The following is a 54,707-nucleotide window of genomic DNA, read 5'->3' on the forward strand; positions in this document are numbered from 1 at the left end:
CCACCGGTACGCCGACACGCCGCAGGCCGAGGGCGACCAGGACCGGGAAGAACTGCCAGTTGTTGTCGACGCCCGGCCGGGCGAGGGCCTGCGAAAGCCACGTCACCACCCGATCGCGCTCGATTCCGCTCAGACCGTCCCACAGCTGGTCGGGGGCGAGCGCCAGGGCGAAGCCGAGTGCCGCCGTCTCGACCAGACGCTGGTCGACGTCGGCGATGTCGCCCCAGTACTCCGGGTGCGCCGGGTCGGTGCCGGTCGCCAGGCCCTCGCGCCACAGGTCCATGCCTTCACCCAGCGGGGCCAGGCCCCACAGGGGACGGGCGAAGGCCTCCAGTTCGGCGGCGGCGTCGTCGTAGTGGGCGGCATTGACGCCGAGTCGCAGGCGGGCGCGGCCGGGGCTGAACAGGGGGTGCAGCGGGGTGACGAGATCCCGGACGAGCTGGGCCATCGACGCACGATCCGCTGCCATCTCGCTCCTGTCAATACTTATTTTTATATATACACTTAAGTATAGAATATAGCCTATGCACTACATCGATGGGGCTTTCGTCCCGGCCGTGAACACCGCTCCCGTACGGGAGAAGGCCACCGGGGCCGAGATCGGGAGGTACGCCCTCGGCACCGCCGCCGACGTCGACCGGGCCGTCGAGGCCGCCCGCCGCGCCCAGCCGGGATGGGCCGCCCTCGGGGCGCCCGAACGGGCCGCCTACCTGACGGCGTTCGCCGACCACCTGCGGTCGCGCTACGACGAGCTCGTCGAGTTGTCGATGCGGGAGACCGGGGGAGTCCGGGCCAAGGCCGTCGACGAGGTGTCGGCCGGGCTGAAGCAGCTGGCCATCTCGGCCGTGGAGGCGTGCGGGACGGCGGGGGACGTCCTGCAGCCGTACAAGGCGGGGAAACTGTCGCTGTCGCGGGCGGTGCCGCTCGGGGTGCTCGGGATCATCACGCCCTGGAACTATCCGGTCAACCTGGCCATGCGGGCGGTCGCGCCGGGGCTGGCGTTCGGGAACACGATCGTGCTCAAGCCGGCCGAGCTTACGCCGATCATCGGCGGGCAGGTGCTGGCCGAGGCGGCCGACGCGGCCGGGTTGCCGCCCGGCGTGTTCAACGTCGTCGAGGGCGACGGGCCCGAGGCGGGGCACGCGCTGGCCGAGCACCGGGGCCTCGACCTGCTCGACTTCACCGGGTCACGGGAGGTCGGCACCGCCATCGCGCTGTCGGCCGCGCGGGACCTGCGGCCGGTGCGGCTGGAGCTCGGCGGCAGCAACGCGTTCGTGGTGCTCGACGACGCCGACGTCGAACTCGCCGCCTCGTGCGCGCTCATCGCGTCGCTGGAGTTCCAGGGGCAGACGTGCATCAGCGCGAGCCGCCACATCGTGCTCGAATCGGCCGCCGACGCCTACGTCGCCGCGCTCACCCGCAAGGTCGAGGCGCTGACCGTCGGGAACCCCTTCGACGGGGTCGACCTCGGGCCGCTCATCAGCGAGACGCAGCGCGACCGCGTCCACGAGCGCATCGTGTTGCCGTCGGTCGCGAAGGGCGCCGTCGTCGCCGCCGGCGGCACCTACGACGGGCTGTTCTACCGGCCGACCGTGCTCACCGGGGTCACCCCCGACATGCCGGCGTTCGCCGAGGAGATCTTCGGGCCGGTGCTGCCGGTCACCGTCGCGGCGAGCGAGGAGGAGGCGATCGGGCTGGTCAACGGCTATCCGATGCTGATGAACTCCGTCTTCAGCCGCGACCTGATGCGCGGCCTGGCCGTCGCCGAGCGGCTGCAGGCCGGGGAGGTGCACGTCAACGACGCGCACGCCCGGCACGGCGCCGAGAACCAGCTGCCCGGCTTCACCCGCCGCCAGTGGATCGGGGTGCAGCGCGGGCCGCTCGACCTGCCCGGATGGACCCGGGGATGATTGTCGATCACGCGATGTACCCGGAGCTCACGGTCCGGCTGTTCGGCACGCCCGCCGCGCCGCTGACCGAGTTCCGCAGCCCGGCGGCCCGCGACCGGCTGGCCGCCGTGGAGATCCTGGTGACCGGCTGGGGGTGCCCCGTCCTCGACGGCGGGGCGCTCGACGCCGCGCCCAACCTCAGGGCCGTCGTGCACGCCGCCGGGAGCATCAAGGGGCACGTCACGCCCGAGGTGTTCGCGCGCGGCATCGTGGTCAGCTCGGCCGCCGACGCCAACGCGATCCCGGTCGCCGAGTTCACGCTCGCGATGATCCTGCTGGCCAACAAGGCCGTGCCGAGACTGGCTCGCGACTACCGCGCGGCGCGGAGCGACCTGGGCCTGCTCACCCGGGACGACGACCTCGGCAACTACCGCAAGACCGTCGGCATCGTGGGGGCATCCCGCGTCGGCCGGCGCGTGATCGAACTGCTCAAGCCCTTCGACCTGGACGTCCTGGTCGCCGACCCCTACGCCGGCGACCTGGTCACCCACGACCTCGACGAGGTGATCGGCCGCAGCGACGTGGTGTCGATCCACGCGCCGGCCACGCCGGAGACGTACCGGCTCATCGGCGCGGAGCGCCTGAAGGCTCTCAAAACGGGGGCGACCCTCATCAACACCGCGCGGGGTTCCCTCGTCGACGAGGAGGCGCTCATCGCGGAGCTGCGCACGAACCGGATCTCCGCGATCCTCGACGTCACCGACCCCGAGCCCCCCGAGCCCGGCTCGCCGTTGTGGGACCTGCCCAACGTGGTGCTGACGCCGCACGTCGCGGGGGCGCTGGGGTCGGAGGTCGGGCGGCTCGGGCAGGCCGCCCTCGACGAGGTGGAACGGCTGACGCGCGGTGTCCCCCTGAGATTCCAGGTGGACCCGCGCGCCCTGTCCCGCCAGGCCTAACTCTTCAGGCCCGAGAACGCGATGCCCTGCATGATGCGCCGCTGGAAGATCAGCAGCACGATCATGACCGGGACCACCGCGAGCGCCGCGCCCGCCATGATGTAGTAGGCCCGGCCCGACTCGGTGCTCGCGAGCTGCTGCAACGCCAGCGGCAGCGTGTAGAAGTCGGGGCTGTTCAGCACGATCAGCGGCCACACCAGGTCGTTCCAGTGGAAGATGAAACTGGTGATCGTCACGACGGCCAGCACCGGCTTCGACAGCGGCAGGATCACCCGCCAGAAGATCGCCATCCGGCCCGCGCCGTCGATGCGGGCGGCCTCCTCCAGTTCGACCGGAAGCGTGCGGAAGAACTGCCGCATGAGGAAGATGTCCAGCACCGAGGCCACGTTGGGCAGGATGATGCCCCACGGCGAGTCGTAGACGCCGAGCACCTGGGTGACGTGCAGACGCGGCACCAGCAGGGTGATCGTCGGCACCATCATGCCGGCCAGCATCAGGACGAAGATCTTGTCCCGGCCCGGGAACGGGATGCGCGCGAACGCGTAGGCCGCCAGGGCGTCGATCAGCAGCTTCACCGGGACCAGCACGCAGGTGATCCACACGCTGTTCCAGAAGGCCGTGCCCAGGCCGCTGATGGTGAAGACGTACTCGTAGTTCCCCAGCGTGGGGTTCCACTCGCCGGTCTTCTTGTCCAGCGGGAGGAGCTGCGGCACCTGGGTGTAGACGTCGGGGCCGTTCTTGAACGACGTCGCCAGCATCCACACGAACGGGACGACCGACACCAGCGCCAGCAGGATCAGCGCGATGTAGATGGGCAGGCGGCGCACCGTCTTCTGGTTCACGACGCCTCCTGCTTCATGAACTTGAACTGCACGAACGTGATGATCATGATGAAGACCAGGAGGATGAACGACATCGCGCAGGCGGCGCCCATCGCGTTGTAGCGGAACGCGTAGAGATAGATGTGCAGCACGTAGGCCAGGCCCGACTGCTCGGGACCGCCGGTGACGCTCCGGTTGCCGCCGCCGCTGAAGATGACGTACACGAGCCCGAAGACCTGGAGCGCGGCGATGATGCCGGTCACGACGAGGTAGAAGGTCGTCGGGCGGAGCATCGGCACGATCACCTTGAAGAAGCGCTGCACCGGGCCCGCGCCGTCGATGACCGCGGCCTCCCTGATCGACTCGGGGATGCTCTTCAGGCCCGCCAGATAGATGATCATCGAGATGCCGCACTGCCACGCGGCGATGAACGCCAGCGCCGGGATGACCAGCTCGGGGGTGTTCAGCCAGTTCTGCCGGGGGATGCCCACCAGGCCGAGCACGGCGTTGACCAGGCCGTACTGCGGGTCGTAGAGCCAGCGCCAGATGGCGCCGACCGCCGCCTCCGCCGTCACGACCGGCAGGAACAGCAGCAGCCGGAACAGGTTCGAGCCGCGCCTGATCGCGTTGATCAGCAGGGCCTGGCCCAGCGCCGCGATCAGCGTCAGCGGCACCGCGACCAGCGTGTACTGCAGGGTGACCTGGATCGACTTCCAGAAGTGCGGGTACTTGACGTCGTCGAAGAACAGGTCGGTGTAGTTCTGCAGCCCCACCCAGATCGGGGCCGAGTGCAGGTCCCACTCGGTGAAGCTGTAGTACAGGGCCGCCAGGGCCGGATAGAGCAGGAAGATGATGAAGTACACCAGCGCGGGGGCGATGAGCAGCCACCCGATCAGATGGTCACGCCTGCCGACGCCCGGACGGCGGCGCCGTCCGGGCCCGGGGGGCGTCTCGGCGGGCCGCTGGGCCACGACCGGAGATGCCACGGTTGCCTCGCTTCCGTGATGACTGGGCTAGCTGTTCCAGCCGAGCAGGGCGCGGGTCTTGTTCGCCGCGTCGGTGAGCGACTCCTGGGCGGTCATCTTGCCGCTCAGGGCCGACTCCAGGGCCGGGGCGATGATCTCGTCGTTGATCTGGATCCACTGCGGGATGGCCGGCCGCGCCTGCGCCACCTTGAGCTGCTCGAGGAAGGCCTGCTGCTGCTCGCCGAAGGTGGCGGCGTCGCGCTCGGCGGCCTCCTTGTTGACCGGGAAGCCGCCCAGGGCCTGGGCCAGGGTGGTGTTGTTGGTGGCGTTGGTCAGGTGCTGCAGCCACTTCCAGGCCAGCGCCTCGTTCTTGCCCTTGGTGAACACGACCGCGTTCTCGCCGCCGATGTTGCCGGCCGGGGTCGTCTTGTAGGGCAGCGGGGCCACGCTGAAGTCGAGGTCGGGGAACTGGTCCTTGATCGTCGCGACGTCCCAGGGGCCGGAGATCATCATGCCGGCGAGGCCGTTGGCGAACGCCTGGTCGGAGTCGGTGATCTCACGCGGCGAGGAGGGCAGCAGGTCGACCCAGAGCTGGAGGGCCTCGACGGCCTGCGGCTGGTCGAACAGGATCTTCTTGTTCGCCTCGTCGACCATCTGGCCGCCGTTGCCGCCGACCACGCCCGGCCACATCCAGGCGCCGTAGCCGTCGCCCTTCGGCACCACGATGCCGGCCACCTTCGGGTCCTTCTGGTGGATGCCGGCGCTGATCGACTTGAGCTCGTCCCAGGTCTTCGGCGGGGTCGGCACCAGGGCCTTGTTGTAGAAGAGGGCGACCGCGGTGTGGTCGATCGGGAAGCCGTAGAGCTTGCCGCCCACCTTGTTGGTGTTGAGCGCGCCCTCCCAGAAGTCGGCCTCGTTGAGCGTGCCGGCCGGGACCTCCTTGATGGTGCCCTCCTGCGCGAAGCGGGAGACCAGGGGCTGGTCGAGGATCCCGACGTCGGGGACCGTGTTCCCGGCGAGGGCGGACCCGAGCTTGGTGTTGTAGTCGTCCTTGGGGATCTTGACGATGTTCACCTTGACCCCGGGGTTGGCCTTCTCGAAGTCGGTGCGGATCTTCTCGACCACTTCGCCGGCCTGAGGGGTGCGGTCCTGGAACATCCAGTAGGTCAACTCCGTGGCAGACCCCGCGCCGCCCTCCTCGGAGCCGCCGCCGCAGGCGGCGAGCCCGGCGAGCAGCACCGCTGCGGCAGCCGCCCCAGTGACTCTCCTGATCATTTCCATCTCCTTCTCGGGGGGTTGAACAGACGATAATGTAAGACGCAAAAAAAGATCAGCCCCTCGTCGGAAACGCTTTGGTAACGCGGCACCCGCTACCCTGTGCGGCGGCACTTGCCTGGTAGCCGTTTCGTTCACGCATTGAACTAACATGTCGGCAGAAAACGGGAGGACAGGCCCATGGCAAGGCCGGAGCGCAAGACGGTCAGGGACGTCCGGAAGGGGAACCGCGGCATGCTGCTGCGGACCCTGTACTTCGGCGGTCCCCGCAGCCGCCATGAGCTGACCGGCCTGACCGGCCTGAGCGCGGCCACCATCAGCACCATGACCGGCGACCTCCTCACCGAGAAGATCCTCATGGAGGCCGGCCAGGTCGAGAGCGACGGCGGCCGGCCGAGGGTGCTGCTGCGGGTCAATCCCGTGTACGCCTACCTCATCGGCGTCGACGTCGCCGAGACCCACGTCCGGGTCGAGCTCTTCGACCTCGAGATGGCCGAGAAGGCCAGGGTCGACTACACCCTCCGCCCCTCCCACCACGACATCGAGCTGGTCGCGCGGCGCATCCTGGCCGGGATCGACGTGGTTCTGGCCGACGGCCAGGTGGACGCGTCCCAGGTGCTCGGCGTCGGCATCGGGGTGCCCGGCATCGTCGAGCGCGGCGCCCCCGACGCGCTCATCCACGCCAAGACCTTCGGCTGGGACGGCGTCCCGCTGGGCGCGCTGATGCGGGCCGGCACCTCGCTGCCGGTCTTCATCGACAACGGCGCCAAGACCATGGGCCAGGCGGAGTTGTGGTTCGGGGCCGGGCGGGGGGCCGACCACGCGGTGATCGTGCTGATCGGGTCGGGGGTCGGGGCCACCGTGGTGGCCGACGGCCAGGCCGTGCGCGGCACGTCGAACTCGGCCGGCGAGTGGGGCCACACCAAGATCGAGATGAACGGCCGCCCGTGCCGGTGCGGGTCGCGGGGGTGCCTGGAGGCGTACATCGGGGCCGAAGGGCTGCTGGCCAGGGCCGGGGTGCCGGTCCAGACGACCGACTGGCCGTCGGCGCTGGGCCGGGTGCTGCACGACGGCGGTCCGGTCGTCGACGAGACGGTCACCTACCTGGGGACCGGCCTGGCGAACCTGATCAACATGCTGAACCCGGAGCGCATCCTGATCGGCGGCTGGGCCGGCCTGATGATCGGCGAACGCCACCTCGACCAGATCCGCGTCGTGGTGGGGGAGAACTCTCTTACCCAGCCCTACAACGCGACCTCGATCGTGCTGGGAGAACTGGGGCCCGACGCGGTCGCGATGGGCGCGGCGACGCTGGTGCTGGAGGAGTTCCTCGACACGAGCGCTCCACTGCGGCTGCACGCCGCCAGTTGATGCTTATGTCAAAGGGTTGAACTAAGGTTCCGGCCAGATCATCAGGAGGACGACCTGCGGGGTCCGCCTCCGCTCGTCGGGCTTGGCGTAGTGGAACCTGATCCGGTGGCGGCCCGGCCGCAACCCCGGCACCGTGAGGCCCTCGGCGGCCGACATCGTGTCGCCCAGCACCATGCGGCCCGTGGGGCTGGTGTAGCCGACCTCGACGACGCGGTCCCAGCCCGTCGGCTCCTTCGGGGGCCGCTTCGTGTAGACCTCGACCTGGACGCAGTTCTCGAAGTCGGAGTGGGTGTTCAGCACCAGGTGGCCCCGGCTGGTCGCGATGCCCGTGTCGAGCGACCGCTCGACGAGGCCGTCTTCGTAGTAGTCGCCCTCGAGTGACTCGATCACGCCGTAGTCGGGCCAGATCACGTCGCGCACCACGTGGCGGGCTCTGATCTTCGGCTGATGGCGGCGGCCGTCGCAGAAGATCCGGTTCGCGGCGTCGGCGGCCGCGCCGGAGGCCACCTGGGCCGCCTTCACCGCCTCGACCTGGCGCCGGGCCGCCGGGCAGATCGGGGCCAGGTCGTGGACGGAGAACTCCTCGACCGGGTATCGCGCGCAGGCCGCCCGGCCGTGGGCCAGCACGTCGCGGTCGGCGATCCCGGTGAAGCGGTTCTCCCGGCGCATCTCGCACAGGAACACCTCGGCGGGCGTCCAGGCGGACTCCTGGAACTCGTCGCAGGTCACGCGCTCGGCCCCGGCCTGGCTCAGGTCGGTCTGGACAACGGCCAGGACCAGGGTGACGGCGGCCAGCCCGGCGAGGATCCGGCCGGCCGTGCGCGCCTCGCCGCGCGCTGGGCGGGCCGCCAGCAGCATCAGCAGGCTGGTCGCGACCGCCGAGGGGCCACTGGGGACGATGATCATCCACATGCCCTCCGGGCCGCCCCACACCCCGAGGCAGTGGGGGGCGGCGACCAGGTCGTACAGGGCGAAGGCGGGGGTGTAGCCCCCGGTCACCAGCACGGCCAGGGCCAGCGCCCGGACGCTCGCGCGGCCCAGCCGCCGGCGCCCGCCCATCGTGGCCACGACCAGGACGATCACCGAGATCACGACGGCGATGGGGGCCTGGTGGGTGAGCAGGGAGGTGAACACGGTGTCGGGGAACCCGGAGCCGGCGACGCCGGACCAGATCGCCGCCGACACCGCGTGGGTGAGGTCGTTGCCCGGGCAGGGCTCCATCGGGCCGATGTGGGCGAACGAGTACACCTCGTCGCGGGCCAGGATCAGGTAGACGAGCTCACCGACCGAGACGACGAAGGCCAGCGTGAGGTAGATCCATGAGCTCCGGGACACGAGCGCACACCCTAACCAAACAGGTCATCCGGCCTGATCGACGGCGTGGGCGGCAACCCTAGCGAGGGCGTCCGATGGAGTGGTATAAAACCATCCTGTTACATAACTGAAAGGTTATTCGAGCATGCTGGACGCCACGTTCGCCGCCCTGGCCGATCCCACTCGCCGGGCGATCCTGGCCCGGCTCGCGCAGGGCGAGGCCACGGTGGGCGAGCTGGCCGCCCCGTTCGCGATGAGCCAGCCGGCCGTATCCAAGCACCTCAAGGTGCTGGAGAAGGCGGGTCTGATCACCCGGGGGCGAGACGCCCAGCGCCGCCCCTGCCGCCTGGCCGCCGAGCCGCTGCGGGAGGCGACCGAATGGCTGGCCGGGTACCGCGACTACTGGGAGGAGAGCTTCCAGCGGCTCGACGTGCTGCTGCGGGAGGGCGAGTGACCGAGGTCGTCGCGCGGGGCGACCGGGAGATCGTCGTCACCCGCCGGTTCGCCGCGCCGCGTGAGCGGGTGTTCGCCGCGCTGACCGTGCCCGAGCTGCTCGTGCGGTGGTACGGGGCGAAGGGGTGGCGGCTGGTGGAGTGCTCGTTCGAGGCGGCGGCCGGGGGCGCCTACGTGTTCGTCTCCGAAGGACCGGGCGGGGCGCGCATGACGCAGCGCGGGGAGGTGCGGGCCGTCGAGCCGCCCGCGTCGATCACGCTCAGCGAGGTCTTCGACGAGCAGTCGTATCCCGGGGTCACCCTGATCACCCACGACCTGGCCGAGGAGGGGCCCGCGACCCTGCTCACCACCACGATCCGCTACGCCACCCCCGACGGGCGGGCGACCGCGCTGCGGTACCCGATGGCCAGGGGGATGGCCGAGTCGTACACGAGATTCGATCTGCTGTTGGAAGGACAGGCATGAACTGGACCCTCGAAGTGGTCGTCGTGCCCGTGTCGGACGTCGACCGGGCCAAGGCCTTCTACGCCGACCGGCTGGGCTTCGCCGTCGACCACGACACCGCGTTCGGCGACGACGTCAGGATCGTGCAGCTGACCCCGCCGGGGTCAGGGTGCTCGATCGTGATCGGGAAGGGGGCGGTGCCGCAGATGCCGCCGGGGTCGCTCAAGGGGCTCCAGCTCGTGGTGCCGGACATCCGGAAGGCGCACGCGCTGCTCGTGGAGCGGGGGGTCGCGGTGAGCGACGTCCAGAAGATCGGGGAGAACCCCCATGAGGTGCCCGATCCCCTCGACAACGTCGGGTTCGTGTTCTTCGACGACCCCGACGGGAACGGGTGGGCGGTGCAGCAGATCTCCTCGCGCGGCTGACCGCCCACGGTTCTCAGTCGGTCGCCAGGATCATGTCGGACGCCTTCACGTAGGCCGTGACCCGGCTGCCGACGCCCAGGCCGAGCTCCTCGGCCGCCTCGGTGGTGATCGACGCGACCAGCCGCAGGCCGCCCGCCGACAGTTCGACGTTGGCGGTGGCCTCGCCCCGCGTGAGCCCGGTGACCTCGGCCGGGATCGCGTTCCGTGCACTCAGTTTCATGATCGTCCTTTGCCCGGGCTTACGGTCGCGGAATCACCGGGTCCGTAGAGTGGGAACCGGACGAAAGGGGTAAGTCATGCGCCTTGACGGCACGGTCGCCCTGGTCACAGGGGCGTCGAGCGGAATCGGGGAGGCCGCCGCGGTGGCGCTCGCCCACCAGGGCGCCGCGGTCGCGGTGGTCGCCCGGCGGCGAGAACGCCTGGAGGAACTGGCCGCCCGGATCGGCAAGGACGGTGGCCGGGTCCTGGTGATCGAGGCCGACGTGACCGACGAGGCGCAGGCCCGCGCGGCCGTCGAACGCACCGCCGTCGAGCTCGGCCGCATCGACACCCTGGTCAACAACGCCGGCGTCATGCTCCTCGGGCCCGCCCAGCACGCGCCGATCGCCGAATGGCAGCGCATGGTCGAGGTCAACGTGCTGGGCCTGCTCTACTGCGCGCACGCCGCGCTGCCGCACCTGATCAGGGCCGCCGACGACGGCCCCCGCTACGTCGCCGACATGGTCAACGTCTCGTCGGTCGCCGGGCGCATCGCCCGCAGCGGCAGCGGCGTCTACAACCTCACCAAACACGGCGTCGGCGCGTTCAGCGAGTCCCTGCGGCAGGAGGTCACCAGGAAGCACGTGCGGATCTCGCTGATCGAGCCGGGCGCGGTCGAGACCGAGCTCGCCGGGCACAACCGGCCCGAGGTGCTGGAGGGCATCCGGAGCACCTTCGGCGACGTCGAGCGCATGCAGCCCGAGGACATCGCCGACGCGATCGCCTACGTCGTCACCCGGCCCCGGCACGTCGCGATCAACGAGGTGCTCATCCGGCCGACGGAGCAGGAACGGTAAGCCAGGAACGGCAAGCCAGGGAGGGCGAGATGCCGAAAGCCTACGTGTACCGGGAATACGGCGGCCCCGAGGTCGAGGAGTTCGCCGACCTGCCGAAACCGACCGCGGGTCCCGGCCAGGTGGTCGTCAAGGTCAGGGCCGCCGGGGTCAACCCGGCCGACTGGAAACGCCGCACCGGCTGGCGCCGGCCGGGCGTCACGCCCGACCACTTCCCCGCCGTCTTCGGCAACGAGGTCGCCGGGGTCATCGCCGAGATCGGCCCCGGCGTCACCGGCCTCAAGCCGGGAGAGGCCGTCTTCGGCAGCCCGCTGAAAGGCGGTTACGCCGAGTACGCCCTCCTCCCGGCGTCCGGCCTGGCCCGCAAGCCCGACGTGGTCTCGTTCGAGGACGCCGCCACCCTGCCGGTCGCCGCCGCCACGGCCTACGACGGCCTGCGCCAGCTCGGCCTGCCGGCCGGGGGCACCCTGCTGATCACCGGCGTCGGCGGGGGCGTCGGCACGGCCGCCGCGCAGATCGCCCGGCACGCCGGGGTGCGCGTGGTCGGCACCGCCGACCCGGCCAAACGGGAGTTCGTCGAGTCGCTGGGGGCGGCCTACGTGGAACCGGGCCCCGGCGTCGCCGAGCGGGTGCGCGCGGCGGCCCCGCAGGGCGTCGACGGGATCTACGACCTGGTCGGCGGCGACGCGCTGCGCGAGGTCGCGCCGCTGCTCGACGACCACTCGAAGCTGATCTCCGCCGGAGACCAGAGTACGGCCGAGGACCTCGGCGGCGGGCCGGTCGCGCGGGCCCGCACCAAGGAGGTGCTGGGCGCGGTCGCCGACCTGGTGGCCGAGGGCGTGCTCGACCCCCACGTGACCGCGACCTACCCGCTCGACCAGGCCGACCGGGCGCTGAGGGAGGTCGAGAACGGACACGCGCGAGGCAAGATCGTCATCACCGCGTGAGCGGTTCGCGGCGGCCCGGGTGGCCCGGCTGGCCACCTCGGGCCCGCACGTCGTGCCGGTGACGTTCGCCCTGGAGGGCGAGGTGATCGTGACGGCGGTCGACCACAAGCCGAAGTCGACGCGGCGGCTGCGCCGATTGGAGAACATCGCGGCCGATCCCCGGGTGAGCGTGCTCGTCGACCACTACGACGAGGAGTGGGAGCGGTTGTGGTGGGTGCGGGCCGACGGGACCGCCCGGGTCGTCGAGGAATGGCCGGTCGATTCGTTGACGGCAAAATATCCGCAATATCGAGAAATTCCGCCTGACGGGCCATTCATCGTGATTGACGTACATCTATGGCGGCATTGGGCGGCGCTGCCAGACTAGGCGCATGCCGTTATGGGGGAGACGCCTGCTGGTCGCGCTGGCGATCTGGGTGGCCACGCTCGTGTCCAGCATGTGGGTCCTGGCGGAAGACGACATCGGCAGCCTCGTGCCGGCCATCGCGGCTCCCGTCACGCTGGGGCTGATCCTCGGCTGGCTGGCACGACTGCCCTGGTGGTTGCCCGTCGGCCTGCTCGCGTTCCCCGGCGCCTACTTCCTGCTGGTCACCGCGCTGGAATGGAATCTGCTGCTCGACCACGACGTGGGGTGGCCGGTCATCATGGCGTATCCGGCGCTGGGTTTCCTGATCGTCTCCTGGTTCTTCTCCCCCGGGCTCCCGTGGCCGAAGATCGGCCTGGGCGTGCTCCTGATCGCGGGTTTCGCCGTGACGGGCCCGTTGGGGGAGCTCAAATCCGACCGCGAGTTCGAGGACATGATCGCCGCGGCCGAAGTCCCGCTGGTCGCGCCGGTCATCTCCGGGCACGAGCTGGTCTCGTCGAGCAGTATCCCGGGCTACGGGGAGATCGCGCTGACCTACGCGTCGCCCGACGGCAGGACGCGGGTCGAGGCCTCCCTCCACTCCGGGGCCAGCGATCCCGAGGAGATGTGCCTCGACCCGGTCTTCTGGTATCCGAACGACGCGGCCGCCGGCTGCCGCCAGGCCGCGCCGGGGGTGTGGGTCAGGTCCTCGGCCGGCTACACCGTGGCGACCGGCCGGGCGGGCGGCGTGACGATTCAGATGAGCGCCCGCGACGTGCCCGAAGCCGTTCTGGTGGGCGGCTTCGCGCGGACCCGGACGCTGACGGCGGAGGAACTGGTCGCGGTCAGGGACGTCTGAAGGCCGCTCGCAGGTTCCGGGCCACGTGCTCCCTGGCCTCGCCGGCGGCGTCGAAGAAGCCCGGGTAGGTGACGAACCCGTGCAGCGCGCCCGCGTAGTCGTGGTGGTCGACCGCCACCCCGGCGTCGGCCAGCGCCTTCGCGTAGGCCCGTCCCTCGTCGCGCAGCACGTCGTACTCGGCGGTGATGACGGTCGCCGGGGCCAGGCCCGACTTGTCCTCCAGATGAAGGGGGGACAGGCGCGGGTCGCGGGGGTCGGCGTGGGGGGCGTACTTGCGGACGACCCAGGCCATGTCGGTCACGCTGAGGCCGAAGCCGTGGGCGAACTCGGTGTAGCTGGGGGTGTCCATGGCCACGTCGACAACCGGGTAGATCAGGGCCTGGTGGACGAGCGGCAACCCGGAGTCGCGGGCCAGCCAGGCGGTCACGGCGGCCAGGTTGCCTCCGGCGCTGTCGCCCGCGACCGCGACCTGTCCGGGCACGGCGTCGTAGAAGGCGGGGCGGTCGAAGACGTCGCGGAGCACCGCCCAGGCGTCGTCGACGGCGGCCGGGAAGGCGTGCTCGGGGGCCAGCCGGTAGTCGGCCATCACGACCACCGCTCCGCTGCGAACGGCCAGGTCACGGCCGAGGGGGTCGAGCTGGGGGAGGGTACCGTAGACCCAGCCGCCGCCGTGCAGGTAGACCACGACGGGAAGCGGTCCTCCGCCGGTGGGGCGATAGATCCGTACGGGCACGCCCGCGGCCGTGGCGTCGACGGCGGAGAAGACCTCGACGGGGGCTCCGCGCTCGACGCTCTTGTTGTCGAGCTGACGCAGGACGGCGACCTCGTCGTCGGTGAGCGCGTCGAGGTCGGCGCCGGCGACGGGCGGGAAACGGTCGAGGAAGAATTGGGACTGCGGGTGCAGCGGCATGCGCGAGAACATACTCGACTTCGAGGGACGAATCTGCTCTGACGGTGAGCAATCGTCCAGACACCAAGAGGTCATCCACGGCAGGTAAGCGGACCCTAACGAACGACCTGATCACAAGTGAACTTCGGTGGGTCCCCCTGAAGAAGAACTGTGAGAGACTCCAGCATTGCGGGGCGGTAGCTCAGCCGGTCAGAGCATCGGACTCATAATCCGTGGGTCGTGGGTTCAAGTCCCACCCGCCCTACTCAAAACCCCAGGCCAACCCGCCGATGCGCGGACGGCCCTCCACAGGATATCCGGTGATCAAGGCAAGATGATCATTGGACCGTGCCGGAGAGCGGCCCGGTGGCACACCGGGCCGTCTCCACGCCCGATCAGAGGCCCGATTCGGCCGTCAGCAGAGTCGTGTCCCCTTCGGTGAGCACCAGCCGGGCTTGTCCGCCCGGATCGACCGTCCCGCCCAGCCGCACCGCGGTGTCGGCCGAGCCCGTGAACGTTTCAGAGTCGAGGGTCGCGCCCGTCGCCGCGTCGACCAGCGTCGCCCGCAGGCGCTTGCCGATCGCCGTGGCGAACAGGCGGCCGGTGACCGCGCCCGACGGGTCGACCTTGACCTCGGCCGCGCCGTGGGCGTTGGCGTTGGTGACGCCGCCCAGATCCATGGTGGGCAGGTAGGTCTCCGTCCACGACAGGGTCTCGCCGGCCTTCAGGACGGCCGGGGTGAAGAACTTCGGCGACGCGCCCGCCCACAGTTCGATGTACGGGCGGGCCGAGTTGCCCTTGCTGTAGACGTTGGTGTCGAAGGAGTTGTTCTGGCCCCACTCCCAGAACTTCATGCCCGGCGTCTTCTTGTTGTCGCCGACCCTGATGACGCCCTCGTTGTTCTCGTGGTTGATCACGCCCCACCAGTCGCCCTGCGGCAGGGTGGCGAGGTCCTGGCCGTAGGCGATGCCGTCGCGGGTCCAGTTGGACATCTGGTTGAGCCGGTCGAGCTTGAGCAGGCCCGACCCGGCCGGTCCGGCCGGTTCCTCGACGCTCTCCATCCACCGGTAGCCGGGGTCGCGGTAGATCGTCTTGACGGGGGAGACGACCGACATGGTCGGCGATCCCTCGTGGGAGGGCGCGCCGGGGGCCAGGGTGGTGCAGGTCCAGTATTCGAAGCGCCGGTCCTCGGCGCCCGGGTTCTCGATGCTGACGGTCATGTCGAGGGTCGGCTTCCTGGCGTCGATCGTGTAGGTGACCGAGGTCTTCAGGCCGGTCGCGCCGTAGACGTACCGGCTGGGTTTGAACGGGTAGTCGACGTCGTCGGTCTTGGTGACGGTCAGCGCGAAGCGGCCGTTCTCCTGCTTGATCGAGTAGTCCCACGGGACGTTCCAGAACTTGCCGTGCTCGGCCTCGGTGAGCGTGGGGAACACGCCGCCCCAGACCATCAGCCAGTTCTGGTAGAAGGGCGAGTTGCCGGGGGTGCCGGGGGCGGCGCTGGAGAAGCCGTAGGGGGTGCCGACCGGGTTGGTGTAGAAGAGGTCGTGGCCGGTGGGCTTGTAGATCATCGAGACCAGGCGGCCGCCGTACTCCGGGGCGAAGACGGCCTTCAGGTACTTGGTGTCGACCTCGACGGTCTTGATCGTCTGGCCGGTGACCTTGTCGGCCACGCCGTCGCGGCGGACCGAGACGCCGTCGGCGCTGACCGTGTGGTCGTAGCGCTGGAAGACCGTGGTGGCGCGGGTGTTCACCTTCAGGTGGTCGGGGCCGTGGGGGGTGAAGCCGGGGGCGGCGGGTCTCGGGTGGCGGGGGGCCTGCACGGGCACGGTGGCGGTGCCGGTGCTGACCGTGCCGGTGACGTCCTTCAGCGCGCCCTCGACGAGGGCGACGGTGCCGCGCGCGCCGGGCTTGAGGGGGTCGTCGAGCTTGACGACCAGGGTCGAGGCGTCGGGGAAGTAGGCGGCGTCGTCGCGCAGCGTCTCCCGCAGGCCGGTGAACCGCAGCAGGGCGCGGACCTGGGCGGCGGTCACGTTCGTGCCGCTCACGCCGGTCCGGGTCTCCTTGACGGGCAGGGTTCCGGCGGTCGCGATCCGGCGGCTGAACCGGATCGTGATCCGGTCGCCGGTGTCGGCGACCTCGACCCCGGTGATCTTCGGGGCGGCGTAGGCTCCGCCGCCCGCCGTCACGTCGGCGGCGACCTTGGTGGCGGCCGCTCCCGCGTTGGTGGTCAGGCGCAGCGCCGGGGCCAGCGCGAGCCGGGACGGGCCGGTCAGGTCGGCGCCGAAGTAGAGGCGGTGGACACGCTGGGCGGTGCCGGGGACGCTCTCGACGTACACGGGCCTGGAAACGGTGTCGCCACTGGTCAGCGTGATGTCCGCGCCCGTGTAGGCGCCGGCGGGCAGGCCCGACCAGAGGGTGTCGGCGAAGGCGACCTCGATCGTGCGCGAGTCGAGCTGTTTCGCCGAGGCGATCCGGGCGAACGCGGCGTCGGCGGCGGTGCCGGTGAACGCGACCGGTCTGGTCGAGGTGCCGGGCAGGGCGCGGCCGTCGGCGGAGCGGAAGAACAGGTCGCCGAGCCGGTCGGCGCCGCCGTCGAACCAGAGTTCGTAGCTTTCGGCGTCGAGGGTGACGCCGGGGCCCAGGACCACCCGCAGGGTCCGGTGGCCGGGGGAGTCGACGGGACGCACGGTCGTGCCGGTGATCTGGGAGACGGGGCGGCCGTCGAGCGCGCCGCCGCTGATCCTGACGAACTGCCCGGCGTACGCCGGGTTCGCCGCCGTGAACTGGAGGAGGTCGGGCCCGAGGGTGGTGCTGAAGGTGATGTCGATCGAGCGGTCGTCGACCGCGGTGATCCCGCTGACCCGCAGCGGCGCGTGCTGCGGCGCCGCCAACGCGGGCGCGGGGAGCGCCACGAGCGTGGCTCCCACGGAGGTCATCGCCAGGGCCAGGGCTAAGAGGGCGCGGTTCGGCACGGGGATCCTCTCCGAGTGTTCCGTCTGGCGGAACGCTGGCTTGCGTGATGGAATGGTTGAGACGCTAAGTTGAAGGGATCAACCTGTCAATGGACCCCAAATCGGGTAATGCGGTCACCAAGGCAGTGAAAGTGCTGGAAGCGGCGGTCGCCGGACCGGGTCCGCGCCGGTTCGCCGAGATCTGCGCCGACGCGGGGCTGCCGAAGGCGAGCGTGCACCGCATCCTGTCGACGCTGGTGGAGCTCGGCTTCGTGGCCGGCGAGGGCGGCGGCTCCTACCGGGCCGGGATCCGGATGCTGGCGCTGGCCGAGGAGGTCAAGGCCGCCGGGGCCGACGGGGTCGGCGAGGTGCTGACCCGGCTCTGCGGGGAGGTCCGGCAGACCGTGCACTTCGCCCTGCGCAGCGGCGACCACGCGGTCTACGTGCACAAGGCCGAGGGCGACCGGCCCTACCGGATGGCCTCGCGGGTGGGCATGCGGCTGCCGCTCCACTCGACGGCGATCGGCAAGTGCGTGCTCGCGCACCTGCCCCCGGGCGAACTCGCCGACGTGCTGGCCGCCGCCGGGCTGTCCGCCCGGACTCCCGCCACCTTCGTGTCGGCCGACCTGCTGGCGGTCGAACTGGCCGGGATCCGCGACCGAGGGTACGCCGTCGACGACGAGGAGAACGAGACGGCGATCAGGTGCATCGGGGCGCCGGTCTTCGACCGGGCCGGGCAGGTGGTGGGCGGGGTCAGCGTCTCCACGGTCGCGCCGCTGCTGCCGCGCGAGGAGCTGCTCGCCTTCGTCCCGGCCCTGCGGGCGGCCGCCTCGGCCGTGACCCGCCTGCTGCACTAGGCGCGTCAGCCCAGGTGGGCGACGATCTTCGGGCGCAGCACCATGGCCGTCAGGGCCGCCGCGGCGGTCGTGCCCGCCACCGCCAGGATCGCCGGCGTGGTGATCTCCAGGCCCGCCGACGCCACGATGACCGCCGCCGTCGCCGTCAGGCTCAGCACCGTCGTCGTCAGCAGCAGGCTAGTGGTGGTCGCCGTCTGCCTGCCCGTGTACGCCGTCAGCGCCGCCCCCATCACCAGCAGCGAGCCCACCACGCCGAGCACCGGCGGCAGGGTCTCGGCCGTCACGTCGCCGCCGGCCAGCATCTCCGTGTGGGTCACGACGTCGTAGTCGCTGCCCAGGGAGGTCTGCAGGCGGTCGCGCAGCTCGCCGGGGTCGACGTCGGAGGCGGCCCGGACGTGCACCGCCTCGGTCTCCAGCGACCCGACCAGGTCGGCCGCCGACATCGGCAGCACGCCCAGGGTGCCCCGCACGTCGAAGGTCGGGTTGCCCCGGGAGGCGGTCACGCCGGTGATCTCGAAGGCGCGGTCGGCCCCGTTCCCGTGCACGGTGATCGTGTCGCCGAGTTCCAGATGCAGCTGGTCGGCGGTGCGCTTGTCGAGGACCGCGTCGGAGGCGCTGCGCGGGGCCTCGCCCTCCATGCCCGACGACGACAGCAGCGCCATGTCGAGGGCGACCGCCTCCAGCGGGACCAGGGTGCCGAACCCGACCAGGCCGACCTCGCCGCCCTGGACGGGGACGGCCTCGGCGACGCCGGGCACCGCGCGGATCTGGGGGACGGCCGTCGCGGGCAGGGACGGGATGGTGCCGAGCCCCGGATAGCCTGCGGGGAGGACGGCCGCGTCAAAGGGGGATTCGTCGCCCGACAGGCACCGGGCGAGGTGCCAGCCGGCGCCGGAGAGGTGGAGCCCCGTGCCGATCAGGAGCAGACCGGCGAGTGCTGCGACGATGCAGCCCGCCAGCGTCCTGAGAGCGCGGCTGGTGCCCGGCATTGACGTCCCCCATACGAGTTATCCGAAAAGGTCTCAAAATGGTCAACACCGCCGGGCCGCAAATAAAGCCCGACGGTGCTGAATTGGCCGAAAGCTTTACTTTCTACGGGCGGGTGTAGGTCAACGAGAAGGAGCCCGAGCCGCTGTAGGCGTGGACGCGGTAGCGGTAGGTGCCCGCACTCCCGGTGTAGGTGACGGACTCGTCGGGGCCGGAGCTGGTGCCGCTGGCCACGGTGGTCCAGGTCGAGCCGCTCAGGCGCTGGAGGTAGAGGTCGAAGTCGGTGCCGTTCGGGCCGTCGAGGCAGACGGTGTGGGTGCCGGCGTTGGCGGTGAACTGGCTGCTGTTGCCGTACTGGCCGCTGCTCAGCGAGCCCGTGAGGGTGCCGCCGTTGCAGGTGCCGCCCCCGCCGCCGCCCGTGGTGGTCAGGGTCAGGCCGTAGGCCGAGAGGATCTCGTTGACCGGCTGGAAGTAGGTCGTGCCGCCGACGGAGCAGTTGCCGCTGCCGCCGGAGGTGACGCCCTGCGCCTGGGTGCCGGAGATCCACGAGCCGCCCGAGTCGCCGGGCTCGGCGCAGACGTTGGTGCGGGTCACGCCCGAGACGGTGCCCTGCGAGTAGGTGACCGACGTGCCGATCTGCTGGACGGTGCCGCAGTGCCAGCCGGTGGTGGAGCCGGAACGGCAGATCGAGCCGCCGACGACCTGCGCCGTCGAGCCCGACACGGTGGCCGAGGTGCCGGCCACGGTCGGCGTCGGAGTCCAGTTGGCGTTCACCGCGACCCAGGCGTAGTCGTTGCCGGGGAACGAGGAGCCCTGGAAGGTGCCCTGCGCGACCCGGTTGTAGCCCTGGGTGGAGGCGCCGACGTTGCCGCAGTGCCCGGCGGTCACGAAGCCGGGGGTGCTGCCGCGGGTGATCGAGAAGCCGATGGAGCAGCGGCCCGAGTTGTTGATGTAGTAGGCGTCGCCGCCGCGCAGGTTGTAGTAGGTCTGCGGCACCTCGGTGCTGGCGACGTACGTCACGGCCGCCTTGTCGACTCCGGCGGCGGCCACGAACGCCTCGGCGGCGGCCTGGTCGCGGGTCTCGACGACGACCGAGTTCGACTTCACGTCGACGTAGTAGACGGGCACGGTCTGCGGGGCCGCGGCGGCGTCGAGCTTGTCTTTGAGCGCGGTCAGGTCGCCCAACGACCGGGTGACGAGCTGGGCCTTGGCGCCGCCGGCCTGGATGGCGGCGATCTTGGAGGCGTCGGAGGTGGCGACCGTCAGCGAGTTCGCGGTGTCGCCGCTGAGCCACGAGCCGCCGAAGGCGGCGCCGAGGTCGGTGCGGACCTTGCCTTCGAGCTTGCCGAGCCGGGCCTCGTTGACGAGACGGAGCTGGGCCTGCTCGGCGGAGAGGTTGAGGTCGCGCTGGAGGGCGTCCAACATCGACGGTGCCGGTTTCGCCGGCGCCGCGACGGCGGCCGGGGCGGAGGACAGGACGAGGGCGACGCCCATGGTGAGGGCGCTCGCCGCGCTCAGGATGTGCCTGCTGCGCATCGATTCTCCTTGGGGGCTGGGAGTGCCCTGAACGTAAACTGCGGGCACACCCCCAGAGGAGCCGTCGTTTGCCCCCTATCACCGTGTTATGACCCGGTCACGGCATGGTGCCGTATCCCGGGTTCCGGGCCAGCCAGTTCGAATACGACGTGCTCTGCCTGACCGCGTCCAGGTGGGAGAACTTGGCGTGGCTGACCACGGCCGGCGCCGAGAGCGCGGCCGGGGTCTCCGGATGCCAGCCGAGCAGCTGCCGCCAGCGCAGCGGCGCCCCGCGCAGGGGTAAGGCCACCATGCCCTCGCTCCGGCGGAAGGTGGCCTGGCACAACGCCACGGCGCGGCCGACCCGCACCAGGTGGACGCAGGTCGCGACGTCGGTCTCGTAGATCGCCTCCGGGGCGAAGCCCGCCCGCGACGCGGCCACGGCGAAGCACTCGCCGAAGCAGCCGTCGCCGGGGGTGACCGCCCACTGCTCCCTGGCGAAGTCGCCGAGCTCGACCTCCCGTTCCCCGGCCAGCGGATGCGACTCGGCGACCAGCACGAACACCGGGTCGTTGGCGACCAGCGCCCACGACAGCGCCTCGTCGCCGGGCGGCCGGGAGTCGCCGCAGACGCCGAAGAGCACGAAGTCGAGCCGGCCGAGCATCACCTTGGTGGCCAGTTCCCCGGTCGACCACGAGGTGGCGGTGGTGATCACCGCGCCGGGCTCGGCGGCGGCCAGCCGGTCGACCAGGCCGCCCAGGATCGGCCCGTTCGCGGCGCCGATCCGGTAGCGGCGGCCGTCGGGTTCGCCGTTGGCGAGCCGGGCGGCCTCCTCCTGCAGTTGCTGCACGGCGGGCAGCAGCACCTGCGCGCGGGCGAGCACCAGCTCCCCGAGCGCGGTCGGGCGGGAACCGGTGTGGTCGCGCTCGAACAGGCTGCCTCCGAGTGCCCGTTCGATCCGCTTCAGCTGTGCGGTGAGCGCGGGCTGGGCGAGCCCGAGCGCACTGGCCGCCTTGGTGACGCTGCCGGTCTCGGCGACCATACGCACGATTCTCAAGTGGCGGAGCTCCAGGTCCATAACGCGAAGGTATGACCCTCGAATAACTCCAGCAATGATGATTTGTCACACATTCTGACTAGTCATGTCGGAAAAGGTCCATCAAGACTCCTCCGCCGCCGTTAGCCCTCGGCAACGCGCAGGGTAGGCCTCCCCAGACGAACGGGGGACATGAGTGAGGACCTTTCTCGCGCTGGCGCTGGTTGTCGGCATGGCCGCCTGCGCCGCCGAGAAGCCCAGGGCGACGGGTCCCGCCGAGATCATCGCGCGAGGGTTCAAGATCGGGCTGATGCTCCCCGACCTGACGACGCCCCGGTGGGAGAAGTTCGACCGTCCGTACATCACCTCGTCGGTCGCCCAGCTCTGCCCCAACTGCGAGATCGTCCCGGTCAACGCCGAGGGCGACCCCGTCGCGCAGGGCCGCCAGCTCGACCAGCTGACCGCGCAGGGCGTCAAGACCGTCATCCTCACCCCGGTGGACGCCCGCGGCATCCAGCCGTCGGTCGACCGCGCCGCCGCACGGGCGGTCAGGATCGTCTCGTACGACCGCCTCGCCGAAGGCCCCATCGACGCCTACACCTCCTTCGACAACGTCGAGGTGGGCCGCCTCCAGGGCCAGGCCCTGGTCGACGCCATCAGGGCGCGCGGCCGCAGGGGCCAGATCATCATGCTCAACGGCCCCGTCACCGACCCCAACTCCGCCGAGTTCAGGGCCGGCGCCCACGCTGCCCTCGACGGGCGGGTCCGCATCGGCGCCGAGTACGACACCCCCGGCTGGAGCGCCGAGGAGGCCGAACGCGAGTCGGAGATGGCCATGGACCGCCTCGGCCTCGACAGCATCGTCGGCGTGTACGCCGCCAACGACGGCCTCGCCGGCGGCGCCGCGGGCTCGATCCGCGACTCGGGCCTGCCCCCCGACACCCCGCTGACCGGCATGGACGCCGACCTGGACGCCATCCACCGCATCATGCTCGGCACCCAGACCATGACCATCTACAAGCCGATCCAGCCCGAGGCGCAGAACGCCGCGCAACTGGCCGTCGACCTCGGCGCCGGACGGCCGATCCGGGGCACCAGCACGGTGAACAACGACACCGAGGCGGACATCCCCGCCATGATCACCAAGGCGATCGTGGTCACCCGGTCGACCATCAAGGACACCGTCGTCAAGGACGGCTTCTGGACCGCCAACGAGGTCTGCAACCCCGCCCAGATGCGGCCGATGTGCCTGGAGCTAGGCATCGCCTGAGTTCTCGTCGGACGGGTCGGGCACGTCCTTGGGCCGCAGCCGCTCCCACAGCAGGAACACCCCCGCCAGCACCAGCATGCCGATCCCGGTCCACAGGTTGATGCGCACCCCCTCGGCCTTCGCGATCTCCTCGGCCCCGTCGAGGAGGCCGGCCACGACCAGGATCACGCCGTAGACGGCGAACAGGCCGCCCAGGATGCGGCGGATGTCGAACAACATCGGGTGTCCCCCTTACAGGAAAGGCAGGTAGAAGGCGGCGGCCAGGACCAGCGCGCCGGAGCCGAGCACCACGGGCGAGCGGTACCACGCCTTGTCCCCGGCGATGGAGTCGTCCTTGAGGTCGACGTCGGTCAGGCCGTACACCAGACCCCGCAGCTCCTCCTCCGGCTTCGGCGTGGTCACCAGCGTGATCGCGACCGACACGATCGCGTCGACCAGGAAGGCCGCCCCCGCCGCGACGAACGACGCGTTCAGGTCGGTGCCCAGGTCGATCAGCTCGGCCCGGTAGGGGATGTAGACCGCGAACGCCGCCAGGGTGCCCGCGATGATGCCCCAGAAGCCGGCCCACGGCGTCATCCGCTTCCAGAACAGGCCGATGATGAACGTCGCGAACAGGGGCGCGTTGAAGAACGCGAACAGCGCCTGCAGGTAGTTCATGATGTTGGAGAACCCGGCCGCGATGAACGCGGTCCCGATGCCCGCCACCACACCGCCGATGGTGGCGACGCGGCCCAGGCGTACATAGAACTCGTCGGGCTTGTCGCCGTTCACGTGGCCTTTCCAGATGTCGTACGTGAACACGGTGTTGAAGCCCGAGATGTTGGCCGCCATGCCGGCCATGAACGACGCGAGCAGACCGGTCACCGCGACGCCGAGCACGCCGTTGGGCAGGAACTCGTTCATCAGCAGCGGGATCGCGTAGTTGTACGCCGGCCCGCCGTCCTTGCCGAGGTCGGAGAACAGCACGAGCGCGACCAGCCCCGGGATCACCGTGACCACCGGGATCAGCAGCTTCGGATACGCCGCCACGATCGGCGTCAGCCGCGCCGCGTTGGTGTTCCGCGCCGACAACCCGCGCTGCACCTCGGCGAAGTTGGTCGTCCAGTAGCCGAACGACAACACGAACCCGAGGCCGAACACGATCCCGATCCAGCTCGCCCCCAGCGGATTGTCCGTGGACGCGGTCGTCGACCACGTGTGCAGCCCGCCGTCGCCGAGCACGCTCTCGCGCACCTTCTGGCCGAGCCCCTCGAACCCGCCGACCCGGATCAGCCCCAGCACCACCACGGGCACCAGCCCCGCGATGATCACGAAGAACTGCATCACCTCGTTGTAGATCGCCGACGACAACCCGCCCAGCGTGATGTACGCCAGCACGATCGCCGCCGACACGATCACCGACAACCACAGGGGCCAGCCGAGCAGCGCCTCCATCACCAGGGCCAGCGCGTAGAGGTTGATCCCCGCGATCAGCACCTGCGCGACCGCGAACGCGATGGCGTTGAACAGCTGGGTCGCCGGATTGAACCTCCTTCGAAGGAATTCCGGGACGCTGTGCACCTTCGACCGGTAGTAGAACGGCATCATCACGATGCCGAGGAACACCATGGCCGGAACAGCGCCGATCCAGTAGTAGTGCACGGTCATGAGGCCGTACTGGGCTCCGTTGGCGGCCATGCCAAGGATCTCGATCGCCCCGAGGTTGGCGGAGACGAACGCGAGACCCGTGATCCACGCGGGCAGGGCACGCCCGGCGAGGAAGAAGTCGCTGGAGGAGCGGATGGCGCGGCGGGCGGCGAAACCGATGCCCACCACGACGGCGAAGTAGAGCGCCAGGATCAGATAGTCCAGCGCGTTGACATCCAGGCGGAGGTCCTGGGGAGCGAGTGCGAGCACGGACCCCCGCTACCCCCGAACCTCACCGCATCACGTGGGTTCAGTCGAGCAGACCGAGGTACTGGGCCAGCCGCGCCTGGACCTGGGTCAGCAGGTTCTCGTCGAGGGCGCCGGTCCGGTCTTCCAGGACCGACTTCATCAGCGGCTGGACCGCCGGGATCCTGATCCAGCATTTCTTGGTGGCACCGCCCTGACCCCTGGCGAGCTGGATGTCGAAGGCGGTGCGCTGCCTCGTCGAGCCCGAGATCGGGCAGATCAGGACGACTGGCCAGTCGGGGTCACGGTTCGGCCCTCCACCCGTGACGACGACGACCATGCGGCGCTCGTCGTGGACGACACGCTTGTCCTCCGGGAGCAGGCGGACGACCTTGTCGTTCACGAGGTAGACGCCACCGGCCACATAGGGACCCGGCACTTATTCTTCCTCCATGAGGTGGCGGGTCGCCTCGGCACGGTGGTCGGCGAGGTGGGAGATCTCCTCGACCAGATCGTCGACACCGCCGGGCTCGTGGTCGGGCAGGGGGTTGTCGGCCACCCACCGGCGGAGCCGGTCGAGACCTGAACCCAGATCGGGGAGCGGCGCCCCGCCGGCCAGGTCGAGCCGGTGATTGTGCTCGACCGCCATTCTCATGGGGGGCGTCTGGAAGGTGTAGCTCGTCAGCTGGTTCGCCGACCACCGGCCGAATTCGGCCAGGACGCCGTCGATGATCTCGGCGATCCCGTCGTCGACGGCCGTTTCCGGTGTGTCGATCAAGTGGATGACACGTTCGCGGTTTCCGGTGAAGGGATCGACGCTCTCCGCCACGAGGATGACGTGGGCTTCGGAGAGGTCGCGCTCGATCTCGGCGAGGCGGACGCTGTGGGGGCCGTGGTCGCTCCATCGCCACTCGACTCCGGACCCCGGCGGCACACCGCGTTCGAAGGCGCTGAGGTCGGCTAGGTAGAGGAGGTTGGCCAGTTTGCTGTGGTTGACGCGCATGCCGCTGGTGCGGGCCGCCGCGAGCAGGTAGGCGACGGCCGCGGCGGGTCCGCGGAGAGGCGCAGAGGCCGACACGGTGCCCAGTTTAAGGACCGGCTGCGCCATGACCAGTGCCTCCCGCCTGTCACGCCATCGAATGCATGTTCTGTTTTGTCCGGCCGATTGCCGTAACGATACGCTACGGCTCGGTCGCGGGCTGTGTGAATGGCGGTTCAGGTACGTTCGAGTGCCACCACCGGGATCCGGCGGCCGGCCGCCTTCTCGTGTTCGCCGAAGAACGGGAAGTTCTTCTTGATCTCCGACCACACCGCGTCGTACTCCGCGCCCTCCGTGGGCCGGGCCTCGGCGATGTAGACCTGGTCGCCGACCTCGACGGTGACCTCCGGGGTCTTCAGCAGGTTCCGGTACCACTCCGGGTCCTCCGGGGCGCCGGCCGCCGAGGCCATGACCAGCAGGTGGTCGCCCTCGATGACGTACATCATCGGGGTCGTGTGGGGGCGGCCGGTGACGCGGCCGCGGGTGGTGAGGATCAGCAGGGCGCGGCCCTCGAAGGGGCCGCCGCCCTTGTGGGCGCGGAACTCCTCGATCGTCTTGCGGTTGATCTCACGGATGTCGCCGTCGGCGGGGTTGCTCATGCGCCCCATACTTGCCGGAAAAGCGGCTCTCAGTCCCAGATCTCGGCGACCCGCGTGGCGACCGCGGGCGCCTGGGCGAGGCCGGCCTTGAAGGCGGGCGCCCACAGGCCCGGGTCGAGCACGTTGTCGCCGAACACGGCCTTGGCCGCGGCGTCGGGGCCGATCGAGACGGTGCGCGACGCGCCCGTCTTCTCCAGTTCCCGCGCCAACCGCTCGGGCGGGACCATGCCGGTGAGCGGTTCGAGCACGACGACCGCGTCGGCGCCCCTGGCCAGGTCGGCGTTGGTGCCGCTGCGCACGCCGCCGTCCATGTAGCGGGCGCCGTTGATCTCGACCGGCGGGTAGACGCACGGGACGGCGCAACTGGAGGCGACCGCGAGGGCGAGCTCGACGCCCGATTGGCCGGTCCAGACGACGAACTGGCCGGTGGCGGCGTCGACGGCGGTGACCTGGAGGTCGCGGTCGGGCCAGACCTTCACCGGCAGCCGGTCGCCGACCGACTCGATGCGGGCCATGCCGTCGACGACGGGCAGCGCCAGGGCCAGCTCGCCGACCCTCCTGCGCGCCTCCTTCGGCTCGACGTGCGGGTCGAAGAGGATCGCGAACGCCTGCATGACCGGGGCCATGTCGACCACCGGGCGCGGTCCGTGGTCGGAGGTCGACTGGCGGGCGACGGCCTTCTCCAGGTCGGCGCCGGTGGCGATGAGGGTGCCGACGACCGATCCGGCGGACGTGCCGATGATCGTGTCGGCGGCCCCGAGGTCGACGCCCTCACGGCGCAGACCGGTGACAATCCCTGCTTCCCAGGCGATTCCGGCGATGCCCCCGCCGCCCAGGACCAATGCTCTCGTCATGTACCGAATTATGTTCTATCGGAGCCGGCTATGGGAGGGCGACCACGGCGTATCTCTCGTCGTGGATCGGGCCGCCCCACAGGGTCGGGTCGGTGAGGGGCTCGACGGTGACGTCTCCGGCCAGCGGGCCGACCATGCTCAGCACCTGGGCGGCGGTCAGCCCGGCGCCGGTGGACCAGCGGCCCTCGATCAGGACCAGCCGCCCGCCGGGACGCAGCGCGGCCGCCCAGCGGCGCAGGACCGCGGCGGGGTCGTCGAAGACCCACAGCAGGTGGCGGCAGAGCACCACGTCGAAGCGGCCGGGCGGGTCGGCGGCGTCGCCGACCGTGATCTCCGGGGTGAAACCGGCCCCGGCGAGCTTGCGGCGGGCCAGCCCGGCCATCTCCGCCGACCGGTCGACGCCGACCGGGCGGTGGCCCTGCTCGGCGGCCAGGAGCGTCAGGGAGCCGGTGCCGCAGCCGGCGTCGAACACGTCGGACGGCGCGGCGGGGAGCCAGGCGGCCAGGCGGGCGGCCCACGCCGCTCTCACCGACGGGTCGCGCAGCCCGTGGTCGGGCTGGTCGTCGAAGGCGGCGGCCGCGTCGTCCCAGTTCACGGCTGCTGGAGCTGGCGGAACTCCGTCATGACGGCTTCGCGGGCCTCCGGCGTCAGGTGGTCGATGTAGAGGATGCCGTTCAGGTGGTCGGTCTCGTGCTGGAAGCAGCGGGCCAGGACGCCCGTGCCGACCACGCTGATCGGCTCGCCCGTGAGGTCGAAGCCGTGGACGGTCGCCACGTTGGGGCGGCCCAGGGCGGCGCGCGGGCCGGGGACCGACAGGCAGCCCTCGCCGCCGACGTCGAACTCCTGCTCGTCGGCGGGCGGCAGTTCCAGCGTGGGGTTGACGACCACGCCCTTCTGGAAGACCTCGTCGGCGTCGGGGCAGTCGTAGACGAAGACGCGCAGGTCGACGCCGATCTGGTTGGCGGCCAGGCCGACGCCTTCGGCGGCGTACATGCTCTCGAACATGTCGTCGGCCAGGGCGGCGAGCTCGTCGTCGAACTTCTCGACCGGGCGGCACGGGGTGTGCAGGACGGGTGTGCCGACGATCGTGATGGGTCTCATGTGGTCCATTGTCGCAGCGGTCTCCACCTGAGATAGTTGGTTTGGTAATCAAACCAAGTTCCATGCACGCGCTGGGCGGACGGTCAGGGTCCCCACCTGATCGTGCATGGCCGGTTATCCATTCACGGAGGAGAAACCGTCCATGCGAAGAAAGATCGTCAGCCTGCTCGCGATCGTCGCCCTGGTGGTGGTCGCGGCGGTGGTGCGGATGGCGCCGGCGGGGGCGGTCGCCTCCGATCCGTACACGTACAAGAACGTGCGGATCGACGGCGGCGGGTTCGTGCCGGGCATCGTGTTCAACCAGACCGAGCGGAACCTGATCTACGCCCGGACCGACATCGGCGGCATGTACCGCTGGGACCAGTCGGGATCCTCGTGGAAGCCGCTGCTCGACTGGGTCGGCTTCACCAACTGGGGCTACAACGGGGTCGACAGCATCGCCACCGACCCGGTGCAGACCAACCGCGTCTACGCGGCCGTCGGCATGTACACCAACTCGTGGGACCCGAACAACGGCGCGATCCTGCGGTCGACGGACAAGGGCGACTCGTGGGCGGTCACCCCGCTGCCGTTCAAGATGGGCGGCAACATGCCCGGCCGGGGCATGGGGGAGCGGCTCGCGATCGACCCCAACCGCAACTCCGTGCTCTACCTGGGCGCGCCGATGGGCAACGGCCTGTGGCGCAGCACCGACTACGGCGCGACCTGGGCCAAGGTGACCGCCTTCCCGAACGCCGGCAACTACAGCGACGACCCCAGTGACCCCAACGGCTACACCAGCCACCAGCCCGGCGTCGTCTGGGTCACCTTCGACAAGCGCACCGGCAGCTCCGGCAACGCCACCCAGACGATCTACGTCGGCGTCGCCGACAAGAACAACACCGTCTACCGGACGACCAACGGCGGTTCCACCTGGGAGCGGCTGCCCGGCACCCCGACCGGCTACATCGCCCACAAGGGCGTGCTCGACCACGTCAACGGCTACCTCTACCTCGCCACCTCCGACACCGCCGGGCCCTACTCGGGCGCGAAGGGCGACGTCTGGCGCTACGCCACCGCGACCGGCGCCTGGACGCAGATCTCGCCGATCCCGTCGAGCAGCGGCGACGCCTACTTCGGCTACTCGGGCCTGACGATCGACCGGAGCAACCCGGGCACGATCATGGTCGCCACGCAGATCTCCTGGTGGCCCGACGTGATCTTCTGGCGGTCGACCAACTCGGGGGCCACCTGGACGCGGATCTGGGACTACACCTCGTACCCGAACCGTAGTTTCCGCTACAAGATGGACATCAGCTCCGCGCCGTGGCTCAGCTGGGGAGCCAACCCGCAACCCCCCGAGGTCACGCCCAAGCTGGGCTGGATGACCGAGTCGATGGAGATCGACCCCTTCGACGGCAACCGCTTCATGTACGGCACGGGCGCCACCATCTACGGATCGACCGACCTGAAACTGTGGGACAGCGGCGGGCAGCTCACCATCAAGCCGATGGTCAAGGGCCTGGAGGAGACGGCCGTCCTCGACCTGGTCAGCCCGCCCACCGGCAGCGCCCCGCTGATCTCCGGCCTGGGCGACGTCGGCGGCTTCCGGCACACCAACCTCGACGCCGTGCCGCCGATGATGTTCCTGCAGCCCAACTTCGTCTCGACGACCTCCCTCGACTACGCCGAGCTGAACCCCTCGACGATGGTCAGGGTCGGCAACTTCACCGAGTCCGACAGGCCGGGCGACAACCACGTCGCCTTCTCCACCGACGGCGGCGCCAACTGGTTCCAGGGTTCGGAGCCCGGCGGCATCAACAACGGCGGCACGGTCGCGGCGGCGGCCGACGGCAGCCGGTTCGTCTGGGCCCCCGCCGACAGCGGGGCCTCGGTCGTCTACTCGGTCGGGTACGGCAACTCGTGGGCGACCTCCAGCGGGGTCCCGTCGGGCGCCCGGATCGAATCCGACCGGGTGAACCCGTCGAAGTTCTACGCCTTCAGCAACGGCCGTTTCTACGTCTCCACCAACGGCGGCCAGACCTTCACCGCCTCCAGCGCCTCCGGCCTGCCGACGTCGGCGCGCTTCAAGGCGGTGCCGGGACGCGAGGGCGACATCTGGCTGGCCGGCGGCTCGGGCCTGTGGCGGTCGACCAACTCCGGGACGTCGTTCACGAAGCTCTCCAACGTGGAGGAGTCGGACAACGTCGGCTTCGGCAAGGCGGCCCCCGGGCAGTCGTACATGGCGATCTTCACGATCGCCAGGATCGACGGCGTGCGCGGCGTCTTCCGCTCCGACGACGCGGGCGCGTCGTGGGTGCGCATCAACGACGACCAGCACCAGTACGGCAACATCGGCGAGGCCATCACGGGCGACCCCCGGATCTGGGGCCGCGTCTACCTGGGCACCAACGGCAGAGGCATCCTGTACGCCGACCGCACCGGCGCCACCCCGTCGCCCTCGCCCTCCCCGTCGCCCTCCCCGTCACCTTCGCCTTCGCCCAGTCCTTCTCCGTCGCCCTCGCCCTCGCCTTCGCCGAGTCCGTCGCCGTCGCCCAGCCCGAGCCCGTCTCCGTCTCCCAGCACGGGTAAGGCCTGCGCGGCGACGTACACGATCACGAACTTCTGGCCCGGCGGGTTCGGCGCGAACGTGACCGTCAGGAACAGCGGGACCAGCGCGATCACCGGCTGGACCGTGCGCTGGACCTGGGCCAACGGGCAGACCGTCAGCCAGCTCTGGAACGGCGTGCACTCCGCCAGCGGCGCGCAGCAGACGGTGACGAACATGAACTACAACGGCAACCTGAGCCCGAACGGCACGACCTCGTTCGGCTTCAACGCCAGTCAGTCGGGCACCAACCCGGTCCCGGCCCTCACCTGCACCCCCGCCTGATCCGGAACGACGGCCACCGGCCAGGATGAACGATCATCCTGGCCGGTCCGAGTGCCGGGACGTCACTCGGCGGTGGGCGGAACCACCTCGGGAAGGTCGTCGGTCCACTCGGCGGTGGCGATGTCGATCTTGTAGTCGGGCGAGGTGACGATGCTGCGCAGCAGGCCCGTCTCCGGGTCGACGACCAGCGTGTACGACGAGTCCCCGGCGTCCACGGTCACCCCGTGGCCGCCGTCGACGTCGCCGGTGTTCGACACGATCGGCAGCCCCGCGATGGCCCGCAGCACGCCAGCCCTGACCTGCGGCGGGATCGGCACGTCATAGAGCAGGTAGGACATCGAGAGGGCCACGTAGCCGTCTTCGCCGATCCGGGGCGGCTCGCCCTTCAGGCCCTCGCGCATGCCCTTCAGCGCCAGTTCCTTCAGCGCCGCGGGGTCGGTCGGGAGCTCCTGGAGCTCCTGGTAGGTGAACGACTGGTCGAACGCCCAGAAGTCGCCGGACTTCGGGTTGTCCATGGCCTTGCCGTCGGGGGTGCCGCCGAACAGGTGCCCGTCGGACCGGCGGTACCACCACTCGGCCCGCCACGTCTCGTCCTCGCGGCCCTTCAGGATCTTGCCGGTTCCGGGGTGCTCGATGACGACGTGCCAGTACTTCCCGGGCTCCTCGGCGGCCCGCTGGGCGGTGTCGGCCGCGGCGAGCAGGATCTGCCGGCCGGTGAGCTGGACCGGCGTGCTCGCGGCGGGCCGCGCCCCGATGGGGGCCGGCTGCGGGGTGGCCGAGGGCAGCAGGGTGATCACCGCGGCGGCCGACGCGCCGAGGGCGAACACCCCCGCGGCCAGCAGGCCGCGCCTCCGGGGGGCGGGCCGGCGGGCGGCGTTCATGAGCCGGTGCCGGCCCTCGTCGACGGTGTCCTGCGAGGGGTCCTTGGCCAGCGCGACGCGCAGGGACTCAAGGTCATCCATGGAACGACTCCTTGCCGATCAGTTTGCGAAGCTTCGTGCGCGCCCGGCTCAGGCGGGAGCCGACCGTGCCGTAGGAGATGCCGAGCGCCTCGGCGACCTCCTCATGGGAGAGCTGGGCCAGGGCCACGAGGAGCAGCACGTCGCGTTCCCCCCGGTTCAGCGACGCCAGCGCCCGCACCAGGTCGGCGTGCAGCCGTCCGGCGGCGACGGAGGCGAGCACGCGGGTCTCGTGGCTCTCGGTGTCGGGCTCGGCCCCCGTACGGGCCAGCGCCTGGTAGTGCCGTGCCTCCTTGCGCCGGTGGCGGGCGACCAGGTTGGTCGCGATCCCGAACAACCAGGGCCGCAGGGCCCCGCGTTCGGGTTCGAACCTGGCCCGCAGGCGGAAGGCGGTGAGGAAGGTCTCCGCCGCGACGTCGTCGGCTGCGGATTCGCCGAGCCGTCCGGCCACATAGCGGTAGACGTCTCGGAAGTAGTGGTCGTAGACGCGGGTGAACGCCTCCGGATCCCGCCGGAATCCGGCGACGAGCTCGGCGTCTCCCACCTGCTCGCCGATATCGGCCGTCATGGGTGCCCCCCGGGCGGTGCGGTCATCTGACATCTGCACTCCGCCGCAGGCGCGAATCGCTTTCCCGCATTCTCAGAGGACCATCCTTGGGGCGGATCACGACATGTCGGTATGCGACCAAGGGATCAGGGCGAATGGTCCATCTGGCTGAAAGTCTGCTGCAAGACCTCTGGTTATGCTGGCCGTGGGGGTGACACCTATATGGCTATGGCCGGGCCCACCGATCCCGACGTCGATCCGAAGACGCCGGTCGCGGTGGACAACAGTGGAATAAGGGGACGGCTCGACCGTTTCCGCGCGACCCGCACGGGCGCTCTGACCCTGAAGATCGTGATCGGCACGATCGGCGGGGCCATGGTGATCGGCGGGCTCATCATGGTGCCGTTCCCGGGACCGGGATGGCTGGTCGTGTTCGCCGGGCTGGCCCTGCTGGCGACCGAGTTCAGCTGGGCCCACCGGGTGCTGGAGTTCGCCAAGCGTTACGTCACCATCGCGACCGACTGGCTGAAGCGGCAGAACTGGGCGGTGCGCATCATCGCCGGGGTCCTGACCTTCGCGGTGGCCTTCGCGATCGTGTGGGGCTGCCTGAAGCTGACGCTCGGCTTCGACATGGTCGAATACGGGCTGAACTTCCTAAACCTGAAGTAGGCGCCGCTCCGCGAGGGCGGCCAGCACGCGTGACCCGTCGGCCAGCACCGAGTCGTCGAACTCGGTCTCGGGGGAGTGGTTGGTCGCACAGGTCGCCGGGTCGGCCCCCTTCGCGTGGGCGCCCAGCACCAGGAACGCGCCCGGCACCTCGTCGAGGACGAACGAGAAGTCCTCCGACCCGGTGGCCGGGCGCGGCATCGTCAGGTAGCGGTCGGCGCCGACGATCTCCGGCACCACCTCTCCGGCGAAGGCCGCCTCGGCGGCGTCGTTCACCGTGACCGGGTAGCCGATCCCGAACGAGCACTCGGCGCGCAGCCCGTGGGCCTCGGCGACGCCGGTCGCCAGCCGGACCACCCCTTCTTTGACCTTCGCCCTGGTCTCGGCGGAGAAGGCCCGGATCGTGGCCTGGAACCAGGCGTCGTCGGGGATCACGTTGTCGGCCGTGCCGGCGTGGAACTGGCCGACGGTGATCACCACCGGGTCGAACACGTCGAAGGCCCGGGTCGTGTACGTCTGCAGCTGGCTCACGATCTCGCAGGCCACCTGGACCGGGTCGAGTGCCCGGTGGGGCGTGGAGCCGTGGCCGCCCCGCCCGCGCACGGTCACGTTGAAGGTGTCGGCGGCGGCCAGGATCGGGCCGGGTTTGGTGACGAACCAGCCGCTCGGCACGATCGCCGAGAAGACGTGCAGGCCGTAGGCGGCTTTGACGCGGGTGCCCGAGGCGTCCAGCACCCCTTCGTCGATCATCAGTTTGGCGCCCTCGTGGCCCTCCTCGCCGGGCTGGAACATGAAGACGACGTCGCCCGCCAGGTGGTCGCGGCGTTCCGACAGCAGGCGGGCGGCCCCGACGAGCATGGCGGTGTGCAGGTCGTGGCCGCAGGCGTGCATCGCGCCGTCGACCGCCGAGCGGAAGTCGACCGGCACCCGCTCCTGGATCGGGAGGGCGTCCATGTCGGCCCGCAGCAGCACGCTGCCGCCCTCGCTCCGCCCGCCGCGCAGCACGGCGGTGACGGAGGTGAGCCGCTCGCCGGTGGTGACCTCCAGGGGCAGCCCGTCGAGGGCGGCCAGCACCTTCTCCTGCGTACGCGGCAGATCGAGGCCGATTTCGGGGTCCCGGTGGATGGATCGACGGAGTTGTGCAAGCTCGTCCTGAAAGGTCATGCCTCATCCTCGGCCGGGTGCGGATCGTCTTCAACGCGGCGCGCCTTTTCGCCCGCGTTCCGTCACCGCCTGCGATTCTTGGTGACGTCCTGTCACCGTCGCCGGGAGGAATCATGATCGTTCCGCTCGTTCTCACCGCGTTGCTCTCGGGCGGTGTCTCCATCACCATCGAGAACGGCGTGACCGAGTTGTCGGGCCGGGTGGAGTACACGGTCCAGGTGGTCAACCGGGAGCCCCGGCCGGTCCAGGCCGACGTGCGGATCGCGTTCCCGCCGGGCCTGACCCAGCTGCGGGCCGAGGGGGCGACCCTGTCGGCGGCCCACGCCGGGTGGGAGGCGCTGCTGCCGACCGGCACGAGCACCTTCCGGCTGAGCGGCCAGGCCGACGGCGGCCGGCCGACCGACGCCGTCGCCGCGACCGCCTGCGTCTACCTCGACAACCCCACGCGGCCCGAGGTGTGCGCGAGCGACATCGACACCATCGGGGTCAAGGGCGACTGGAGCGTGCTCGGCGTGGTGGCGCTGCTGATGGCGCTGACCGGGGGCGCGGGCGCGGCCTACCTGCTGATGCGGACGCGGCGTACCGTCACGGAGCTGGCGGCGCCGAACCGGGAGCCGGAGCGGGTCTGACGCCCAGGAAGGCGCGGGCCTCGGCGGTGGTCATCGGGGGCCGCTGGGCCAGCCGGGCCGCCTCGGCCGCGCGGGCGACGAGCTCCTCGTTGCCGTGCACCGGGCGGCCCTTGGCGTAGGTGAGGGTGTCCTCCATGCCGACCCGCAGGTGGCCGCCCCCGGCGAGGGCGGCGAACATCACCGGGAGGCAGGCGCGGCCGATGCCGGTCGCCGACCACGTCGCTTCGGCCGGCAGCTGGGCGACGGCGGCGGCGACCGTGCGCAGGTCGCCGGTGAACCCGCCGGGCACGCCCATCACCAGGTCGCAGTGGATCCGGCCGCCCGCGGGCGGGCCGTAGCGGTCGAGCAGGCGGTTCATGGTGGCGACGTGGCCGAGGTCGAACAGCTCGAACTCCGGCACGACGCCCTTCACCTGGGTCTCCCGGTAGAGCTCGGCGACGAAGCCCCACGGGTTCATGAAGACGTCGTCGCCGAAGTTCACGGTGCCGCAGGTGAGGGAGCAGGCGTCGGGGGCGGCGTCCAGGACCTTCAGCCGGTCCTCGTAGGGGTCGTGCACCGACCCGCCGGTCGAGAGCTGGACGACCAGGTCGGTCTCCCGGAGCGCGGCGACCGTCTCCCTGAGCAGCCCCAGGTCGAGCGTGGGCCGGGCCGCCGCGTCCCTGATGTGGACGTGGACCACCGCCGCGCCCGCCGCCTCGCAGGCGCTCGCCGTGGCGACCAGTTCGGCGAGGGTCACCGGCAGGGCGGGCACGTCGGCCTTGGCCGATTCCGCGCCGGTCGGGGCGACGGTGATGAGGGTGCTGGACATACCCGGATATTGCCCCCTTGTTCCGGGGCGGGACAAGATGCTTTCCTGAGTCGAGACTCAGGGAAGGGTGGTGGGACCATTGCCGACGGCCTCTCCGATCGGGCTGCACCGGGTGTTGTCGCCACCGGGCGTGCTGCCCCAGGCGGCCCGGCGGCTCGACGCCTCGCCGGGCCTGTGGCCGGGGGAGACCCGGCTCCGGGTCGAACGGCTCAACCTCGACGCGGCGTCGTACCGGCAACTGCACGACAAGCACCACGGCGACGGCGCGGCGGTGCGCGGCGAGGTGCTGGAGATCATCCGAACCCGCGGCAAGATGCACAACCCGGTCACCGGGTCGGGCGGCATGCTGGTCGGCGTGGCCGAGGAGGGCCCGGCCTTCCCGGCCGGCACCCGGGTCGCCACCCTGGTCTCCCTGACGCTGACCCCGCTGGTCATCACCTCGACGACCTGGGACGGCCTCTCGGAGCAGATCCCGTGCGACGGCCACGCGATCCTGTTCGAGCGGTCGGTCGCGGCGGAACTGCCCGGCGACCTGCCCGTTCCGTTGGCACTCGCGGTCATGGACGTCTGCGGCGCACCCGCGCTGACCGACCGCGTTGTCCGGAAATATCGGGACAGTGAGGTGGGTGCCGGTGGGGCATCCGAGCCAGCCGAGGGCGTTGTCCGGAAATATCGGGACCCTGTGGTGGCGGTGCTCGGGGCGGCCGGGAAGAGCGGGTCGCTCTCGCTGGCCGCCGCGCGCCGGGCCGGGGCGCGCACGATCGGGGTGGTGCTCGACGAGCGGGAGGCCGCCACCGTCAAGGGGCTGGCCGACGAGGTGGTGGTCGCCGACGCCCGCGACGCCGTGGCCCTGTCGGAGCTGGGCGCCGACGTCACGGTCGTGTGCGTGGACGTCCCGGGGTGCGAGCACGCCGCGATCCTGGCCACCCGTGACGGCGGGACGGTGGTCTTCTTCTCGATGGCGACCTCGTTCCCCGCCGCCGCGCTGGGCGCCGAAGGGCTCGGGGCCGACGTCACGATGCTGATCGGCAACGGCTACGCCCCCGGCCACGCCGAACTGGCGCTGCGGCTGCTGCGCGAGGAGCCGGGTGTGCGGGCCGCGTTCGAGGAGCGGCTGCGATGAAGCTCGGGCTCGACCCCGCCGTGGTGCGCAGGGCGCGCGAGCTGGCCGCCCGCGCCGCCGAGCCGGTCATCGAGATGGCCCGCACGCACACGACCGTCTCCGTCGAACGGGCCGTGCTCCGGCTGGCGGGCGTCACCGGCGCCGACGCCGACGGCATCCCGTGGGTCAACCGGATCGTGGACGCCGTCCGCGACCAGGTCGGCCTCGAACACGGCGTCGCGCTGCCGTTCTTCGCCTCCGAGAACTGGCGCTCCATGAAGTTCGCGCTGCCGGCCGGGACCGAACGGGACCTGGCCCTCATGCGGGCCCGCGAGGCGGTCGGGGCGGGCGTCGCCCGGATCGACCGCAACCGCGCCGACCGCGACCGGCTGCTCGCCCGGCACGGCGACCCGGAGAAGCCGTGGATCTACCTGATCGTCGCGACCGGCGACATCCACGAGGACATCCCGCAGGCCCAGGCCGCCGCCCGCGAGGGCGCCGACGTCATCGCGGTCATCCGCTCGACCGGGCAGTCGCTGCTCGACTACGTGCCGGAGGGCGCGACCCGCCAGGGGTACGCCGGGACGTACGCGACCCAGGAGAACTTCCGCCTCATGCGGGCCGCCCTCGACGAGGTGTCGGCGGAACTGGGCCGCTACGTGCGGCTGACGAACTACGCCAGCGGCCTGTGCATGCCCGAGATCGCCGCGCTGGCCGGGCTCGAACGGCTCGACATGATGCTGAACGACTGCATGTACGGCATCATCTTCCGCGACATCAACCCGCGCCGGACCTTCGTCGACCAGCGCTTCTCCCGCCAGATCCACGCGCGGGCCGGGATCGTCATCAACACCGGCGAGGACAACTACCTCACCACGGCCGACGCGATCGACGCCGCCCACACCGTGGTCGCCTCGCAACTGCTCAACGAGCGCTTCGGCCACGAGGCGGGCCTGGCCGACGCCCAGCTCGGCCTCGGCCACGCCTTCGAGATCAATCCGCGGATCCCCGACTCGTTCCGCCTGGAGCTGGCGCACGCCCAGCTGGTGCGCGAGCTCTTCCCGGCCGCGCCGCTGAAGTACATGCCGCCGACCAAGCACATGACCGGCAACATCTTCGCCGGGTACCTGCTCGACGCGTTCTTCAACCTGGCCGGGGTGATGACCGGCCAGTCGATCATCCTGATCGGCATGATGACCGAGGGCATCCACACCCCCTGGCTCTCCGACCGCGACCTCGCGCTGGAGAACGTCCGGTACGTCCGCCGCGCGGCCGGGGACCTGTCGGAGGACTTCACCCCCGGGCCCTTCATCCGCGAGCGCGCCGCGCGGGTGCTCTCGGAGACCGTCGACCTGCTGCACCGGGTCGCCGACGACGGCCTGCTCGACGCCATCGCCGACGGCGTCTTCGGGGTGACCAGACGGCCCGCCGACGGCGGCCGGGGCCTCGACGGCGTCGTCGAGAAGGCGGCCGGCTACGTGAACCCCGCGACCGAGATCCTGGAGGCGGCCCCGTGACCGTCGAGACGATGAAACAGATCATCCGCCCCTACGGCGACACGACCGGCGACGCGATGATCCAGGTCAGCTTCACCCTGCCGGTCCCGCACGGCCCCCGTGCCGAGCTGGCCGCGCTCCAGCTCGCCGGGAAGATGGGCCTCGACCCGGCGAGCGTCGTGCACAGCAAGGCGATGGGCCCCGACTTCACCTTCTTCATCGTGTACGGCAAGGCGACGCACCTGATCGACTACGCGGGCATCGAGGCCCCCGAGGGCAGGGAGTTCGAGCTGCTGACCCCGGCCCAGGTCAACGCGGCGGTGAAGGCAGGGCTCGGCCGGCGGCTGGTCGTCGTCGGGGCGTGCATCGGCACCGACGCCCACACGGTCGGCATCGACGCGATCCTCAACGTGAAGGGGTTCGCGGGGGAGAAGGGCCTGGAGTACTACCGGGAGATCGAGGTCCACAACCTGGGCGCCCAGGTGGCCGTCCCCGATCTCGTGGCGCGGGCGAAGGCGGTGGACGCCGACGCGGTGCTCGTCTCCCAGGTGGTGACCCAGAAGAGCGCGCACATCCACAACACCAAGCAGATGGCCGCCGCCTTCGCCGAGGAGTACCCGACCTCCCTGACCGGCGGCCTCGGCCGCCCGCTGCTGATCGTGGGCGGCCCGCGCTTCGACACGGTGACCCCGTCGGACCTGGGCGTCGACCGGATCTTCGGCAAGGGCACCACCCCGGGTGAGGTGGCGAGCTATCTCGTCCACGCGCTGGTGCGGGAATGAGGGTCACCCACCGGCGCTACGTGCCGGCCTCGCACGCCCACTACGGCGGGTCGCTGGTCGACGGCGCCTACGTGCTGGGCCTGTTCGGCGACGTGGCGACCGAGGTGTGCGTGCGGATGGACGGCGACGAGGGGCTGTTCGCGTCCTACCAGGACGTGCAGTTCCGGGCCCCGGTGATCGCGGGCGACGTGATCGAGGTGACGGCGGAGGTGACCCGCGTGGGCACCCGCAGCAGGACGCTGGCGTTCGAGGCCCGGGTGGTCTGCCGGGCCCGGCCCGATCGGTCGCCGTCGGCGAGCGAGGTGCTCGACCCGCCCCTCGTGGTCACCACGGCGGTCGGCACGGTCGTGGTGCCCGCGAAATAGTATCGAACGAGAATGTCTCGGTTAATATCATTTCATGAGTACTGAGCATCCCTCGTCCGGTCCGTTCGCCCTCGGCCTGCTGCTGCGGCAGGCCCACTGGCGCGCGGTCACGGTGATGTCCGAGGCCTTCCGGCCCCTCGGCATCGAGTTGCGGCACTTCGCCGTGCTGGTCGTGCTGGTCGAGCAGGGCGCCACCGTGCAGCGCGACCTGGCGGCGGCGACCGGGTCGGACAAGGCCGGGATCATGCGGGTCGTCGACGACCTGGAGCGTATGGGGCTGGCCGTGCGCAAGGCGGTGCCGGGAGACCGGCGGGTGCGGGCCGTGGAGATCACCGAGAAGGGGGTCGAGCTCTTCGGCGCGGCCCAGGCGGCGGCGGAGCCGCTGGCTGAACGGCTGGTCGCCGGCCTGGGGCCCGGCGAGGCCGAGCGGCTGACGGACCTGCTGACCCGGGTGGCGTATCCCACACCAGATTAGTATCGATCGATACCATCACATGTGATACCGTCGTATATGTAACGAATCGGATACGCGGTGGGCGAGGTGTGATCATGAACGTCTACGAGGCGGTCACCAGCAGGCGGGCGGTGCGGGGATTCACCGGCCGGCCGGTCCGCAGAGAGGTGCTGGAGCGGGTCCTGGCCGCCGCGGCCTGGTCGCCCTCGGGGTCGAACCTCCAGCCGTGGCACGTCTACGTGCTGACCGGCGCGCCCCTGGCCGAGCTCAAGCGGCGCGCGGGCGAACGCGTGGCCTCGGGCGACCCCTGGGACGAACGCGAATACCCGATGTACCCGCCCGAGCTGAAGTCGCCCTACCGCGAGCGCCGGTCGGCCTTCGGCCGGGAGCGCTACGGCGCGCTCGGCGTCGGCCGCGACGACTGGGAGGCGCGCCAGCGGGCCGCCGCCGCCAACTGGCAGTGCTTCGGCGCGCCCGCCGCCCTGTTCTGCTACATCGACGGCGACATGGGCCCGCCGCAGTGGGCCGACGTGGGCATGTACCTGCAGACCGTCATGCTGCTGCTGCGCGAGGAGGGCCTGCACAGCTGCCCGCAGATGGCCTGGTCGGTCTACCGCTCGACCGTCGCCGAGGTCCTGAAGCCCCCTGAGGGGCTGGTCCTCTTCTGCGGCCTGTCGATCGGCTACGAGGACGTCACGGTGAAGCACCCCCGCACGGGCCGCGCACCGCTCGGCGAGACGGTCACGTTCGTCGGGGATCCGGCACGACGGCTACAGGCGGCGTGAGAGGACGGATCATGAAGGTCACCTACGGCCTGCGCGGCCTGCCGCGCCCGGTGGCGGTCGCGGTGGGCGGCGGGGGCGTGCTCGGGGCCGCCCAGGTCGGCATCGGCTACGCGCTGGAGCAGCGGGGCTTCGTCCCCGACCTGATCGTCGGGACGTCGGTGGGCGCGCTCAACGGCGCGATCGCCGCCGCCCACCCCGGCCACGCCGCGCCCTGGCTCCATCGGGTGTGGACGCGGGCCCGGCGCCGCACCGTCTTCCCCTTCGGCTACCTGACCTCACGGGCCAGCGTCTTCGCCGACAGCGGCCTGCGCGGCCTGATCGCCGCCGCCGGGCTGCCGGCGCTGATCGAGGAGCTCCGGGTGCCGTTCACCGCCGTCGCCATGGACCTGGCCACTGGAGCGCAGATCCCGCTCGACCACGGCGACCTCGAATCGGCGCTGCTGGCCAGCGCCGCGATCCCGGGGGTGCTGCCCCCGGTCGACCGCGACGGCCTGACCCTCGTCGACGGCGGGGTCGTCGCCTACCTCCCGGTGCTGGCGGCCCTGCGCGCGGGCGCGGCCAGCGTGGTCGTGCTCTCGGCCGGACCGGCGAGCGTGCCGCAGCGCCCGGCCGGTCCGCCGCGCCGGGCCGGCGCGGTCGCCGCCCGCGCGGGGTTGTTGTTGTGGCAGCACCAGATCGAGCGCGACCTCCGCGAGGCGGCCGGCCACGTCCCGACCGTCGTGCTCCCGACCGGCATCGACTCCTGGCCCGCGCCGTGGGACTTCGGCCACGCCCAGCGGCTGATCGACACCGCCGCCCGCACGGCGGGCCGCTTCCTCGACGGGCTGCGCGTCGGCGGGCCCGGTCTCTACGGCGCGGTCAGGATGGAGGTCGGCCGATGAGCACCGTCGCGTTCGTCAACCTCGCCATGCACGGGCACGTCAACCCGACGCTGCCGCTGGCGGCCGAGCTGGTCCGGCGGGGCCATTCGGTCGGCTACCACACCGCGCCCGCGTTCGCCGGGAGCGTCGCGGCCACCGGCGCGCGGGTGTTCCTCTACACCGGGGGCGACCGGCCGCTGCCCGGCCCGCCGATGCCGCTCACGATGCTCGACGGGCTCGCCCGCACCACCGCCGACCTGCTGCCCTCGGTGCTCGCCGACCTGCGGGAACTGCGGCCCGACCTGGTCGTGCACGGCGCGGCCTGCCCGTGGGGGGCGGTCGCGGCCCGCGAACTCGGGGTGCCGGCGGCGGCGCTGTTCACCACGTTCGCCTTCGACCGGCGTACGCCCAGCCCGACCCGCGCTTCGTGGGACCTGCTGGCGCAGGCGGCGGCCCGGCCCGCGAACGCCGGGAGCTACCTGCGGTCGCGGTGGCGGCTGCGCCGTCGCGGTCTGCCGCTGCTCGACCTGGCCGACGTGCGCGAGCCGCTCAACCTGGTCTTCACCTCACGCGCGTTCCAGCCCGGCGCCGACGCCTTCGACGGCTCCTACCGGTTCGTCGGCCCGAGCCTGGGCGCGCGCCCGGCCGACCCGTCGTTCCGCGCCGGCCTGCTGCGCCCGCCGGTGCTGTACGCCTCGCTCGGCACCGTGTTCGACGGCGGACCCCGGCTGCTGCGCACCTTCGCCGACGCGCTCGCGCCGCTCGGCGGCACCGTCGTCGTCGCCACCGGGGCCACCGATCCGGCCGCGCTGGAGCCGCTGCCGGGCAACGTGCTCGCCCGCCGGTTCGTGCCGCAACCGGAGGTGCTGGCCCGCGCCGCGCTGTTCGTCACCCACGGCGGGATGAACAGCGTGAACGAGGCCATGTACGCCGGGGTGCCGATGCTGGTCGTCCCGCAGGGCGCCGACCAGCCGCTGGTGGCCCGCCGGGTCGCCGAGCTCGGGGCGGGCCTGTCGATCGACCCGGCCGGCGTCACCGAGGAGGCCGTGCGCGCCCTCGCCCGGCGGCTGCTGCGCGAGCCCTCCTTCCGGGCCGCGGCGGCCACGCTGCGCCTCGCCCAGCACGAGGCCGGCGGCTACGCGCGCGCGGCCGACGAACTCGAGCACCACCTGAGCCGGGGGAGCGCCGACGCATGTCGCCTGTCGTCGTCGTGATGCTGCTGCTCGCCGGGTTGTCGGAGGCCGCCGGGCGGCTGCTGCCCGTGGTCGCCCGGCGGCCGGGCCATTCGCGGTCGCACGCGGTGCTGCTGCTGGCCTCCGGCGCGGTCGTCGAGGGCACCGCGTTCGCGTTGTGGCCGCTGACCGCGTGGACCCTCGCCGGGCTGGTGCGGCCGGCCCCGGCGGCCGACGTCGCCGCGCTCACCTGGACGCCCGGCCTGCTCGCGCCCCTGCTGCTGGCCGCCGTGCTGGCGTTCCCGCTGCTCGGGCCGGTGCTGCACCTGCTGCTCTTCGTGAAGGTCGGGCTCGACCTCGTCGGCCCGCTCGCCGCCGCGACGGGGCTGGGGTGGTGGGCCGCCACGGGCTGCGTCGCGGTCGCCGGAGCCGGGCTGGGCGTCGCCATCGAGGCGGTCAGGCGGGTGGTCGCGTGATCGAGTTCCCGGTGTTCCTGCTGGTGCTCGGCCCGGTGCTGCTCGCCGAGGCGCTGCTCGCCCGCTACGAGGTGCTGGCCTACACCGCCGGGTGGCGCACCCCCGCCACCGCGTTGCCCCACGGCATGCCGTACGCCCGGGGCGCCGACCCCGGCCGCCCGCCGGCCGCCTACCTGGTCTACCTCGACGGCATCGGCAAACGCCGTTTCCGCGACACCCGCGACGGCGGCCAGCTGGTCAAGGCGATTCTCGACGGGGCGCCGGAACTGCGGGTGCTGGGCCAGGTGCAGCCCTACTCGCCGCTGGCCGACCCGCTCGCCGACCGGCCCGCGTGGGACTGGATCCGCCACCACGCCGGGCTCCTGCTGTTCCTGCACAACGTCATGCAGATCTTCGTGGCGGCCGACCGGCGGTACCGTCCGCTCTACAACGGCGCGGTGGGCGGGCAGATCGCCGAACAGCTGCGCCTGGCCGGCTACCGGCCCGGCGACGGCACGCCCGTGGTGCTGCTCGGCTACAGCGGCGGCGCGCAGGTCGCCACCGGCGCGGTCGGGGAGCTGCGGGCGCGGCTCGGCGTCCCGATCCTGGTGATCACCATCGGCGGGTTCCACAACGGCGCCAACGACCTCACCCACGCCTGCCGCCTGCACCGGCTCACCAGCGCCGCCGACGTCATCGAGCGCGTCTCCGGCTGGATCTTCCCCCAGCGCTGGCGGCTGCTGCGCCGCAGCGGCTGGAACCGGGCGGTGCGCGCCGGGAAGGTCACCGTGCACCGGCTCGACCCGGCCACCCACATGGGGCGGCGCAGCTACATCAGCTCGGCGGTACGGCTGCCCGACGGCCGCACCCATCTGGCCCGCACCGCCGACCTGGTGATCGCGCTGATCCGCGTACACGCGGGGACTAGCGCCCCTCCATGACGTCGGACTTCAGCCGGTGGAACTCCTCGTCGGAGATGGCGCCCGACTGCCGCAGCCCGTCGAGCTGGGTCAGCCGCTGGATGACCGCGTCGGCGCCCGTCGCCAGCGGCGGCACCGGGCCGACCCGCATGCGGTGGGCCACCGTCTTGAGGTCGTCCAGGATCAGCGGCTTGCCCGGACGGTCGGTGCTGTAGGCGACCGTCAGCCGGGTGCCCGGCGGCACCGGCCACAGGGTCGACTGCCGCAGCTCCATGCCCGGCACGTCGGGCACGTGCCCGATCAGCCGGTACATGAGCTGGTTGTTGACCCGCACGCCGGTCGGCACCACGTCGGTGACCACGGCCTCGGCGCGCAGGCCGTTCTCGCGCAGCTCGCGTTCGCGCGCGTCGGCACGCCGCCACGCCGTGATGGTGAGCGCGAGCGCCACGACGACGGCGAGCGAGAGCGTTCCAAAGACGAGGGACAGGGTGAGGTTGACCTGCGCGCCGCTGTTCGTCCACAGGACATACATGAAGACCGCCAGGGGCAGGCTCCAGATCAGCTGGAGCCCGACCGACAGACCGATCCAGACACGTGCACCTTTGGGCATGTGCCGCACATTACCTCGGCAAGCATCGGTATCTACAAGAACTCGGGCGTCGGCTTGTGCCCCGGCTCGAACCTTTCACCACAAAGCTACGGTAGCGTAGGTTACGAAAACGTAAGTATGTGGGGAGCTGAGATGGCGCGCGCACTGACGCAGACGGAATTCCTCATCGAGCTGGAACCCGTCGTCGAGGAGAATCTCAACCGGCACCTGGGCGTGGCCAAAGAGTGGTTCCCGCACGAATACATCCCGTGGGACGACGCCCGCACCTTCGACGGCATCCTCGGCGGCACGCCCTGGCGGCCCGAAGACTCCACCATCCCCGAGGTCGCCCGCACCTCGCTGCTGGTCAACCTGCTGACCGAGGACAACCTGCCGAGCTACCACCACGAGATCGCGACCACCTTCGGCCGCGACGGCGCGTGGGGCACCTGGGTCGGGCGCTGGACGGCCGAGGAGGGCCGCCACGCGATCGTCATCCGCGACTACCTCATCGCCTCGCGCGCCCTCGACCCGACCGCGCTGGAGCGGGCCCGCATGGCGCACATGGAGAACGGCTTCCAGACCGAGTACGGCACGATGCTCGGCCAGCTCGCCTACGTCTCCTTCCAGGAGCTGGCGACCCGCATCGCCCACCGCAACACCGGCAAGGCGTCGGGCGACGAGACGTGCGAGCGCATCCTGGCCCGCGTCGCCGCCGACGAGAACCTGCACATGCTCTTCTACCGCAACCTGCTCGGCGCGGCCCTGGAGCTCGACCCCAACCAGACCATGCGCGCCATCACCGACGTGGTGACCTCCTTCCAGATGCCCGGCGCCGGCATGGCCGGGTTCGCCCGCATGTCGATGGCCATCGCCCACGCCGGCATCTACGACCTGCGCTCGCACAAGGACGAGGTGCTGATGCCGGTCCTGCGCCAGTGGAAGGTCTTCGAGAAGGAGGGCCTCGACCCCGAGGGCGAGAAGGCCCGTCAGGAGCTCGCCGAGTTCCTCGACAACCTCGAGGTCACCGCCCGGAAATTCGAGGAGCGGAGAGAGGCCCGGCGCGCCCGGGAAGCGGCAAAATAGCCCATATGACGTGGATCAACGAGCCTTCGAGCTGGACCGCCGACGGAGACACCCTGGCCTTCTCCGTCACCGGTGAGACCGACCTGTGGCGGCAGACCCACTACGGCTACACCTACGACACCGCGCCGATGTACGGCCGCACCGTCGAGGGCGACGCCAAGGTACGGGTCACCTTCACGGCCGACTACGCCGAGCAGTACGACCAGGCCGGGGCCATCCTGCGCGCCGACGAGAACAACTGGATCAAAGCCGGAGTCGAGTTCGTCGACGGCGACGTCCAGATCAGCGCCGTCGTCACCCGCGACTTCTCCGACTGGTCGGTGATGCGCGCCCCCGAGGGCACCACCTCGGTCACGTTCGAGCTCGTCCGCGAGGGCGACTCCGTGCACATCTACTGGGGCGTCAACGGCGGCGACCCCGTCACGCTGCTCCGGCTGGCCTACTTCCCGCCGGGCGTGCCCGCCCTCGCGGGCGCGATGGCGGCGGCCCCGGTGGGCAAGGGCTTCCAGGTCGACTTCTCCGAAGTCGTGATCACCGGCTAGGTACCAGAACACCCTTCCGGACCCGCATACTGTGATGCGCACATGAGCGGGAAGGTCCGGGAATGGTGAGATTCGCTCCGTACAAGAGGTTCTCGTGGCCGCTCCGCTGGGCGTTGCGGCTGCTCACGACGCTTCTCGTACTCGCGCTCGTCGCGGTCGGCGGGGTCGTCTGGGTGGTCCGCGCGTCGTTCCCCCAGACCGGCGGTGAGCTGCGGCTACCCGGGCTCGCCAAGGCGGTCGTCGTGCGGCGCGACGCCCACGGCGTGCCGCAGATCTACGCCGACACCGCCGCCGACCTGTTCCGGGCGCAGGGCTACGTCCACGCCCAGGACCGGTTCTGGGAGATGGACTTCCGGCGCAAGACCACGGCCGGCCGCCTGTCGGAGCTGTTCGGCGACTCCACCCTGGACATCGACAAGGTGGTCCGCACCCTCGGCTGGCGCCGCGTGGCCGAGCAGGAGATCAACCTCCTCACCCCGGAGGCCAAGGCGGGCCTCGACGCCTACGCCGCCGGGGTGAACGCCTGGATGCGGGACAACGCGGGCTACACGTCCAGAAGCCTGGAGTACGCGGTCCTCAAGCTCACCAACGCCGACTACGAACCCGAGCCGTGGACGCCCGTCGACTCGTTGTCGTGGCTGAAGGCGATGGCCTGGGACCTGCGGTCGAACATGGACGACGAGATCGAGCGCGCCGTCGACGCCGCGACCGTGCCCAGGGAACGCGTCGAGGAGCTGTTCCCGCCCTACCCCTACGACCGGCACCGCCCCATCGTGACCTCGGGCGGCGTCCGCGACGGCGCGTTCACCTCGGGCGAGCGCCCGGTCGCCGCGGCCGACGCCCTGCGGCGCGTCTCCGCGACGCTGAACACGGTGCCGTCGCTGCTGGGCGGCGAGGGCGACCTGAAGGGCATCGGCTCCAACTCGTGGGTGGTGTCGGGGAAGCACACCGACACCGGCAAGCCGCTGCTCGCCAACGACCCGCACCTCGGGCCGAAGATGCCCTCGATCTGGTACCAGGCGGGCCTGCACTGCCGGACCCTGTCGGCCGACTGCCCCTACGACGTCTCCGGCTTCACCTTCTCGGGCCTGCCCGGCGTCGTCATCGGCCACAACCGCACGATCGCGTGGGGCTTCACCAACCTCGGCCCCGACGTGGCCGACCTCTATCTGGAGCGGGTGCGCGAGAACACGTACGAGATCTCCGGCACCTGGGCCCCCCTGGAGACCCGCACCGAACGCATCGAGGTCGCGGGCGGGACCCCGGTCGACCTGACCGTGCGCACCACCCGCCACGGCCCGATCGTCTCCGACGTCTTCGAACCCGTAGCCGGACTGAAGACCACGGGAGTCGAGGTCGCACTGCGCTGGACCGCCCTGGACCCCGGCAAGACCGGCAACGCCATCTTCCTGCTCGGCAGAGCCACGAACTGGGAGGAGTTCCGCAAGGCCGCGGCCCAGTTCGAGGTCCCGTCACAGAATCTCGTGTACGCCGACACCTCCGGCAACATCGGCTACCAGGCCCCCGGCAAGATCCCGGTCAGGTCGGGCGGCGACGGCAAGTGGCCCGCCGAGGGCTGGACCGGCGAACAGGAGTGGACCGGCTTCATCCCGTTCGACGAACTGCCGACGGCGTACAACCCCGAAGCGGGCTTCATCGCCACCGCCAACAACGCCGTCGTCGGCCCCGGCTACAACCACTTCCTCACCGACGACTGGGCCTACGGCTACCGCTCGCAGCGCATCGCCGACCGCCTCACCCAGGCGATCGCGGCCGGCAAGGTCACCAAGGACGTCATGTCGGCCATCCACCAGGACTCCTTCAACGGCCTGGCCCCCATCCTGGTCCCGCACCTGGCGCGGATCGGCGGCGCCGACACCCGGCTGTTCACCGGCTGGGACTTCACCCAGGAGAAGGACAGCGCGGCGGCGGCCTACTTCAACGCGGTCTGGCGCAACCTGCTGACCCTGACCTTCGACGACGAACTTCCCGAAGACCTGCGCCCCGGCGGCAACGACCGCTGGTTCGAGGTGATCCGCCGCCTCCTCGACGCCCCCTCGGACACGTGGTGGGACGACGTGCGGACCCCCAAGGCGGAACAGCGCGACGACATCCTCCGCGCGGCCCTGACGGCCGCCTCGGCGGAACTGCGCCGCACCCTCGGCGACGACCCCCAGGCGTGGAAGTGGGGCGACCTGCACACCCTGGAACTCACCAACGAGACCTTCGGCACCAGCGGCATCGGCCCCATCGAATGGTTGTTCAACCGCGGCCCCTACCACCTGTCGGGAAGCAAGGACGCGGTCAACGCCACCGGCTGGGACGCGGCGTCGGGCGGCTACGAGGTGAACTGGGTGCCGTCGATGCGCATGGTCGTCGACCTGGCCGACCTCGACGCGTCGACCTGGGTCAACCTGACGGGCGCGTCGGGCCACGCCTTCAACGCCAACTACGCCGACCAGGCCGACCTGTGGGCCGAGGGCAGGACGACCCCATGGCCGTTCACGGAGGAACGGGTGAAAAGCGCCACGAGCGACGAACTCACCCTGACGCCCTAGAAGACCAGCGTGAGCCCGTAGAAGAGCAGGGACAGGCCCGCGATCACGAGCAGGGCGATTCTGCCGGCGCGGGCCAGCCGCTGGTTCTGCTTGTAGTCCGCGATGAGCCGGTTCCGGCCGATGACCGAGACGATCAGCCGTCCGCCCTTGCGCGGGCGGCCGATGACGACCTGCCCGGCACGGTCGGTCGCCTCACCGTGGACGAACAGCGGCACCCCCGGCGGCAGGATCCGCTCGTCGATCCGGTAGGAGATGGTGCTGGAGTCGTCGCGTGTCATGGCGGCGGCGTCGAGCACCTCTTTCGGGATCTCCCGGACGCTCCACTTGGTCAGCTCCTTGCGGGCGTACGCGGCGTGGTGGGAGCTCGTCGTGCCCTCGGGCCTGTCGTTCCCCATGGAGACCGCCACGGATCCCGTCTCGTCCTGAACAAGGAAACGCTCCTCGCTGCGCCCGCCGGTGACGTAATGGGTCTGCCGGGTGGGTTTCGCCTTGTCCGACTGCTCCTTGGGCACCTGCCAGTAGACGCGGCTGACGCTGAACTCCCACCAGACGCACTTCCGCCCGCTGAGCGGTGCGACCAGGGGCTCGCCGGGACCCTCCGCCGTCACTCCGTTCACCTGAACGACGTCGGCGAAGAACTCACCGCCGCCGGCGCTCCGGGCGGTCGCGGCCAGTTCGTCGAGTTCGGCGCAGGTCGCCTCCCGCCCTCGCGCGATCGCCTGCCATCTCGACTGGTAGACCAGTTCGGCGATGGAGGCCAGTCCGGCGAAGAGCAGGAAGGCCACGGCCGTGACGATCCACCACATGTCGGTCCCCGTTCTCCGGTGGACTCCATCGTGCGCCGGGGGCCGAGGTGACGGGAGGACGGAGCCGGTCGCCCGGGAGTGGTAAATGCCTTTCGCGACCGTCCGGAAGGGCGGCGCGGCGCGGCGTCCGTTCGGGCGCCGCCGCCGTAGAACGGAGCCATGAGCAGGGAAGTGATCGAGGCCGCCGACGGCGTGCCCGCGCCCGGGGGCGCCTACTCGCAGGCCGTCGTCGCCAACGGGTTCCTCTACACCGCCGGCACCGGGCCGCACGACCCCGTCACCGGGGAGGTCGTCGGCGACGACGTCGGCGCGCAGACGCGGCAGGTGCTCGACAACCTGCGGGCGCTGCTGGCCGCGCGCGGGCTCGACTTCTCCGACGTCGTCAAGGTGACCGTGCACCTCGCCGATCTGGGGCGCGACTACGCGGCGTACAACGCCGTCTACGAGTCGGCGATGGCGCGGCCGTTCCCCGCCAGGACCACCGTCGGTTCGACGCTCGACCACAAGCTCGTGGAGATCGACCTGGTGGCCGTGCTGCGCGGTTAGAGCAGCCGGTCGAGCCAGGCGGTCCGGGTGCGGCGGGCCTCCGCCGAGAGGGCGGCGGCCGGGTAGAGGGCGTCGAAGCCGTGGAAGCCGCCGTCCCACACGTGCAGGTCGGCGCGGCCGCCGGCGGCCCAGATGCGGGTGGCGTAGGCGACGTCCTCGTCGCGGAAGACCTCGGCCGAACCGGCGTCGACGTAGGCGGGCGGCAGGCCCGACAGGTCGGCGGCGACGGCGGGGGAGACGTAGGCCGGGACGTCGTCGCCCGTCAGGCCGCCGAGCAGGGCCCGCCAGCCGTAGGCGTTCATCTCGCGGCTCCACACCCCGGGTCCGGTGAACTGCAGAGTGGACGTCGTCGCGTCGCGATGGTCGAGCATGGGGCAGATCAGCACCTGCCCGGCGAGCGCGGGCCCGCCTCGGTCGCGGGCCATCAGGGCGACCCCGGCGGCCAGCCCGCCACCGGCGCTGATGCCCGCCACGACGATCCTCGCCGGATCGACGCCCAGGTCTCCGGCGTTCTCGGCGGCCCAGGTCAGTGCGCGATGACAGTCCTCGACCAGGGTGACGCCGGTGACGTCGGGCGCGAGCCGGTAGTCGACGGTGACGACGACCGCCCCGAACCGGTCGAGCCACTCCAGCGGGATGTCCAGGTTCGCGAACCGGTCCCCCATGATCATGCCGCCGCCGTGGATCCACACCACACACGGCGCGTCGACGGCCCCGGGCGGCACCAGCACGGTCAGCGCGATCTCCGCGCCGTCGCCGGTGGCGACCGTCACCTCCCGCCGCTCGACCTCCCGCCCGGCGAGCAGGACGTCGAGGGGAGGGGACGGCATGCCGCGCAGCATCGCGACGACGTCAGGGGTCAGCTCGGGCATGAGCGGCAGATCGGCGGACAGAGCCAGCAGTTCGGCGTCGACGCCGGGCCGGACGGGGGTCATGAGAGGTCCTTTCAGTGGTGGGGGGAAAGAGCTCGGCCGGCCCGCCACGCGATGGGAGGCCGCAGGGACGGGATGCCGGGCGGCTCGGCGGCGAATGCCAGGCCTTCGGTTGTCGTGAGGTCAGAAGGCGGCTTTGCCGGCCACCGGGGTGAGGTCGGTGTAGGCGGATTCGCCCGCCAGCAGGGGGGCGATGCGGGCGACCATCGCCTGAGCTCGCTCGCCGGCGAACAGGCGGTGGTGGTCGGCCTCGGTGGTCCAGCCTTCGGTGACCTGGACGACGTCCGGGTCGGTGGCCGAGCGGCTGACCAGGTAGACCAGGCAGTGGTCGCTCGCGGCGGGGGAGCCCTCGTCGAGGCCGGTCAGCAGCAGGGCGATCAGGTCGTCGCCCCGGCCGGGCAGGGCGGTCATCGTGGCGGTGAAGCCGTAGGCGGGGGTCATGCTCGTTCCTCTCGTCGGTGATGCAATTACATCGCCGCCGATGGCTCTGAGGTAGCACGATGCTCGCCCGCCCTTGCCTGATCCTCTCGACCACGGTGTAATCGGGTGATGGACGAACTGCGTGCGCTGTTGAACCGGCATGCCCGGCCCGACATGACCACCCCCATCGACGGGGTGCTCGTCTCCCGGGTCGAGCGGTCGGAGCCGCCCGAGACGTCCATGTCCGGGACCGTGCTGGCGCTCATCGCGCAGGGGGAGAAGCGGCTCGCACTCGGCGACCGCGTCTACGACTACCGGGCCGGGCAGTATCTCGTCGCCTCCGTCGACCTCCCCGTCACCGGGCACTTCGTCGGGGCCACCCGGGAGACGCCCGCGCTCGGGTTCGGGCTGGTGTTGCGGCCCGAGGCGGTGGCCGAGGTCCTGCTGGCGGGTGAGGTGCCCAGGCAGCCGGGCGGCGCGGTGCCGGGGCTGGCCGTGAGCGAGGCGTCGGCCGAACTGCTCGACGCGGTCGTGCGGTTGTTGCGGCTCATCGAGCGGCCGCGCGACCGCGCGGTGCTCGCGCCGCTGGTCGTCAAGGAGATCCTGTGGCTGGTCGCCAGCGGGCCGCAGGGCGCGGCGGTGCGGCAGCTCGGGCTGGCCGACAGCGGGCTCAGCCACGTCGCGCGGGCGGTGCGGTGGATCCGGGAGCACTACGCGCAGCCGTTCCGGGTGGAGGAGGTGGCGCGGTTGTCGGGGATGAGCGTGTCGGCGTTCCACCGGAACTTCCAGGCGGTGACCGCGATGAGCCCGATCCAGTTCCAGAAGCAGATCCGGCTCCAGGAGGCGCGGCTCATGCTGGCCGCGGGGAACGGCGACATCGCCGGGGTGGGGCATCGGGTCGGCTACGACAGCCCGTCGCAGTTCAGCCGGGAGTATCGCCGCCAGTTCGGGACGCCGCCCAGTCAGGACGCCACGCTCCGCCCGGTGTCCCGGGCGGTGGCGGCGCTGCCGTGACGGCGGGCCGCCCGCGCGGCCGGTTCCGCGCCGGATGCGGCGCGGGACCCGCGACGGCGGGCGGCGGCGGGGTAGGCGGGAGCCGTAACGCTAAGAAGCCGTTACGGACGCTATCTCGTTGAGGGGGAACTCCAGGTAGTCGCCGGCCTCCTCGCACCAGGCGTCGAGGACGCCGCTGTGGAGTTCGCCGTGGCTGACCGTCGCGGTCACGCCGTCGGACAGGGTGATGAGCGCGCGCACGCCCCGGTCGACGACGAAGCCCAGGAGCGACTGCTGGGCGGTCGGGAGGCGGCTGGCCAGACGGCCGATCAGGGCCCACGTGTGGCCGCTCTGGCGGCCGTCGTCGCGGCTCTTGATCAGGCGCTTGGCGTGTTCGTGGGGGTCGGGCGGGGGCTCGGTGAACATGGGCGGCGGTTCGAGCTCGGCGACCCGGCCGCCGGGCAGCAGGATCAGCCGGCCGCCCGCCGGTTCGCGGCGGATCTCGATGTCGCCGGTGTCGTTCACCGGGACGGGGGCGTAGCCGGCCTCGCGCAGCGAGCGGAGGGTGCGGTCGGCGGGGGCGTTGCTGGCCAGCACCGTCGGGGCGAGCTGGCGCAGGCCCAGTTTGGCCAGCTTGCGGTGGCCGGCGATCTCGGCCAGCAGGCCGGGGTCGGAGCCCTGCACGATGCAGCCGACCGAGGTGACGGTCACCTCGCCGTGGCGGCGGGCGACGTCGTTGATGAGGTAGACGAGCGGCTGCGGGAGGGTGCCGACCTGGGACAGCTCGTCGAGCAGCTCGTCGGCGCTCGACCCGGCGTCGAGCGCGCGGCGCACCGTCGCGGGGCTGAACCGCCAGATCGACGCCGCGCCCTTGGCCTCGCGGGTGGCGACCCGGTCGAGCAGCGAGGCGAGTTCGACCGCGGGCGGGCCGGTGACCACGGCGGTCAGGTCGGCGCCGAACAGGGCGGTGCGCTGCGCGCTGGCCAGCGCCCGGGTGGAGGTCTCGGCCAGCGCCGGGTCGTGTTCGACCTCGGGGGCGCAGTCGTCGTGCTCGTCGCCCGCGACCGAACCCAGTGACGCCAGGGCGCGGCCCAGGTCGGTGAGGGAGTCGCAGGCGGTCAGGCCGAGCAGCCGCGACTCCTCCAGGATGCCGGGCGCCGACTCGGCCAGCAGCTCGCGGTCGAGCAGCGGCGCCCGCCAGTGCACCGACTGCACCAGCTCCTGCAAGGTGGCGAAGCCCTGGCCGGCCTCGACGTCGGTCAGGGCGCCGAGAACGGCCCGGCGGATGCGGGCGAGGGTCTCGCCGGCGGGGTCGTCGCCGAGCACGACCGGATATCGGCCGTCGACGCGGCGCAGCGGCGAGCGTTCCATCCGCCACCAGGCCGCCAGCAGCACCCGCAGCCGGTGGGGGGCGTCTTCGAGCCGCCAGGCGTCGAAGCGCTCGGTCGGCACCAGGCCGCCGGCCTTGTCATCGAGGGCGAGCAGCCGGGCCACCGCGCAGACCTCGATGAGCAGCCGGGTCTCGTCTTCGGTGGTGCCGGTCTCCTTGGCCACGCGGCGGATCTCGCGCACGCCCACGCCGCCGTTCTTCAGCAGCGGCAGCGTGGTCTTGTCGGTGTTCTCCAGCAGCGCCGTGGCGCGGTCGAGCAGGTGGGGCGCGGCCAGCGCCATCGCCAGGTCGACGGCGTCGCGGTCGACCGGGATCGTCGCCAGGTCGGGCGGATAGGGGGTGAAGGGGCCGTGGTATTCGGGGCCGCGCAGGCCGAGGGCGACCTCGCGGGGCATCTCGGCGACGTCCCATTGGGTGCGGAACAGCAGGCCGCGGTCTTGGGCCCACTTCTCGGGGGTGCCGGGGTTGACGAAGCGGTTGCCGTCGACGCTGCGGACCGGGCCGTCCCAGGCGAAGTCGTCGAGCAGGCCGACGGTGCCCTCGGGGGCCGAGGAGAGCAGGTCGCCGAGTTTGTCGGGATCGCCGAGCAGCGCGGTCACCCGGGCGGTCATCTGGCGTTTGCCGCCCGCCGGGGCGATGCCCAGCGTGCGGCACATGCGCCGCAGCCCTTCGGCGTTGAGCGCCCACGATTCGAGGTAGTGGGCCAGCGGTTCGCCCAGGCCGCA

At 71.3% G+C, this 54,707-nt stretch carries 57 protein-coding genes, 1 tRNA gene and 1 pseudogene (2 of these 59 only partly in view); 31 read left to right on the forward strand and 28 right to left on the reverse strand.

The genetic code is table 11. From position 1 onward, the window contains the following. Positions 1-469, reverse strand: partial view of a DUF2264 domain-containing protein gene (locus AW274_RS35670; RefSeq protein ID WP_232320649.1) — the 5' portion only. 1,211 nt of this gene lie to the left of the window's left edge; only the first 469 of its 1,680 coding nucleotides appear in the window; its start codon is at positions 467-469; the stop codon falls past the left edge of the window. Positions 470-524: 55 nt separating this feature from the next. On the opposite strand from AW274_RS35670, the gene AW274_RS35675 reads away from it, so the two are divergent. Continuing rightward, complete coding sequence (locus tag AW274_RS35675) at positions 525-1,910, forward strand: aldehyde dehydrogenase family protein (RefSeq protein WP_062442607.1); 1,386 nt, start codon at positions 525-527, stop codon at positions 1,908-1,910. Continuing rightward, positions 1,907-2,845, forward strand: coding sequence for a hydroxyacid dehydrogenase (locus AW274_RS35680; RefSeq protein ID WP_062442864.1), 939 nt, complete (start codon positions 1,907-1,909; stop codon positions 2,843-2,845). The genes AW274_RS35675 and AW274_RS35680 overlap by 4 nt, the downstream gene beginning before the upstream one ends. On the opposite strand, the gene AW274_RS35685 is transcribed toward AW274_RS35680, so the two are convergent. Genes AW274_RS35685 through AW274_RS35695 form a run of 3 tightly spaced genes read right to left on the reverse strand, consistent with a single transcriptional unit; the run spans position 2,842 to position 5,906 of the window. Next, positions 2,842-3,687 carry a carbohydrate ABC transporter permease gene (locus AW274_RS35685; protein ID WP_062340041.1) on the reverse strand — a complete coding sequence of 282 codons (846 nt, stop codon included), beginning with the start codon at positions 3,685-3,687 and terminating at the stop codon, positions 2,842-2,844. The genes AW274_RS35680 and AW274_RS35685 overlap by 4 nt on opposite strands. Beyond that, positions 3,684-4,652 (reverse strand): carbohydrate ABC transporter permease, encoded by a 969-nt coding sequence (locus AW274_RS35690; RefSeq protein ID WP_083975385.1) that lies wholly within the window; start codon positions 4,650-4,652, stop codon positions 3,684-3,686. The genes AW274_RS35685 and AW274_RS35690 overlap by 4 nt, the downstream gene beginning before the upstream one ends. A 27-nt stretch (positions 4,653-4,679) precedes the next feature. Next, entirely contained in the window at positions 4,680-5,906 is a 1,227-nt protein-coding gene (locus AW274_RS35695; RefSeq protein ID WP_198169566.1) for an ABC transporter substrate-binding protein, read from the reverse strand. 180 nt (positions 5,907-6,086) lie between these two features. Between AW274_RS35695 and AW274_RS35700 the strand changes: the two genes are divergently transcribed. Further along, positions 6,087-7,277 (forward strand): ROK family protein, encoded by a 1,191-nt coding sequence (locus tag AW274_RS35700; RefSeq protein ID WP_062442614.1) that lies wholly within the window; start codon positions 6,087-6,089, stop codon positions 7,275-7,277. 21 nt (positions 7,278-7,298) lie between these two features. Here the strand turns inward: AW274_RS35700 and AW274_RS35705 are convergent, their stop codons facing one another. Beyond that, a complete protein-coding gene (locus AW274_RS35705; protein WP_062442630.1) occupies positions 7,299-8,612 on the reverse strand; it encodes a hypothetical protein in 1,314 nt (437 codons plus the stop codon). Positions 8,613-8,736: 124 nt separating this feature from the next. Here AW274_RS35705 and AW274_RS35710 point away from each other — a divergent pair, with 124 nt between their 5' ends. The 3 genes from AW274_RS35710 to AW274_RS35720 are packed head-to-tail and all read left to right on the forward strand — an operon-like array spanning position 8,737 to position 9,913. Beyond that, entirely contained in the window at positions 8,737-9,045 is a 309-nt protein-coding gene (locus tag AW274_RS35710; protein WP_062442634.1) for an ArsR/SmtB family transcription factor, read from the forward strand. Then, positions 9,042-9,509: an SRPBCC domain-containing protein gene (locus tag AW274_RS35715; RefSeq protein WP_062442638.1), complete on the forward strand. Its 468-nt coding sequence runs from the start codon at positions 9,042-9,044 to the stop codon at positions 9,507-9,509. The genes AW274_RS35710 and AW274_RS35715 overlap by 4 nt, the downstream gene beginning before the upstream one ends. Next, a complete protein-coding gene (locus tag AW274_RS35720; RefSeq protein WP_062442642.1) occupies positions 9,506-9,913 on the forward strand; it encodes a VOC family protein in 408 nt (135 codons plus the stop codon). Before AW274_RS35715 ends, AW274_RS35720 begins: the two co-directional genes overlap by 4 nt. Positions 9,914-9,926: 13 nt before the next feature. Here the strand turns inward: AW274_RS35720 and AW274_RS35725 are convergent, their stop codons facing one another. Continuing rightward, a complete protein-coding gene (locus AW274_RS35725; protein WP_062442647.1) occupies positions 9,927-10,133 on the reverse strand; it encodes a TOBE domain-containing protein in 207 nt (68 codons plus the stop codon). A gap of 76 nt (positions 10,134-10,209) precedes the next feature. Between AW274_RS35725 and AW274_RS35730 the strand changes: the two genes are divergently transcribed. The 4 genes and pseudogenes from AW274_RS35730 (at position 10,210) to AW274_RS35745 (ending at position 13,114) form a co-directional block, all read left to right on the forward strand. After that, complete coding sequence (locus tag AW274_RS35730; RefSeq protein WP_062442650.1) at positions 10,210-10,968, forward strand: SDR family NAD(P)-dependent oxidoreductase; 759 nt, start codon at positions 10,210-10,212, stop codon at positions 10,966-10,968. A 29-nt stretch (positions 10,969-10,997) separates the two neighbouring features. Beyond that, entirely contained in the window at positions 10,998-11,912 is a 915-nt protein-coding gene (locus AW274_RS35735; protein ID WP_062442654.1) for an NADP-dependent oxidoreductase, read from the forward strand. 10 nt (positions 11,913-11,922) lie between these two features. Continuing rightward, positions 11,923-12,279: pseudogene (locus tag AW274_RS35740) on the forward strand (TIGR03668 family PPOX class F420-dependent oxidoreductase); the annotation flags it as partial. 4 nt (positions 12,280-12,283) lie between these two features. Next, positions 12,284-13,114 (forward strand): hypothetical protein, encoded by an 831-nt coding sequence (locus AW274_RS35745; protein WP_062442661.1) that lies wholly within the window; start codon positions 12,284-12,286, stop codon positions 13,112-13,114. Here AW274_RS35745 and AW274_RS35750 read toward each other — a convergent pair. Beyond that, positions 13,101-14,024, reverse strand: coding sequence for an alpha/beta hydrolase (locus tag AW274_RS35750; protein WP_062442867.1), 924 nt, complete (start codon positions 14,022-14,024; stop codon positions 13,101-13,103). The genes AW274_RS35745 and AW274_RS35750 overlap by 14 nt on opposite strands. Before the next feature lie 170 nt (positions 14,025-14,194). Here AW274_RS35750 and AW274_RS35755 point away from each other — a divergent pair. Then, positions 14,195-14,268, forward strand: a tRNA-Ile gene (locus tag AW274_RS35755). 130 nt (positions 14,269-14,398) lie between these two features. On the opposite strand, the gene AW274_RS35760 is transcribed toward AW274_RS35755, so the two are convergent. Continuing rightward, on the reverse strand, positions 14,399-16,975 hold the full coding sequence (locus AW274_RS35760) for a DUF5107 domain-containing protein (RefSeq protein ID WP_062442666.1): 2,577 nt from the start codon (positions 16,973-16,975) through the stop codon (positions 14,399-14,401). 89 nt (positions 16,976-17,064) lie between these two features. Here AW274_RS35760 and AW274_RS35765 point away from each other — a divergent pair, with 89 nt between their 5' ends. Further along, positions 17,065-17,811, forward strand: coding sequence for an IclR family transcriptional regulator (locus AW274_RS35765; protein ID WP_062442670.1), 747 nt, complete (start codon positions 17,065-17,067; stop codon positions 17,809-17,811). A gap of 5 nt (positions 17,812-17,816) precedes the next feature. Here AW274_RS35765 and AW274_RS35770 read toward each other — a convergent pair whose 3' ends face one another. The 3 genes from AW274_RS35770 to AW274_RS35780 form a co-directional block, all read right to left on the reverse strand. Continuing rightward, positions 17,817-18,800 (reverse strand): ABC transporter permease, encoded by a 984-nt coding sequence (locus tag AW274_RS35770; RefSeq protein WP_062442675.1) that lies wholly within the window; start codon positions 18,798-18,800, stop codon positions 17,817-17,819. 103 nt (positions 18,801-18,903) lie between these two features. Next, positions 18,904-20,334: a S1 family peptidase gene (locus tag AW274_RS35775; protein ID WP_062442679.1), complete on the reverse strand. Its 1,431-nt coding sequence runs from the start codon at positions 20,332-20,334 to the stop codon at positions 18,904-18,906. 97 nt (positions 20,335-20,431) lie between these two features. Continuing rightward, on the reverse strand, positions 20,432-21,391 hold the full coding sequence (locus tag AW274_RS35780; RefSeq protein ID WP_062442682.1) for a LysR family transcriptional regulator: 960 nt from the start codon (positions 21,389-21,391) through the stop codon (positions 20,432-20,434). Positions 21,392-21,545: 154 nt separating this feature from the next. Here AW274_RS35780 and AW274_RS35785 point away from each other — a divergent pair, with 154 nt between their 5' ends. Continuing rightward, positions 21,546-22,619, forward strand: coding sequence for a sugar ABC transporter substrate-binding protein (locus AW274_RS35785; RefSeq protein ID WP_157520912.1), 1,074 nt, complete (start codon positions 21,546-21,548; stop codon positions 22,617-22,619). Here the strand turns inward: AW274_RS35785 and AW274_RS35790 are convergent. The 8 genes from AW274_RS35790 to def all read right to left on the reverse strand — a co-directional run bounded on the left by AW274_RS35790 (position 22,605) and on the right by def (position 28,084). Further along, positions 22,605-22,838 carry a hypothetical protein gene (locus AW274_RS35790; protein ID WP_062442688.1) on the reverse strand — a complete coding sequence of 78 codons (234 nt, stop codon included), beginning with the start codon at positions 22,836-22,838 and terminating at the stop codon, positions 22,605-22,607. The two genes, AW274_RS35785 and AW274_RS35790, sit on opposite strands and share 15 nt — an antisense overlap. 12 nt (positions 22,839-22,850) lie before the next feature. After that, positions 22,851-24,515, reverse strand: a complete 1,665-nt coding sequence (locus AW274_RS35795) for a sodium:solute symporter family protein (RefSeq protein ID WP_062442691.1) — start codon at positions 24,513-24,515, stop codon at positions 22,851-22,853. A 40-nt stretch (positions 24,516-24,555) separates the two neighbouring features. Then, positions 24,556-24,930, reverse strand: coding sequence for a type II toxin-antitoxin system PemK/MazF family toxin (locus tag AW274_RS35800; RefSeq protein WP_157520913.1), 375 nt, complete (start codon positions 24,928-24,930; stop codon positions 24,556-24,558). After that, positions 24,931-25,569, reverse strand: a complete 639-nt coding sequence (locus AW274_RS35805; RefSeq protein WP_157520914.1) for a Panacea domain-containing protein — start codon at positions 25,567-25,569, stop codon at positions 24,931-24,933. It lies immediately after the preceding gene. A gap of 137 nt (positions 25,570-25,706) precedes the next feature. Beyond that, entirely contained in the window at positions 25,707-26,129 is a 423-nt protein-coding gene (locus AW274_RS35810) for a nitroreductase/quinone reductase family protein (RefSeq protein ID WP_062442700.1), read from the reverse strand. 29 nt (positions 26,130-26,158) lie between these two features. Beyond that, positions 26,159-26,983, reverse strand: coding sequence for a patatin-like phospholipase family protein (locus AW274_RS35815; protein WP_062442704.1), 825 nt, complete (start codon positions 26,981-26,983; stop codon positions 26,159-26,161). A gap of 28 nt (positions 26,984-27,011) precedes the next feature. Continuing rightward, on the reverse strand, positions 27,012-27,578 hold the full coding sequence (locus AW274_RS42470; protein ID WP_062442707.1) for a class I SAM-dependent methyltransferase: 567 nt from the start codon (positions 27,576-27,578) through the stop codon (positions 27,012-27,014). Then, positions 27,575-28,084 (reverse strand): peptide deformylase, encoded by a 510-nt coding sequence (gene def, locus AW274_RS42475; protein ID WP_369408693.1) that lies wholly within the window; start codon positions 28,082-28,084, stop codon positions 27,575-27,577. Before def ends, AW274_RS42470 begins: the two co-directional genes overlap by 4 nt. A gap of 142 nt (positions 28,085-28,226) precedes the next feature. On the opposite strand from def, the gene AW274_RS35830 reads away from it, so the two are divergent. Beyond that, complete coding sequence (locus AW274_RS35830) at positions 28,227-30,956, forward strand: cellulose-binding domain-containing protein (RefSeq protein ID WP_062442715.1); 2,730 nt, start codon at positions 28,227-28,229, stop codon at positions 30,954-30,956. 62 nt (positions 30,957-31,018) lie between these two features. Here the strand turns inward: AW274_RS35830 and AW274_RS35835 are convergent, their stop codons facing one another. Together AW274_RS35835 and AW274_RS35840 are read right to left on the reverse strand one after the other, a co-directional pair. After that, complete coding sequence (locus AW274_RS35835; RefSeq protein ID WP_062442718.1) at positions 31,019-31,918, reverse strand: CU044_5270 family protein; 900 nt, start codon at positions 31,916-31,918, stop codon at positions 31,019-31,021. Then, positions 31,911-32,483 (reverse strand): RNA polymerase sigma factor, encoded by a 573-nt coding sequence (locus AW274_RS35840; RefSeq protein WP_062442721.1) that lies wholly within the window; start codon positions 32,481-32,483, stop codon positions 31,911-31,913. The genes AW274_RS35835 and AW274_RS35840 overlap by 8 nt, the downstream gene beginning before the upstream one ends. A 201-nt stretch (positions 32,484-32,684) precedes the next feature. Here AW274_RS35840 and AW274_RS35845 point away from each other — a divergent pair, with 201 nt between their 5' ends. Beyond that, complete coding sequence (locus AW274_RS35845) at positions 32,685-33,131, forward strand: TIGR02611 family protein (RefSeq protein WP_157520915.1); 447 nt, start codon at positions 32,685-32,687, stop codon at positions 33,129-33,131. Here AW274_RS35845 and AW274_RS35850 read toward each other — a convergent pair. Beyond that, complete coding sequence (locus tag AW274_RS35850; protein WP_062442727.1) at positions 33,117-34,292, reverse strand: M20 metallopeptidase family protein; 1,176 nt, start codon at positions 34,290-34,292, stop codon at positions 33,117-33,119. The genes AW274_RS35845 and AW274_RS35850 overlap by 15 nt on opposite strands. A 113-nt stretch (positions 34,293-34,405) precedes the next feature. On the opposite strand from AW274_RS35850, the gene AW274_RS35855 reads away from it, so the two are divergent. Then, positions 34,406-34,921, forward strand: a complete 516-nt coding sequence (locus tag AW274_RS35855) for a hypothetical protein (RefSeq protein WP_062442730.1) — start codon at positions 34,406-34,408, stop codon at positions 34,919-34,921. On the opposite strand, the gene AW274_RS35860 is transcribed toward AW274_RS35855, so the two are convergent. Then, the gene (locus AW274_RS35860; RefSeq protein WP_062442733.1) at positions 34,878-35,729 is read right to left on the reverse strand and encodes a beta-keto acid cleavage family enzyme; all 852 of its coding nucleotides are present in this window, start codon (positions 35,727-35,729) and stop codon (positions 34,878-34,880) included. The two genes, AW274_RS35855 and AW274_RS35860, sit on opposite strands and share 44 nt — an antisense overlap. Positions 35,730-35,799: 70 nt before the next feature. Here AW274_RS35860 and kdd point away from each other — a divergent pair, with 70 nt between their 5' ends. The 10 genes from kdd to AW274_RS35910 all read left to right on the forward strand — a co-directional run bounded on the left by kdd (position 35,800) and on the right by AW274_RS35910 (position 44,141). Beyond that, complete coding sequence (gene kdd / locus AW274_RS35865; RefSeq protein ID WP_232320651.1) at positions 35,800-36,852, forward strand: L-erythro-3,5-diaminohexanoate dehydrogenase; 1,053 nt, start codon at positions 35,800-35,802, stop codon at positions 36,850-36,852. Then, on the forward strand, positions 36,849-38,348 hold the full coding sequence (gene kamD / locus AW274_RS35870) for a lysine 5,6-aminomutase subunit alpha (RefSeq protein WP_062442738.1): 1,500 nt from the start codon (positions 36,849-36,851) through the stop codon (positions 38,346-38,348). The genes kdd and kamD overlap by 4 nt, the downstream gene beginning before the upstream one ends. An 11-nt stretch (positions 38,349-38,359) precedes the next feature. Further along, complete coding sequence (kamE, locus tag AW274_RS35875) at positions 38,360-39,109, forward strand: lysine 5,6-aminomutase subunit beta (protein WP_198169568.1); 750 nt, start codon at positions 38,360-38,362, stop codon at positions 39,107-39,109. Beyond that, complete coding sequence (gene kal, locus AW274_RS35880; protein ID WP_062442743.1) at positions 39,106-39,474, forward strand: 3-aminobutyryl-CoA ammonia lyase; 369 nt, start codon at positions 39,106-39,108, stop codon at positions 39,472-39,474. The genes kamE and kal overlap by 4 nt, the downstream gene beginning before the upstream one ends. Before the next feature lie 34 nt (positions 39,475-39,508). Beyond that, positions 39,509-39,949: a MarR family winged helix-turn-helix transcriptional regulator gene (locus AW274_RS35885; protein ID WP_062442746.1), complete on the forward strand. Its 441-nt coding sequence runs from the start codon at positions 39,509-39,511 to the stop codon at positions 39,947-39,949. A 74-nt stretch (positions 39,950-40,023) separates the two neighbouring features. After that, a complete protein-coding gene (locus tag AW274_RS35890; RefSeq protein ID WP_062442869.1) occupies positions 40,024-40,713 on the forward strand; it encodes a nitroreductase in 690 nt (229 codons plus the stop codon). An 11-nt stretch (positions 40,714-40,724) separates the two neighbouring features. Further along, positions 40,725-41,594, forward strand: a complete 870-nt coding sequence (locus AW274_RS35895; protein WP_063813869.1) for a patatin-like phospholipase family protein — start codon at positions 40,725-40,727, stop codon at positions 41,592-41,594. Beyond that, complete coding sequence (locus tag AW274_RS35900) at positions 41,591-42,787, forward strand: macrolide family glycosyltransferase (protein WP_062442749.1); 1,197 nt, start codon at positions 41,591-41,593, stop codon at positions 42,785-42,787. Before AW274_RS35895 ends, AW274_RS35900 begins: the two co-directional genes overlap by 4 nt. Continuing rightward, the gene (locus tag AW274_RS35905; protein ID WP_062442750.1) at positions 42,766-43,221 is read left to right on the forward strand and encodes a hypothetical protein; all 456 of its coding nucleotides are present in this window, start codon (positions 42,766-42,768) and stop codon (positions 43,219-43,221) included. Before AW274_RS35900 ends, AW274_RS35905 begins: the two co-directional genes overlap by 22 nt. Further along, complete coding sequence (locus AW274_RS35910; RefSeq protein ID WP_062442753.1) at positions 43,218-44,141, forward strand: hypothetical protein; 924 nt, start codon at positions 43,218-43,220, stop codon at positions 44,139-44,141. Before AW274_RS35905 ends, AW274_RS35910 begins: the two co-directional genes overlap by 4 nt. Here the strand turns inward: AW274_RS35910 and AW274_RS35915 are convergent. Further along, positions 44,125-44,730: an SHOCT domain-containing protein gene (locus AW274_RS35915; protein ID WP_062442756.1), complete on the reverse strand. Its 606-nt coding sequence runs from the start codon at positions 44,728-44,730 to the stop codon at positions 44,125-44,127. The genes AW274_RS35910 and AW274_RS35915 overlap by 17 nt on opposite strands. 132 nt (positions 44,731-44,862) lie before the next feature. Here AW274_RS35915 and AW274_RS35920 point away from each other — a divergent pair, with 132 nt between their 5' ends. The 3 genes from AW274_RS35920 (at position 44,863) to AW274_RS35930 (ending at position 48,895) form a co-directional block, all read left to right on the forward strand. Further along, positions 44,863-45,795 carry an acyl-ACP desaturase gene (locus AW274_RS35920; protein WP_062442759.1) on the forward strand — a complete coding sequence of 311 codons (933 nt, stop codon included), beginning with the start codon at positions 44,863-44,865 and terminating at the stop codon, positions 45,793-45,795. 5 nt (positions 45,796-45,800) lie between these two features. Continuing rightward, complete coding sequence (locus AW274_RS35925; protein ID WP_062442762.1) at positions 45,801-46,337, forward strand: DUF1349 domain-containing protein; 537 nt, start codon at positions 45,801-45,803, stop codon at positions 46,335-46,337. A 62-nt stretch (positions 46,338-46,399) separates the two neighbouring features. Further along, on the forward strand, positions 46,400-48,895 hold the full coding sequence (locus tag AW274_RS35930; RefSeq protein ID WP_062442765.1) for a penicillin acylase family protein: 2,496 nt from the start codon (positions 46,400-46,402) through the stop codon (positions 48,893-48,895). On the opposite strand, the gene AW274_RS35935 is transcribed toward AW274_RS35930, so the two are convergent. Beyond that, the gene (locus tag AW274_RS35935; protein WP_062442768.1) at positions 48,892-49,701 is read right to left on the reverse strand and encodes a GIDE domain-containing protein; all 810 of its coding nucleotides are present in this window, start codon (positions 49,699-49,701) and stop codon (positions 48,892-48,894) included. The two genes, AW274_RS35930 and AW274_RS35935, sit on opposite strands and share 4 nt — an antisense overlap. 159 nt (positions 49,702-49,860) lie before the next feature. On the opposite strand from AW274_RS35935, the gene AW274_RS35940 reads away from it, so the two are divergent. After that, complete coding sequence (locus tag AW274_RS35940) at positions 49,861-50,247, forward strand: RidA family protein (RefSeq protein ID WP_062442771.1); 387 nt, start codon at positions 49,861-49,863, stop codon at positions 50,245-50,247. Here AW274_RS35940 and AW274_RS35945 read toward each other — a convergent pair. After that, positions 50,244-51,182, reverse strand: coding sequence for an alpha/beta hydrolase (locus tag AW274_RS35945; RefSeq protein WP_062442774.1), 939 nt, complete (start codon positions 51,180-51,182; stop codon positions 50,244-50,246). The genes AW274_RS35940 and AW274_RS35945 overlap by 4 nt on opposite strands. Positions 51,183-51,302: 120 nt before the next feature. Beyond that, positions 51,303-51,620: a putative quinol monooxygenase gene (locus AW274_RS35950; protein WP_062442777.1), complete on the reverse strand. Its 318-nt coding sequence runs from the start codon at positions 51,618-51,620 to the stop codon at positions 51,303-51,305. Positions 51,621-51,728: 108 nt separating this feature from the next. Here AW274_RS35950 and AW274_RS35955 point away from each other — a divergent pair, with 108 nt between their 5' ends. Next, positions 51,729-52,613, forward strand: coding sequence for an AraC family transcriptional regulator (locus AW274_RS35955; RefSeq protein ID WP_062442780.1), 885 nt, complete (start codon positions 51,729-51,731; stop codon positions 52,611-52,613). A 90-nt stretch (positions 52,614-52,703) separates the two neighbouring features. Here the strand turns inward: AW274_RS35955 and AW274_RS35960 are convergent, their stop codons facing one another. Next, on the reverse strand, positions 52,704-54,707 hold the 3' portion of the coding sequence (locus tag AW274_RS35960; protein ID WP_062442782.1) for a helicase-associated domain-containing protein. The gene runs 372 nt beyond the window's last position; 2,004 of the gene's 2,376 nt are visible here — the last part of the coding sequence; its start codon lies off the right edge, out of view; the stop codon is at positions 52,704-52,706.

Source organism: Herbidospora daliensis (genome assembly GCF_001570585.1).
GTDB classification, from domain to species: Bacteria; Actinomycetota; Actinomycetes; order Streptosporangiales; family Streptosporangiaceae; genus Herbidospora; species Herbidospora daliensis.

Coding starts and splice junctions, on each gene's coding strand:
- AW274_RS35840 (WP_062442721.1), bottom strand. CDS start 32,483: ATGACGGCCGATATCGGCGAGCAGGTGGGAGACGCCGAGCTCGTCGCC.
- AW274_RS35930 (WP_062442765.1), top strand. CDS start 46,400: ATGGTGAGATTCGCTCCGTACAAGAGGTTCTCGTGGCCGCTCCGCTGG.
- AW274_RS35855 (WP_062442730.1), top strand. CDS start 34,406: ATGATCGTTCCGCTCGTTCTCACCGCGTTGCTCTCGGGCGGTGTCTCC.
- AW274_RS35815 (WP_062442704.1), bottom strand. CDS start 26,983: ATGACGAGAGCATTGGTCCTGGGCGGCGGGGGCATCGCCGGAATCGCC.
- AW274_RS35725 (WP_062442647.1), bottom strand. CDS start 10,133: ATGAAACTGAGTGCACGGAACGCGATCCCGGCCGAGGTCACCGGGCTC.
- AW274_RS35915 (WP_062442756.1), bottom strand. CDS start 44,730: ATGCCCAAAGGTGCACGTGTCTGGATCGGTCTGTCGGTCGGGCTCCAG.
- kal (WP_062442743.1), top strand. CDS start 39,106: ATGAGGGTCACCCACCGGCGCTACGTGCCGGCCTCGCACGCCCACTAC.
- AW274_RS35905 (WP_062442750.1), top strand. CDS start 42,766: ATGTCGCCTGTCGTCGTCGTGATGCTGCTGCTCGCCGGGTTGTCGGAG.
- AW274_RS35770 (WP_062442675.1), bottom strand. CDS start 18,800: ATGCCGGGCACCAGCCGCGCTCTCAGGACGCTGGCGGGCTGCATCGTC.
- AW274_RS35780 (WP_062442682.1), bottom strand. CDS start 21,391: ATGGACCTGGAGCTCCGCCACTTGAGAATCGTGCGTATGGTCGCCGAG.
- def (WP_369408693.1), bottom strand. CDS start 28,084: ATGAGACCCATCACGATCGTCGGCACACCCGTCCTGCACACCCCGTGC.
- kamE (WP_198169568.1), top strand. CDS start 38,360: ATGAAACAGATCATCCGCCCCTACGGCGACACGACCGGCGACGCGATG.
- AW274_RS35730 (WP_062442650.1), top strand. CDS start 10,210: ATGCGCCTTGACGGCACGGTCGCCCTGGTCACAGGGGCGTCGAGCGGA.
- AW274_RS35950 (WP_062442777.1), bottom strand. CDS start 51,620: ATGACCCCCGCCTACGGCTTCACCGCCACGATGACCGCCCTGCCCGGC.
- AW274_RS35830 (WP_062442715.1), top strand. CDS start 28,227: ATGCGAAGAAAGATCGTCAGCCTGCTCGCGATCGTCGCCCTGGTGGTG.
- AW274_RS35765 (WP_062442670.1), top strand. CDS start 17,065: ATGGACCCCAAATCGGGTAATGCGGTCACCAAGGCAGTGAAAGTGCTG.
- AW274_RS35680 (WP_062442864.1), top strand. CDS start 1,907: ATGATTGTCGATCACGCGATGTACCCGGAGCTCACGGTCCGGCTGTTC.
- AW274_RS35955 (WP_062442780.1), top strand. CDS start 51,729: ATGGACGAACTGCGTGCGCTGTTGAACCGGCATGCCCGGCCCGACATG.
- AW274_RS35835 (WP_062442718.1), bottom strand. CDS start 31,918: ATGGATGACCTTGAGTCCCTGCGCGTCGCGCTGGCCAAGGACCCCTCG.
- AW274_RS35860 (WP_062442733.1), bottom strand. CDS start 35,729: ATGTCCAGCACCCTCATCACCGTCGCCCCGACCGGCGCGGAATCGGCC.
- AW274_RS35940 (WP_062442771.1), top strand. CDS start 49,861: ATGAGCAGGGAAGTGATCGAGGCCGCCGACGGCGTGCCCGCGCCCGGG.
- AW274_RS35810 (WP_062442700.1), bottom strand. CDS start 26,129: ATGAGCAACCCCGCCGACGGCGACATCCGTGAGATCAACCGCAAGACG.
- AW274_RS35925 (WP_062442762.1), top strand. CDS start 45,801: ATGACGTGGATCAACGAGCCTTCGAGCTGGACCGCCGACGGAGACACC.
- AW274_RS35675 (WP_062442607.1), top strand. CDS start 525: ATGCACTACATCGATGGGGCTTTCGTCCCGGCCGTGAACACCGCTCCC.
- AW274_RS35710 (WP_062442634.1), top strand. CDS start 8,737: ATGCTGGACGCCACGTTCGCCGCCCTGGCCGATCCCACTCGCCGGGCG.
- AW274_RS35890 (WP_062442869.1), top strand. CDS start 40,024: ATGAACGTCTACGAGGCGGTCACCAGCAGGCGGGCGGTGCGGGGATTC.
- AW274_RS35720 (WP_062442642.1), top strand. CDS start 9,506: ATGAACTGGACCCTCGAAGTGGTCGTCGTGCCCGTGTCGGACGTCGAC.
- AW274_RS35735 (WP_062442654.1), top strand. CDS start 10,998: ATGCCGAAAGCCTACGTGTACCGGGAATACGGCGGCCCCGAGGTCGAG.
- AW274_RS35900 (WP_062442749.1), top strand. CDS start 41,591: ATGAGCACCGTCGCGTTCGTCAACCTCGCCATGCACGGGCACGTCAAC.
- AW274_RS35885 (WP_062442746.1), top strand. CDS start 39,509: ATGAGTACTGAGCATCCCTCGTCCGGTCCGTTCGCCCTCGGCCTGCTG.
- AW274_RS35945 (WP_062442774.1), bottom strand. CDS start 51,182: ATGACCCCCGTCCGGCCCGGCGTCGACGCCGAACTGCTGGCTCTGTCC.
- AW274_RS35920 (WP_062442759.1), top strand. CDS start 44,863: ATGGCGCGCGCACTGACGCAGACGGAATTCCTCATCGAGCTGGAACCC.
- kamD (WP_062442738.1), top strand. CDS start 36,849: ATGAAGCTCGGGCTCGACCCCGCCGTGGTGCGCAGGGCGCGCGAGCTG.
- AW274_RS35895 (WP_063813869.1), top strand. CDS start 40,725: ATGAAGGTCACCTACGGCCTGCGCGGCCTGCCGCGCCCGGTGGCGGTC.
- AW274_RS35850 (WP_062442727.1), bottom strand. CDS start 34,292: ATGACCTTTCAGGACGAGCTTGCACAACTCCGTCGATCCATCCACCGG.
- AW274_RS35700 (WP_062442614.1), top strand. CDS start 6,087: ATGGCAAGGCCGGAGCGCAAGACGGTCAGGGACGTCCGGAAGGGGAAC.
- AW274_RS35845 (WP_157520915.1), top strand. CDS start 32,685: ATGGCTATGGCCGGGCCCACCGATCCCGACGTCGATCCGAAGACGCCG.
- AW274_RS35790 (WP_062442688.1), bottom strand. CDS start 22,838: ATGTTGTTCGACATCCGCCGCATCCTGGGCGGCCTGTTCGCCGTCTAC.
- AW274_RS35935 (WP_062442768.1), bottom strand. CDS start 49,701: ATGTGGTGGATCGTCACGGCCGTGGCCTTCCTGCTCTTCGCCGGACTG.
- AW274_RS35750 (WP_062442867.1), bottom strand. CDS start 14,024: ATGCCGCTGCACCCGCAGTCCCAATTCTTCCTCGACCGTTTCCCGCCC.
- AW274_RS35695 (WP_198169566.1), bottom strand. CDS start 5,906: ATGATCAGGAGAGTCACTGGGGCGGCTGCCGCAGCGGTGCTGCTCGCC.
- AW274_RS35745 (WP_062442661.1), top strand. CDS start 12,284: ATGCCGTTATGGGGGAGACGCCTGCTGGTCGCGCTGGCGATCTGGGTG.
- AW274_RS35775 (WP_062442679.1), bottom strand. CDS start 20,334: ATGCGCAGCAGGCACATCCTGAGCGCGGCGAGCGCCCTCACCATGGGC.